Origin of the sequence: uncultured Arcobacter sp., from assembly GCF_937982575.1 — a bacterium.
Classification (GTDB): Bacteria; Campylobacterota; Campylobacteria; order Campylobacterales; family Arcobacteraceae; genus Arcobacter.
Map to the genome: position 1 here is coordinate 57,672 of NZ_CALJLR010000028.1, position 57,671 is coordinate 115,342.

The window sequence follows — 57,671 nt, forward strand, 5'->3', positions numbered from 1 at the left end:
TTATGCTTGAAGTTTTAGACCCTGAGCAAAATAATGAGTTTAGAGATTTATATTTGAACTTTGCAATAGATTTATCACAAGTGATATTTGTATCAACTGCAAATGATGCTAGAAGAATCCCCGCAGCTCTTAGAGATAGAATGGAGTTTATAGATATTTCATCTTATACACCAAATGAAAAATACCATATTGCAAAAGATTATCTTATCCCTCAAGAGTTAGAAAAACATGGACTTAAAAAAAGTGAAGTAAGTTTAAGCAAGCCAACTATTGAAGCAATTATTGGTAAATATACTAGAGAAGCTGGGGTGCGAAATCTAAGACGAGTATTTGCTAAACTTTTTAGAAAATCTGCTAAAAAAATCTTATCAGAAGATATAGCAAAAGTTTCAATAAATACACAAAACCTAAAACACTATTTAGATAATCCAGTATTTGAAATAGACCCAGCTGATAAAAAGAACATGGTTGGAGTTGCAAATGGTTTGGCATGGACTGCTGTTGGTGGAGATGTTTTAAAAATTGAAGCTATAAAACTTAAAGGGAAAAGCAATTTAGTAGTTACAGGAAACTTAGGTGATGTAATGAAAGAATCATCAAGAATCTCTTATTCAGTTATAAAAGTTTTAATTGATGAAGGTAAACTAAAAATTGATGATGAACTTATTCCTAAATTTTTAAAAGAAAAAGATGAGGATGTTAAATTAGAGCCAAGTGAAGTTTACAAAAGATATGATATCCACTTACATATTCCAGAAGGTGCAACGCCAAAAGATGGTCCAAGTGCTGGTATAACTATGGCTTTAACTATTGCTTCAATTTTAAGTAACAAAGAGATTAAATCTGATATTTGTATGACAGGTGAGTTAACACTTACAGGAAAAGTTTTACCAATAGGTGGATTAAAAGAGAAGTTAATTGCTGCTTTTAAAGCTAAAATGAAAAAAGCATTAATTCCAAGAAAAAATTACGAAAGAGATTTGGAAGATATTCCAGCTGAAGTTAAAAAAGCTTTAGAGATTATGCCTGTAGATAAAATAGAAGATGTTTTAAAAGAGGGTTTAGTATAGTCTTATGTCGGGCAAATATAGAAGAGATAGCCAAGTAGTAAATAACTTTTTTACCTTGGTTTCTATTGTAATTATTGCAATAGTAATAACTCTTTATTCTAAATATGGCCCAAAAGTGAAAACCCCTTCTAGAGTACACTCAAATTTAGAGTGTCAAAAAACAACTTCAACAATTGATAAAATCACATCGCCATCTTTATTAAAAGATGCTAAATATTATATGGAAAATGGATTATATGTTTTAAATGGTGGTTTTATTAAACCAAGATTTGGGAAGTTTTATTTAAAAGATGAGATTACTATTGAAGAAGCAAATGATTTTTTTAAATTAAAAATTGCAATTGTTCAAAAAGAAAATCCAGTTAAATATCTAAATATAAAATATGAAATTATAGAGAATGATAAGAATGACCCAAGAAAAAAAGATGCATATAGTAAATCTTATGCTGGAACTATTCTGAGTTCTTTTAGAATAAATGGTAAAGAGGCTTTTATGATGAAAACAGATTTTTTAGAGTATGATAAAAAAGATATAAAAAATAGAATAGATTGTATTATAGAGGCTTTTAAACACAATGCAAAATAATAAACTACTAACTGTTTCAAATTTCATTATCCTAGTTACTATTTTAATGTACATATTACAAACTAATATGGATAATGGCTCTTTATTTTTAGGACTAAATATATTTTTTCTAGAAGCAAATCTTTGGTATCAACCACTATCTAGTATGTTTGCACATGGTGGAGTAGGGCATATTTTGATGAATATGTTTGTACTTTTTCAATTTGGTAATTTAATTGAAAAGTATAGAGGTGTAAAAACCTTTTTAATACTTTATTTTATAGGTGGTATTTTAACTTCATTATTAAGTTTTGCTTTTATGCAGATGATGGGATTTAATCACAACTTAGTTGGGGCATCTGGAGCTATTTGTGTACTTTTAGGTTATGTTGCACTTGTTGATACCTATCAAAGAAATGGTATTATTACTTGGATTATTCTTATTTCTATAGTACCAGTTTTAATAGGACTTCCAGTTGCTTGGTATGCTCACTTAATAGGACTAGCTGTTGGATTTAGTTTAGGAAAATTTTTAAGATAATTAGTTCATAAAATATGTAACTACACCCATAACTGCTAATACAGCAAAAATAGTAATAAATATCTCTTTTAATTTTACAGTAGGATTTAATATTCCACAATATGGACATCGTCCTATTTTGGCCTTTACTTCACTTTTACAGTTTCTACAAGATTCGATTTTTTATCCTTTTTGTTATGTGAAATAATAGCTAATTTTCTTTCAAAATGACATATAATCAATATACAATGAAAAAAAAAGATAGAATAGTTTTATGATATTACATTTAGATATAGATTGTTTTTTTGTTTCTGCACATCGAACTCGTGATAAAAGTTTAATGAATATACCTACTGCTGTAGGAGGACGAAGCAATCTTAATATATTTTCAAAAAGCAAACATAAACGTGTAGTAAGTGATAGTAATGGAGCTTTTGTAAGCTCAATAGTTAGTGAGCAAGATCCAAATGCCCAAGAGTATTTTAAAGATGAAAATGGACGAATTAGAGGTATTATTACTACTTCTTCTTATGAGGCTAGGGCTTTTGGTGTTAAAACTGCTATGAGTGTAAATGAAGCCTTAAGACTATGCCCACACCTTAAAATGATTGCTCCTAATTATCCTTTATATCATGAACTCTCTTATAAATTATTGCAGTTTTTAGAATATGAAACACCACAAGTAGAACAGTTTAGTATAGATGAGTATTTTGCAGATGTTACAGGATGGGTGGAAGATAAAGATGTTGAAATCTTTGCCAAAAGATTAAAAGATAAGATTGAAAAAATCTTTGATTTACCTATTTCTATTGGTGTTGCAAAAAGTAAATATTTATCAAAATTGGCAACAGAGTATGCAAAGCCCCATGGAGTTAAGGTAGTATTTGAAGATGAAGTTAATGATTTTATAAAAGATATTCCAATAGAAAAATTCCCTGGTATTGGGCAAGGTTATCAGATGCGATTAAGAGCTCACAATATAAAAACCCTTGGACAAATAAGAGAAAAAAAACATATTTTTTATGCTTGGAAAAAACCGGGTATTCAGCTTTATAATCGTGTATGTGGAATAAAAGACTTTGTCTTGGAAAAAAAAGCAGCTTCAAAATCAATAGGAATAGGTAGAAGTTTTGACCCTATAAATAATCGAGAAGAGATAAAACGACGAATTATTATATTGGCAAGGTATCTTGCTTTCTTAGTTTTTAAAAAAAGAGTAAATCCCCAAACCTTTTTTATAAAAATCAAATACGAGTTTGATTCTAAATCTAAAAGTTCATTTTCTACAAACCGATTATTTAGTGAAAAGTTCTTTAAAGATGAGATTATCAAAATGTTTAATGCAAATGATATTCACCCCACACATAGTATCATCCAATTAAATATAACAGTAAGTAATTTTATGGAACAAAAAATGGATAGTTTTAATCTTTTAGAGTATGAGAATGATTTAAAGAAAAAGCAATTAAACAATAAACTCAATGAATTAAGAGATAAATTCGGGGTAGATATAATTAAAAATGCAACAGAACTTTGAGATAATTTAAGAGAAAAAAAAAGAAATAAAGTAGTATAATTCTAAAAAAACAATAAAGAGAAAAGATGAATAAAAATAAAGAGATTGTAAAATCTTATTATGAAAACCTTTGGAATAAAAAAGACAAATCATATATTGACAAACTTTTTGATGACAAGATACTTTTCAGAGGTTCACTAAATATAGAAACAAACGGTAAAAAAGAGTTTGAAGAGTACTTTGATATGATTTTAGGTGCTATTCCAAATCTATACCATGGTGTTGAGCTAATGGTTGCTGAGAATAACTTAGTAAGTGCAAGAGCAATTTACAATGGAACTCATATGGGAAAACTTTTTGATTTTGAAGCTACAAATAATAGAATAAGATATTATGGTGCTTCATTTTTTAGAATTGAAAATGATAAAATCAAAGAAATATGGGTATTGGGTGACTTAAACTCATTGTATAAACAGTTGAGTAAATAATGAAATATAACGAAATTAATGATTTTCATCGTATTGATATTGAAAATGAGGCTCATCCTTCAGTATTTTTCAAAGATGAAAATTATGATTTGTTTATATTTAGAATGCCACAACTAATAAATAATAGACTAGTTCCTATTAGTAAAGCTTTTATTATAACTGATAAGTCATACTTTTATTTTGATAAAGAGAGTAAAGAGTTTGTAGACTTACAGAGTGTTGATGGCTTTTATAAGTATTTAAATAATGATATAGATTCAATCTTAAAAATTATAAATGGATATATTGAAGAAATAGAACTTATAGAAGATAATTTCTATGAAAATAAAATTGATAAAAACTTCAATAAACAGTGGTTTTCATATAAAAATGACTTTATAAAAATAAATAGAATTTTATTTAAGTGTGTGGAAGTAATAACAATTTTGATTAGTCATTATAGAAAAGATGATGATTATTTAGAGAGAAACTTTGAAGATATGCAAGAACACTTACAACGAGCACATAGAAATTCTGGTATGCTATTAGAAAAGCTTGATGCTTTACATAATTCATATTTAGTAGAAAATAATGAGCAAATGAATAGGACCGTTTATATCCTAACACTTTTGTCAGGTATATTTTTACCTCTAAATTTAATTGTTGGATTTTTTGGGATGAACACTACCTCTTTACCCTTTACTCAAGGAGATGGAGGAACATTGTTAGTTATAAATACGCTATTTATTTCAGCAATAATTTCTACACTTTTAGTATATTTTATTAAAAAAAGGTAAAGTCTATTTACCTTCTTCTAAATAAAGTTGAGTCAGTATTAATAACATTGTATCGATAGATTTTTTTGTAGTTGTCTCTTCAACAGTATGGTAGCCAATAGTTGGAATTTGTAAAGTTGTACCTTGTATTTCACCTTCTGTTGCATCAATTATTCTTCCAAGTTCTGTAACACCAAGTGAACCTTTAGTCCCTGCTGTTGCCATAAGATTTTCTAAATAAGCATCTTTATAGTGGTAATTTATATTGTTTTCTATAACTATTTTTTTAATTTTAGCCTCTAGGGGTGATTTAAATTCTGCATTTTCATCTTTATTTCTTAGTACAATATCTAGGTGAGTTATATCATCTACTTTGCTATATGGACTTGTATCTAAAACTAATAGTTCATCTGTAGTTATATCAAATCTTCTAAAATATTCAAGTAAAAATCTCCAGCTTTTTCCAGCCTCTTCACTTGCTGTAAAAAATGCAGTTCCTTGATAACCTACATGATACATGTATATCATAATAGCTATTGATATAACATTATCAAGTTGGGCTGATACTAAACCATTATCATCTATTTCTAGAGTATCTGTAAAGGCAATGGCAGTTCCTGGTAAAAGATGCTCAAGTCCATCTATTTTAAATATAATATTTTTTCTTCTTGTACATAAAAAGGCATCTTTTATAACACCCATTCCTAAGTAACTTCCAGACCAAGGTTCATATGCTTGAACTTTTTGTTCCATAAATCTCATCTCAAAGTTTTTAAGTAGTTTTTCAGAGTTAGAGTTTCCTCTAAGGTCAGCTTGGTTTTTTGCTATAAAAGCTGCATATTGAAACTCATTGTGTCCTGTACAAATAAGTCCATGTCTATCAGCATGTCCAGAAATATAACCACTTTGTGGATCATTTCCTTTTGCAACTAATACGCCATCATAATATTCAACATTTAAATCCAACTCTTCAAGTTCTCTTTTTACCCTCATAAAAAAAGGGTGTTCAGCACCTACAACACTTGGTGTTCTAATTAGCTGTTTTAAAATATCGTAAAACTTTTCCATTATTCTATTATCTCTTCATTGTTTAATTCGTAAAATTCACTTTGTTTTACGGCATCTTCATTAAAATATTCCATTTTATCTTCTGCAATATTTAAATTACTAAATTTTGCTATGTGAAAAATAGCATCTCCTTCTTGTACTAAAGGGATTTGTGATTTTCCAATTATTATACCATCAAAAGGTGATAGTATTTCAAAGCTATTATCATCTAAAGGTTCATCAATATAAGCAATTATTTCATTCTCTTTTACTATTTCACCTAGTGCTTTTATTGTTCTTACCATTCCACTTTCATTGGCTCTAATCCATCTGCTTGCTTTTGAAGTGATAGGCTTTTTTGTATTTTTTCTTATGACTTTTGGAAGCATACCATTTTCCCTAAGAACATTTATTATACCTTTTACACCAACCCTTATACAACTTTCATCAAATCTTAGAGCTTCTCCTGCTTCATAAAGTAGTATTGGTGTTCCCATCTCTTGAGCTTCTGCTCTTAATGATCCATCTCTTAACTCAGAGTGTAGAACAACAGGTGCCCCAAAAGCATGGGCAAGTTTTAAAGTATACTCATTATTCAAATTTGTTCTAACCTGAGGTAGGTTTGATTTATGAATAGAACCTGTATGTAAATCAATTCCTAAATCACATTTTGAAACTATTTCATCAAAAAATATTTTTGCAATTCTACTTGCAATTGAGCCTTTTATACTTCCTGGAAAACTTCTATTTAAATCCCTTCTATCAGGTAGGTATCTAGACAGTGTCATCACTCCATAAACATTTACAATTGGTGCAAATATTATTGTCCCTTGGAGTTTTTTTAGAATACTTAGCTTTCTTAATCTTCTAATTATTTCAATACCATTTAATTCATCCCCATGAATTGCGGCACTTATAAAAACAACAGGTCCATCTTTTTTACCTCTTACAACTCTTATTGGAAGGTTTGTAGGAGTATTATAAAGTTTTGGTAACTCTAAATTTATTTTTACTTCTTTACCTTTTGGTATAATCGTATCACCAATTACAAAATGGTCATTTTGCATATAATCTAAGCTCCAATGTTATCTTTTTTTATTTTTCTTTTTTTAGTGCTTTCTTGAGATCTTGGTGTTACACTTTTTTCTATATAATCCATGATTTTACTTGCAATATCAATATTAGTTGACTTTTCAATTCCCTCTAATCCAGGACTTGAGTTTACTTCCATAACTAGTGGTCCTCTTGATGATGGTATCATATCAACTCCACAAACACCAAGTCCCATAGCTTTTGCTGCTGCTATTGCAGTTGATTTTTCTTTTCTAGTTAATTTATGTGCAGTAGCACTTCCACCTTGATGAAGGTTTGATCTAAAATCACCTTCAGCTCCTTGTCTTTTCATAGCGCCAACTACTTCACCATTTACAACAAGAACTCTAATATCAGCACCACCTGCTTCTTCTATGTACTCTTGAACAAGTAAGTTTACATCCATACCATAAAAGGCATCAAGTACAGATTTTGCAGCTTTTTCACTATCAACTAAAACAACACCCACACCTTGTGTTCCTTCTAAAATTTTTAAAACTAATGGAGCCCCACCTGATAGTGCTATTACATCTTTTGCACTTGATTTATTTGAAGCAAAAACAGTTTTTGGCATATCTACACTATTTTTTGATAGAACTTGCAAACTTCTAAGTTTATCTCTACTTCTTGCAATGGCTAAGTTTCCTGAGGTACTAAAGACTTCCATCATCTCAAAGTGTCTCACCATAGCAGTTCCATAAAAAGTCCTACTAGCTCCAATTCTAGGTATTATTGCATCTGGAGTTGGTAATACTTGTCCCAAATAATTTATAACTAGTTCACCCTTCATTATTTCAATAGTACATTTTAGATAATCAATTACTTTAACTTCCCAATTTTTTGCTTGTGCTGCTTCAACCAATCTTCTTGTTGAATATAACTCTTTATTTCTTGATAATATATAGACTCTCATTATAAACTTTCCTCTTTTTTATTACATAAATACTCTTGGGCAACATCAACAATAAATCTTCCTTTTAAAAATCTTTTTCCAATTAACATAGGAAATTTCATATCAGCTCTATTTGTAAGTGAGATAACACTTTTATATTTTTTACCAAAAAATTCTACTCTAACTTGTATTGATGGCCTAATTTGTACTGTACCATTTGAACTTTTAACTTGTTTAATCTTATACAGTGGCAATGTTAATCTTTTGCCATGATATGAAGGATGAACTTCATCTAACAAAGTAAAACTTACTTCACCATTTTCAATTAGAATATCATCACAATGCAAGGCATTTGAATCAGCTCCTGTATCAACTTTTGCATCTAAATCAAACAATTCTAAGTCAAGAATTGAAATACTCTCTTTTCTTCCAATTATCTTTTTCTTGATGGGATGTCCTTTAATATTTTTAAAAATTATATCATAGTTTGGGGTAAAATAATGGGAGTAATTAGATTTTTTATAAATGAACCGGTAGTTAGTAAGTCTATTTTATTTTGGTGCAGATGATGAGATTTGAACTCACACGACTTTCGCCACGAGCCCCTCAAGCCCGCGTGTCTACCATTCCACCACATCTGCATAAAAAAGAGTTAGAATTATATCTAGTTATTCTAAAAAATAAGTTATATTTGAATACTTTAATTTTGAACATAAAAAAAGGGCCAAGAGAAAACTCTTGACCCTTTTTATCTATTAAATCTGTAGATTTAAAGACTACCCTAAGAATGGGTTTGCATATAATGCAATCATAGCAACAACAAGTGCATAAATAACTTGTGCTTCGATCATCGCTAAAGCAATGAACATTGTTGTCATTAATTTTCCACCAAGACCTGGGTTTCTAGCAGTACCAGCAATAGTTGCAGCAGCAGTATTACCCATACCAATAGCACCACCAAGTGCAGCAAGACCTAAACCAATACCAGCAGCTACTACAGAGTAAGCTTTTAAAGTTTCGTTTGCAACTGAACCTTCAGCAGCAAAAGCAACACCAGCGATAGCTAGCATTAAAAGAACGATTTTTTTCATTCAAGATTCCTTATAATATATTTTATTTCAAAGTCCGTTCGGATAGCGTAACCACAGAAAATCTGTAGCAATACTTACATAAATGCAAATATTTCCCTACTTAACACTTTGTTGGGTTGTATTATACATCCCCTTAGGTTAAAATTTCTTTATTTAGGTGATTAATATTAAAGTAGTATTACCATATGTAACAATATACTAAATTAAATGTTCTGGCTCGTGTAAGTAAAAACCTTGTGAGTACTCAATATCCAATGATTTTATTGTTTCTAAAACCTCTTTTGAGTCTACAAACTCTGCAACAACTTCTAATCCTAACTGCTTAGCAAAATTTACAATAGTAGATACAGTAATAAAAATATTTTTATCTTTATGTATATTTCTTATGAGTGAGCCATCTATTTTTAGAATATCTACGTTTAAGTTGATGATATACTCAAAGTTAGAATATCCTGTACCAAAATCATCAATTGCAATTTTAGCACCAATTTCTTTCATCTTTTTGATAAATGAGGATACTTTTTCAAATTGATTTATTTGTTCAGACTCTACAATTTCTAAGATAATTTGATTATTTGTTTTTGTTTGTAATATTGTATCAAGTAGGAATTGAATTGTTTCATCATTTGTTATATCTTGCATTGATAGGTTTATTGAAAACATATTTTCTTTATCTTTAAAATAATCACAAGCTTGTTTTATCATCATTCTTGTCATCTCATGATAAAGTCTTGCTTTTTTTGCATGTTCTAAAAAGAAATATGGAGACAATATTTTTCCATCTTCAGTTTTAAGTCGCATTAGTGTTTCATATTTTATTTCACCTGTTTTATTATTGACGATTTTTTGTCCGTAAAGCAGGATTTTATCATTACTTAGTGCAGTTTTTATATTTTTTGTTAGTTCAATTTTTTGGGCTAAAAGTCTTTTACTATCTTGTTCTAGGTTTATGATAAGTTCTTTGTTTTTTTCTTTTGCTTGCATTAGTGCCATTTCAGCCTCTACAAGTAGCCACTCTCTTCCACTTGAAATTCCAATTGAAAATGATAAATTTAAAGTATGATTATCATGTATTATGGGATTTGTTTTTATACTATCTAAAAACTCTAATGAGAGCTCTTTTAAAGATTCAATTGTAAAGTTTCCTGAAGCTAAAATACCAAAAATATCTCCACTAATTCTATAAACATTTATATTAAAATTATTCAGTTTTAATAATTTTTGTGAAAACTCTTTTAATATATGATCTCCAACTTCTATTCCATATGTATCATTTATATCTCTAAAGTGATTTATGTTAACAATTGCAAGTTTTGGGAATAAGAATGTTTTTGAATCTCCAATTAGTTTTTGCCTATTTGGTAAACCTGTTAAGTCATCAGTTAACTGTTTTGTGATTATTTTATCTTTTTCGTATAAAGAAGTTATGTCATTTCTAATACCAATATACTCTGTTATATTTCCTTCATAATCTAAAATAGGAATAATAGTAGAATCAACATAATATATGCTTCTATCTTTTCGTCTATTTGAAACAATACCTTTAAATATATTTTTACTTTTTAAGGTATCCCACATAATTTTGAAAAACTCTTTTGTATTTGCAGGGTCTCTTATGATATTGTGGTTTGCCCCTAGTAATTCATCTTTTGAATATCCTGAGATTTCACAAAATTTACTGTTTACATAGGTAATAATACCTTTTGTATCTGTTTTTGAAACAATAGAGCTTTCATCAATAGCTTTTTTATACTCTTCTAAAAGTAAAAGAGTATCTTTTATCTCAAAATCGCCACTATCTTTTAATATGTAATTTAATTTTTCTATTTGTGAATAATCATTTTTTAACTCTGTATTTTTATTTTGGATATTTAATTCTTTCTCTTTTACTTGGGATATATCTCTCCAAGTAACGAGTAGTATCTCTTTTTGTTTAAGAGTTAGTCTTTTTAGTGTGACTTCAACCCAAAATTCTTTCTCTTTTAAATCTTTGTGTAGCCATTCAAATCTAGCAAAGCCATTTTTATAACATTGCTCAAAAATAACGTCTGCTTTTTCACTTGAAAGTTGTCCATCTGGTTGGTATGTTGGAGATATTTGAGAAGGATGAATATTATATAGTTCACTTTTGCTCTTCATTTGAAGTATTTTTAGTGCTGCTTTATTACAATACATAAAGTTTTGTTCAACTATAAATAAAACTGGATCAATGTCATTTTCCAATATATCATTATAATAGTCAATGTTCTCAATCATATTTTTAAATGAATCCAAAATCCAAAATCCTAAATGTATTATTTATATTATATAAATGTATCAAAATAAACTTAATAATATTATTAAAGTCACTCTTTATGCATAATAAATAATTTTTTATTTGATTGTAGTTTAAATATTGTATAGTATAATTATAAATATTTTATTTTGAGGTTAAATTATGAAAAAACTTTTTTTTGGACTTACATTTTTGATTCTTATTTTGCTTGGTGCAGTGTATGCGCTACTTTTTACATCAACAGGAAATAGCATTGTTGCTTCTATAGTTGAAAGTAAAGTAAATAATGAGAAAGTTATAAACTTTAAGATAAATAAGTTTTTATTAACAACGAAAGAGATTGAATTTGATTCAACAATTGATGATAACTCAAATATAAAGATTATTGGGGATTTATCCTTATTCTCAAAAACAGTGGATATCAAATTTGATATCAATATTAAAGATTTATCTAAATTACAAAGGTTTACAAATCAGAAACTAAATGGAAGTTTCAGTACAAGTGGAAGTTTTAAAGGTGATAGCACTTCAGCAAAACTTGAGGGTAGTAGTGATATTTTCAAAAGTAAAACAACTTATGATATAGACTTAGAAAATTTTGAGCCATCAAATATTTTATTTAATGTGAAAAGTGCAAAAATAGATGAAATACTGCACCTAATCAATAAACCAAGATATGCCATGGGAAATCTTGATATTAATGCAAATATTAGTAATGCAAAACTTGAAAACTTAAATGGAGAGATTCTTACTAAAATAACAAATGGATTGATTACAAATAGTTTAGTTAATAAAGATTTTAATACTAAGCTTATTAAAAAATTGAATTTCAATGGTACTATTAAAACGAATTTAGAACCTTTTAAAGCTTTATCAAAAGTTGATGTATATACTTCTATGGCAAATCTCTTTGTAAAAAAAGCTGATGTAAACTTAAAAAATATGAACATAAAAAGTGATTATTTCTTAAAAGTTGATGATTTATCTAAACTTTTTGATGTAACTCAAACAAAGATGAGAGGAAATATTGGAATTGCAGGTGATATTAAAAAAGATAAAGATTTACTTGTAAATGGATATTCTGAATTATTAGAAGGGCAGTTGAAATTTAAACTTTTAAATAATGATTTTAGTGCAAACATAGATAATGTTGAGATACTAAAAGTTTTACATATGCTTTATTATCCAGAAATATTTACTTCTAAGACAAAATTAAAACTTGATTATAATATTGCAAAAGAGAATGGTGATTTAACTGGGGATTTAATAAATGGACAATTTAAGAAAAATGAGTATTCTACTATTATAAGTAGTCTTGCTAGATTTGATCTTACAAAAGAGGTTTATGAAAATATTGACTTAAAAAGTAATATCAATAAAAATATAATAAAATCAACAATAAAAATGAATAGTAAATTATCACAAATAGAGGTTAACCCTTCAGTAATAGATACGAAAAACAGTATTATTGATGCTTTGGTAATAACACAAATAAAAGGTATAAAATTTGATACAAAGATATCAGGAGATTTATCTAACCCTAGTGTTAAAGTTGATACAAAAAAACTTTTAGAAAGTGGAGCAAAACAAAAAGTCAAAGAAAAAATTCAAGATACTATTGAGAAAAAACTTGGTGACAAAGCAGGAAATATATTAAAAGGTTTTTTTAAATAATTTTAATGGGATAATATTAAGTCTATTATCTCATTGCTATTTTTTGCATTGGACAGTGCAATTTGAATTATTGTTTGTTCTTCATTTAAAATTTTTATATTATTATCATTTAGTTTTTTTATAATTGTCTTTGAATCAATTTTGAATACTCCTGATAAATTATTGATAGATGTGTTGATTATTGTAGAATAGAGTTTTTCATCTATTTTTTTATCTTGTAATAAAAATGATGAAGATGCAAAAGTAATAATTGTAGCAATTGTTATTAGTAAAAATTTTATTTTCATTTGAAATCCTTATATATACAACATTATAAGGGATAAGAATTAACGAATAGTTTTAAATAGTTAACAAAAAGTTAATTATATAGGTAAAGGAAAAAATATGGAACAATTAAAAAGAGTATTAGTAACTGGTGGAAATAAGGGAATTGGCTTAGCGGTAGTTAAAAAATTTATAGAATTAGATTATGAAGTAATTGTTGTTGCAAGAGATTTTTCAAACTTTGAACTTAAAGATAATCTAAAAGTTAAATGTATAGAGTATGACTTGTCAAATATGCAAGGATTAAAAGTTTTAGTTGAGCAAATAGGAGAAATAAGTACTTTAATCAATAATGCTGGATATATGCAGCCAAAATATACATATGATAACTATCCACTAGAAGCAAAAGAGCATATTATGAATGTGGACTTGTATGCCCCTGTTGAACTTATAACACTATTTTGTGAAGATATGAAAAAAAGAAACTATGGAAGAATAGTTAATACAGCTTCAATTGCTGGACAAATAGGTCATCCTGATATTTGGTATGGGATTGCAAAGGCTGGAATTATAAATGCTACAAAGATATTTGCAAAGCTACTAGGAAGTTATAATATCACTGTAAATTGTATAGCACCAAGTCCAGTTGAAACTGATATGCAAAAAGACAATTCCCAAGAGAGAAAAGAAGAGTTTAAAAAAGCAGTTCCATCGGGAAGATTTGCAGAACCCCAAGAAGCAGCTGAAGTTATAGTTTGGTTAGCTACTTCTTGTCCAGAGTATGTAAATGGGACAACAGTTGATTTTAACAACGGTTCGTATGTGAGATAAAATCAAAATAAATATATTTTTAAATAAGAGTTCAAAGAGGTGTTTCTTTATGGTATAGTGATATACAGAAAGGCTCCTCTTGAATCAATTATTAAGTAAATTATGGTTTCAAGTAATAATTGGAATGATTTTAGGAGTAATCTTTGGACTTATATTATCTCCTAGTGCATTTGCTTTAGTAGATGAAAAAATAGCTTATGCTATTGCTCCTTGGATTGCACTTTTAGGAAATATATTTTTAGCACTTATTAAGATGATTGTAATTCCTCTTGTAATGAGTTCAATTATTTTAGGAATCACAAGTGCTGGTAATGTGGAAACATTAAAAAGTTTAGGCTATAAAATAGCTCCATATTTTGTATTTACTACAATTGTTGCCGTTACTTTAGGGATATTTATAACATATCTAATCCATCCTGGAACTTATGTTTCAAGTGATATAATAAATCAAGTAGTACCCACAACTGTGCAAGTAGTAAAAGAGGTAAAAGAGATTTCAGTACCTGATATGATAGTTGACTTGATTCCAATAAGTACAGCAAAAGCAGAACTCGATGGAAATATATTAGCCTTTGTTGTTTTAGCTATATTTATTGGGGTTGCTTTAATGAATATAGAAGAGGAAGATGCTAGACCTTTAAAAGATTTGGCAAAATCTCTTCAAGCTTTTTCTATGAAAGTTGTAGATTGGGCGATGAAACTTGCTCCTTATGCAGTCTTTGGTCTTTTGTGCAATATCACTATTAAAATAGGTTTTGATGCAATCTCTTCCATGTCTATGTATGTCTTAACAGTAATTTTAGGATTGTTATTACTTTTGTGCTTTTATTTGATAATGGTATATTTTGTTGCAAAAATAAAACCTCTTGATTTTTTAAGAAAAATTAGAGAAGTTCAGTTATTGGCTTTCTCAACTTCCTCTTCTGCTGCTGTTATGCCATTATCTATGAAAACTGCCGAAGATGAATTGAACATTCCAACCCCTATTTCAAAGTTTGTTATACCCTTAGGAGCAACAGTAAATATGGATGGAACTGCACTTTACCAAGTGTGTGCTGCTATATTTTTAACACAACTTTTTGGTATAGATTTAAGCCTTGTTGAGGTAATAATTTTAGCTTTTACAACAGTTGGTGCATCAATTGGAGCTCCGAGTACTCCAGGAGTTGGTATAGTTATACTTGCAACAATATTGCAAGGAATTGGTGTACCAGTTGAAGGAATAGCACTAATACTTGGAGTTGATAGAATACTTGATATGTGTAGAACTACCATTAATGTAACAGGGGATTTAACAGCAACTTTGGTTATGAAAAAATTGACAAATATAAGTACTAAAGAGGTGGCTAAAAAGATATCAGCCCTTTAGTTTATATATTAAATTTCTTAGAAATTTTAATGTTGTTTAAGATTTTTACGGCAATTATTGTAAGGATAGTTCCAATTATAATAGATAAACTTATATGCTCTTTTAGGAAAATAATACTTAAAATAATAGCAAATAATGGAACTAAAAATATAAAAGAACTAACTTCATTGGTTCCAAGTTTTTCTATTCCTACAAAGTATATTGTTGTGGCAAAAGTTGTAGAGATAACAGCAATACTTAAAACATTAAGCCAAAATATCCAATCAAAAGATGCATAGTTTATATTTGGTATATCAACAAAAAATATCAAAACTATAATAGTCGTAACAACATACATATATAAAGTAAATACCATAGGTGAAATTTTAGTTGCTTTTGAACTGGTTATTGTAAGAATTGGCCAAAGAATTGATGCCAAAACAAAATAAACATTTTTTTGTGAAAATATCTCTTCTAGTGAAAAAGACCAAATATTTAGCATGGTAAGAACTCCTGCACCACCAAGAATCAAAGCAAAAATATCTTTTTTTTCTATTTTTCTGTTAAAAAATAGTGCCATAATCAAAAAGGTATTTATTGGAATCATTGTTGTAACTAAAGCTCCCCCTAAACTTGCTGTTCCAAATTTTGTTCCAAGAAAATAACACTTCATATAAGCTATCATCACAATCGACGCAATAAGAACTAAAATAAAACTTTTTAGGTTTATATAAAAGCTTTTTTTCATATATAATAAAATTGGAAGTAGGGTAATTATTGTAAATATATTTCTAAAAAAAATCATCTCATATTCATTTATATATGCACTTAATACTTTTGCACTAACCCACGATGCTCCCCATCCAGCCATTGCAAAGAACATAAGAACATAAAAAATATTTTTGTTTTGGTCTGTCATTTTAAATCTTTCTAAATTTATAGGGGCAATTGTACAAAAAAAAATTGATATTTTATAGAATAATATTGCTATTTTTTTGTAAAATAGAAGGGGTATATCCAAAATATTTTTTGAAGTTACGTGAAAAGTGAGATTGATCATTGAATCCTACATTAACACTTGCTTCACTAATTGATAGACCTTTTTTGATTAAATTATTTGCACGGTTTAGTCTTTCATTTACAATAAAGGCATGGGGCGTTAATCCAAAATCTCTTTTAAATATTCTTAAAAAATGGTATTTACTAAGATCTACATTATTTGCTAGCATCTCAAGGGTAAAGTTTGTATCTATTGAGTCATTTATAAATTCATATGTTTGTTTTATCATCTTTTTATCTTCAAAAATTTCTTTATCATTTTTTGTATATAAGGTTGAATCAAAAATTAAACTTGAAAGGGCATCTATTAAAAGGGCTTCAACTAATATTTCATCTTCTTTATTAAAATATGCATAAAAAAAGTTATGGAGTTTTGAAAATAGCTTTTTGTTATTAATAATATGTTTTTGAAAATAAGGAATTTTTTTTTCACCAAATATTTCTTCATAAAGATTTGAGATAATTTCTACTGTTGGATAAAAGTTTGCATGTGACCACTCTTTTGATTTACCACCATGTACTTCTCCTGGATTATTTATTCGAACTGAGTATTCATATGAATAAAAACTTTCATTTTTATTGAATACTTTTAAAAACCCTTTATAAGTTAGTCCAATAGTATATGTATCATGGTAATGTTTTGTAAAATCTTCATTTGAATGGTTTACATTTTCAAATAATATGTTATTTAATAATTTAGACATAAGCAAATTATATCTAAAATAAAAAACAAATATAGAAGAAAATTGCTATTTCAATATTTCTTCTAATGTCTCTTTTATTTTAGTCGGATCTGAAAAGTGGTCAAGTTTTGCTTTGAAATTGCCTTCTTTATCAAAAATGTATATATATGATGTGTGTGCAACAGAGTAGTCCATTGCAGAATTTTCAAGTTCTATTTTGCTGTAATAACTTCTATATCTAGAAGTTATATCATCAATATTTTCTTTTGTAGAAGTAGCACCTATAAAGTTTGGATGAAAATATTGTGCATACTCTTTTAAGTTTTTAAGTGTATCTCTGTCTGGGTCTACGCTTATAAAAAGTCCAACAAAATCTTTAGTTTTTTCTTTTGGAAAACTATTCAATGCATGTGCTAAAGAACTCAAAGAAGTAGGGCATACATCAGGACAAAAGGTATATCCGAAATATATTGCTAGGTATTTGCCTTTAAAGCTATCTTTTGTAATCTCACCATCTATTGTATTTACTTTGAAGTCATACTGTTTTTGTTCATTATACTCATCTACATATGGTTTTAATATTGTTATTAAAACAACAGCTACTATAAAACTAACGCCAAGTTTAAAAAATGTATTCATTATTTATCCGTTTTAAATTGGAATCTAGCTCCAATGATTTTATCTAATTTTTCTATTCGTATATCTGCATTCCACTTCATATTTCCAACTGGACAAGTGGGAAGTGTACCTATTGCTTCATAGTTTCCATTTCCAAGGTTTTTAATTGGTAAATTAAAATCTCCCATAAGCATATTTGTTGTATAGATATTTAGATACAACTCATTTAAATCTATTTTATCACTTTTTATTGAAAATTTAATTGATTGCATAAGTGGAATTGATTTTGGATTTATATCAAGTTCAAAAGTAGTTCCATCTTGTATTTGTATACTACAAGAACTTTTATGCAAATCACAAGTGGAAGCTTGAGTGATAAATTTTGCTTCACCTTTAAAAGATTGGTAAAGGGAAGGAAAATCTATCAAGAAATATCCTACTACTACAAAAAGTACAACTGCTACTTGTAGTATTGTACTTTTTATATTGTTAGTTTTTTTTTCTTGAGACATTTATTTAATTACTTCCACATTTTCCTGAACCACAGCTCATGTCTTTTTTCATACCTGAACCACATTTCCCACTACCACAACTCATACCTTTTTTCATATTTTTATTCATCATTCCACCCATTACTGTTTTAATAGGAGCAGTTATAGTTATAGTCTCTCCATTTGAAAACTCAAGTGTATAAGTTACCTCTTCTCCTACTTTTAAAGGCTTATGTAAACCAATTAACATAACATGAAACCCACCTGGTTTAAGTTCTGTTATACCATTTGCTGGAACATCTATTTTAGGTACTTGGTACATCTTCATTACGCCATCTTTCATACTATGTGTATGAAGTTCAACAACTTTAGAAACATCTGATGTAGCTTTTAGGACAGCAATAGTTTTATCTGTATTGTTTTTAACTGTCATAAAGGCAGCTGAGTTTGGTAAACCTGGAGGTGTAGCTCTTATATAAGCATCTTTAACTTCAATATTTGAAGCAAACAGTGTTGATGCACTTAGAAGTGCTAAAAGAAGAAATTTTTTCATTTGTTACCTTTTTTATTTTCTGTATTTTATTATCAAAATGTTAATTTAGTGTTAATTCTTTTTTAGCATGATTAATAGTACACCAGCTACTGCTGCTATAAATGAAGCTGCAAATACTCCAAGCTTAACTGCTGAAATAATTGTTTCATCGAGAAAAGCAAGGTGAGTTATAAAGATTGACATAGTAAATCCAATACCACCTAAAAATCCTACTGCAATTACTTCATACCAAGATATATTTTCTGGTTTTTTAATAAGTTTTAATTTTGTAGCTAAATATGTAAATCCAAATATTCCAATTGGTTTACCAATAATTAGACCAAAAACTACACCTAACACAATCATCAAGTTTGCACTTATTCCTGAAAAGTCTATTAATACACCTGCATTTGAAAATGCAAATAGTGGCATAATAAAAAAAGCAGATAGACCATGTAAATTGTGTTCTAGTCTTATAAGAGGATTTTGTACTTTGTCATAGTTATATGCAATATTTTCTAGGGAGTCTATTTGATGATGATTTAAAACAGGAACAGGATCTATATGTTTTTCAAAATAATTTATATCATCTTTTGTCTCTTTTATAAAATTATGCTCATCAATTTTTGATTTAATTGGAATTGCAAAGGCAAGTAAAACACCAGCAATTGTTGCATGAATCCCAATAGCATGAATATAAACCCAAAGTGCGATACCAAGAATTAAGTAGGGTAATAATTTAGTTACACCTTTTATATTTAAAGCCCAAATTAAAGCATAGATAACCCCCGCATGTAAAAAGTACTCACTATGTATTTCACTTGTATAAACAGTTGCCACAACTAAAACTGCCCCTAAGTCATCCACAACTGCAAGGGCAACTAAGAATAACTTTAGTGCTGGATTTACACGATTACCAAGAAGCATTAATATACCTAATGCAAAAGCAATGTCTGTTGCCATTGGAATACCAAATCCTAAAGGATTATCTGTGTTTAATCCTACATAAATTAGCGCTGGAACTACCATTCCTCCAATTGCTGCAACTATTGGGAAAAGTGCTTTACTTACAGATGATAGCTCTCCCACTAACATCTCTCTTTTTATCTCTAGTCCAACCATTAGAAAAAATAGTGCCATAAGTCCATCATCAATCCAATATGTTAGTGTCATGGAGATATCATGAACTCCAAGACTAATTCCTAATGGCAGATGCCACAGGTCATAATATGCTTGACCTAAACTAGAGTTTGCAACGATAACAGCTGCTATTGTTGCAATAAAAAGTAATATACCACTTAGAGCTTCTTTATTTACAAATCTCTCTAGGGTTATTAATTTATTAATCATTTAAAATTCCTTTTTATAAACATTTTGGACAAATACCTTTTATAATTATATTTTCAATTTTATGATTGACTAATTTGAAGTTTAGTTCCTCATGAATACATTCAATCTTTGAACAGCTTGTACATATAAAGTGTGCGTGATTTGATTTTTTTATTTCAAAATATCTTTTTTTATCATTTGATTCAAATGAATTAATTACATCTTCTTCTTCAAATTTTGTGATATTTCTATAAAATGTTGCTTTATCCATATTTATTGAAATCTTTATCTCTTCATAACATAAGGGTTTTGAAGAGTTTGCAAGTACTTCAAGTATCGACTTTCTGGAGTTTGTTAGCTTTATGTTTTTTTCTTCAATTAATTCTATAATATTGTCCATATAAAATTATAACATATGATTCCTGCAACTAAGTTGCATTAAAGCTTAAAGTTACTAGAATTTCAAAATGCAACTAAGTTGCAAATCAAAATTGGAGTTATTATGAGAAAGATTTTTATTATTAGTTTGTTATTGTTATCATCACTTTATGCACAAAAAATAGTTACTGTTAGTATATTGCCACAAAAATATTTTATTGAAAAAATTGCAATGGATAAAGTTTTTGTAAATGTTATGGTTCAACCTGGAGCTTCTCCAGCATCATATGAACCAAAAACATCACAAATGAAAGATTTAATTAATTCTGAGATATATTTTTCTATTGGTGTGCCTTTTGAAGAGGCTTGGCTAGGTAAATTTAAAGATATAAATAAAAACATGCAAATAATAGATAGCTCTAAAGGTATAAAAAAGATTGCAATTGCTCAACATCATCATGAAGGTGAAGTGCATCATCATAATGAAGAAATTCTAGACCCTCACATTTGGTTAGATCCAATACTTGTAAAAGTTCAGGCAAAAAATATTCTTGATGCACTTGTTCAAATTGATAAAAAAAATAGAAACTTTTATTATGATAATTACAAAAACTTTTTATTTGAATTAGATGCTTTACATTTAAAGTTATCTACCATATTAAAAGAGGTAAAGGGTAAGAGATTTATGGTATTTCATCCTTCGTGGGGCTATTTTGCTAAAAGATATGAACTAGAGCAAGAAGCTGTTGAAAAAGAGGGGAAAGAACCTAAATCTAAAGAGATCATAGCTTTAATAAATGAAGCAAAAGAAGAGGGTATTAAAGTTGTATTTGTAGCTCCTCAATTCTCTAAGAAATCTGCTGAAATTATTGCAAATGGGATTGGTGGTAAAACAATTTTCATAGATCCTTTATCAAATAAATGGAAAGAGAGTCTACTTAATACCTCAATTGAATTGGTAAATAGTTATAAATAATGAAAGTCTTAATTAGTTTAGTTTTAATAGTGCAAACCCTTTTTGGGTGTGCACTTTGCACTATATATTCACCTAAGACAAGTGTTATTCTTGATATTAAAACTGAAAAAGATTTAATAAAAGGTATGGATGTAAAATGGGTATTAACAAAACCTTTTACTGAAACATTAAAAAATGTATATGATGTAAACTTGGACAATAAGTTAGATGAAAAAGAACTGTTAACTATAAAAAACATTTTTCTATCATATGTTAAGCCAAAAAAATATTTGGCACATATTTCTTATGGTAAAAAGATAAATAAAGTAAAGTCAAATATTATAAATGTAAAAGATTTAGATGTCTATATAAAAAATGAAATTTTACATATTCACTACAAAATAAAATTAAATTATAAAATTGTAAAAGATAATATACTATATTTTAATATCGAAGACAAGGAACAATTCTTTTTAATAGAGATTGCTAAAAATAGTTTAAGCTACGATAAACAAGTGTTTAGTGAAGATGTAATTGATTTATATAGTGTTGCATTTAGAATAAAAAAAGAGTTTGTCATAGAAAATAAAGAGGAAACTAAAGAAGTAAAAAAAAACGATATAGCAAAATCAGATGAAAGCTTTTTAATAAAATTTAATAATGAGATTAAAAAAAATCTTTTAGAGATAAAAAATGGTAATTTAATTGCTTTATTCTCACTTTTACTTGTCTCTTTTTTATATGGAGTTGTTCATGCCTTAGGTCCCGGTCATGGAAAATCATTGGCTTTTTCCTATTTTTTGGCTACAAAAAGTTCTTATGTAAAAGCTTTAATTATTTCTCAGTTTACGGCATTTATTCATATTGTTGGAGCATTAGTTTTAGTGTTAATATCTATTTTCATAATAGAGTCTTTTTTTAATAGTTTTGTTAATGATTCTATAAAATTAATCACTCAATTATCTGCTATATTTATTATGCTTTTAGCTTTATACCTTTTATATAAAAAGTATAAAAATAAAAACTCTTCTTATTCATGTTGTAATCATAATCACCAAGAAGAAAATACAAAAAAACAAGATGTGTTTTTTGTATTAACAGCTGGTATTGTACCTTGTCCTGGCACTGTTATATTATTTTTATATGCATTTATTTTAAAAACTTATTTTGCAGTTATTTTAGCTTCTATATTTATTAGTATAGGAATGGGATTAGTTATATTTTTATCAGCATTTTTTAGTATAAAAATAAGTAGGATATCAGATAATTACAATAAGATTAGAAACTTTATAGAGATAGCTTCACCTCTATTTATTTTTATTTTAGGTTTATTATTATTTTTTAATATAAACATATTATAGGGTAGAAAAGGAGAGTTTAGAAACTCTCCCATTCATCACTGCTGTCATTATTAGGAACAATCACTTGTGCTTTTTTTGTTTCTGAAACTTTCTCTTCTTTTTTAGTGTTTATTGGTTCTTTTTTTTCTTGAATAACTTTTTTAGGAGCTTCTTTTTGTGGTGTTTGTTCGCTTTTAGTATTTGTATTGTTTAAGTTTATATTTTTTGCTTGTACACTCTCTTTCCCTTCAAACTCTTTTTCATTTGCATCTCTTACAATGTCATCAGCAATATATTGTGTTTGATCAGCAATATCTTTTGCTTGGTTTGCAATAGACGCATTTTCTTGAGTTTGTCTATCCAATAAACTAACAGCACTATTAATTTGCTCAATTCCCATTTGCTGTTCTTTACTTGCTGATTCAACTCCACCAATCAATTCTAAAGTTTTAGATATATTTTCATTTAATCCAACATAACCTTTAATCATTTTGTCAGATATTATTTTTCCATCATTTGCTTTTAAGGTAGCATTTTCAACTAAAGATTTTATCTCTTTTGCAGCTTCTGCAGATCTTGATGCAAGATTTCTAACCTCTTGTGCAACTACTGCAAAGCCTTTACCTGCTTCTCCAGCTGTTGCTGCTTCCACTGCAGCATTTAGTGATAAAATATTTGTTTGGAAAGAGATTTGATCAATAACTGATATGGCATCACTTATTGCAGTTACTTGCTCATTTATACTATCCATTGCACCAGTTGTTTGAGAAGCTAGTGTTTCCCCTTCATTTGCAGAGTGTTTTAATTCATTTGCATTATTTGCCATAGCAATTACATTTTGAGTATTACTAGTTATATTTGAAGTAATCTCTTCTAATGCAGCAGCTGTTTCTTCAATACTTGCAGCAGCCTCATTTGAAGAACGATTTAAAGTATCAACATTTGATAATAACTCTTCTGAACTTTTTTGTAGAGTAAGTCCATTTGATTTATTTTCAACTAGCATTTCATTAATAATATTTGCTAAGGTATTTAGTCCAGTTACGGTATTACCTGTGGCAGTAGTAATTCTATGTTTGAAATTTAATTTTTGATACTCTTCTAAAGCTTTTTCAACTTCATTAATGTCATTTGAAATATTTTCAGAGATAACTTGTATCATTTCATTAAAAATAGTTTTTAACTCTTCTAAACCTTTATTATGAGTACTTTTGTCAATTTTTTTACTAATGTCACCACTTTTTACAGCTTCTACAACTCTTTTTACATCTTCAATTAGTAGTTCATCTTTTTCTATTAGAGCTTGAGTATTGGTAATATTTTTATTTACTTCTATTGCAATAGAGGCTATTTCATCCTTAGCTCTTGTATCTAATAACTCTACATCTTTTTCTTCTCTATTTAGGTATTTAAAAAAGCCAAGTAAGCCATGATGAAAATTATTAATAGACTTATTAATAGTTTTACCAAGAATTATTGTAAAAAATATTGCAATCACTATACTTAAAAATGTGATTACAATAAAAGATATAAATGATTGTTCTATTAAAGAGTCTGTTTCATTTTCTTGAACTTTAACAACTTTATATGATTCTTCCGTAAAATAGTCAATCAAGCCTCTCATTGCTTCATAGTTATTTAAATAAGTAGTAAAATAAAATTCTTGTGCTTTTTCATACTCATTTGCTCTTATCATTGAAACAATTTTTTTTGTATTTTCATTAGTTAGATTGTATTTAGTATCAAATTCTTCAAACTTTGAAGCGTTGTTTGACAGCTGTTTTTCTAAGAGTTTTTTAAATTTTTCAAATCTTTGTCCAACTTGTTCAATGTTGTTATTTACTCCACTTTTAATTAACTTTTCACTCTCTTGTGTATCTTTTAAATTTATTATTTGAGAAATAGCAACGTTTGATTGGTAGGAGTCTCTATCTGCTTCTAGTAAAAAATTTATTCCTGCAAAATCTCTCTTAGTCAAGTCTGTTACGTTTTCTTTTATGTGATTTATGTTGTATGAAACATAAATACTTGACAGTAATGTCACTGTAATTAGTACAAGAAATGCACCAATAATTTTACTTTGAATTTTCATATGAACCCCTTCATTATAACAATATATTATAATCATACCTCCTGCAATATAAATTGAAACTTAAATTAAGTAGATATTAAAGCTTAAGTTGCAATTGTAATTTTTAATTATTAAAGTGCTTTAAAAGTAATGGAATAGAATTTGCAGGAAATAATAATAAAGAAATATAGATGAAATTAAATGACATAAAATTAGAAAATGATTATTTTGAATTTGATGAAAAGTTTTATCATAAAATTAATCCAACTCCCTTAAATAATCCACACTTGATATCTTATAATAAACTAATGTTTGATGAGATAGGTTTAGATTATGATGAAGCAAAAAATGAAGAGTTTGTTAAGTTTATAAATGGAGAGAAATTGCTAGAAGGCTCACTCCCTTATGCAAAAGCATATGCAGGACATCAATTTGGCTATTTTGTTCCCCAATTGGGTGATGGAAGAGCAATAAATTTAGGGAAAATTGGCTCATGGCATCTTCAAACAAAAGGTGCTGGACTTACTCGTTATTCAAGACAAGGTGATGGAAGAGCAGTTTTAAGGTCTTCAGTTAGGGAGTATATTATTTCAGAAGCAATGCATGCCTTGGATATACCTACAACAAGAGTTTTAGCTCTTATTGGCTCAACTCATCCTGTTTCTAGATATTATGGTGTAAAAGAAACAGGTGCTATAGTTTTAAGAATGTCGCCATCTTGGGTTAGAATTGGAACATTTGAGTATTTTGCAAGGGGAAAAGATGCAAAGGCAAATTTAACTCAATTGGCAAATTATGTAATTAAAAACTCATATCCACATCTAATAAATGATAAAGATAAGTATGAAAAAATGTATTATGAGATGGTTGATAAAACAGCAGTTTTAATGGCAAAATGGCAAGCATATGGTTTCATGCATGGGGTTATGAATACAGATAATTTCTCTATGGCAGGATTGAGTATAGATTATGGCCCTTTTGCTTTTATGGATTATTTTAATATAAACCAAATATGTAATCACACAGATAGCGAAGGCCGATACTCTTATAACAATCAACCTTATGTTGCAAGATGGAATTTAGAAGTTTTAGCAAAATCTTTAAAAGAGATTTGCGAGGTAAAGAAACTTCATGAGTATTTGAAAACATATTTTCATGTTCAAGAAAAAGAATACTTGACTCTTATGACAAAAAGATTAGGACTTGATATTAGTAAAAGTAGTGATTCTTATGCTGACTTGATAATATCTTTATTAAAGGCATTACAAGCTTCTAAAACTGATTATAATCAATTTTTTTATGAATTAACAAAGTGTAAAAATAGTGATGAGATTAGAAAAGTGATTGATATCTCAATCTATAGACAAGCTTTAGATAAATGGTTAGAAGATTATATAAAAGCTAGAGAAGAAGAAAATAGTGATTTTACTGAAGTTCAAAATAGTATGAAAAAAATAAATCCAAAATATGTGATTAAAAACTATATGCTTCAAGAAGCAATTGACAAGGCAGAAGAGGGTGATTTTACTTTAGTAAATGACTTATTAAATATTACACAAAATCCATATGGTGAGCACAAAGAGTATGAAAGATACTCAAAAGCTACACCACTTGAATTTTCAAATGTAAAACTTAGTTGTTCATCCTAGGACTAAACAGCTCCCATTAGTGCTTTTTTAGTATTTCCCATAAGTGCTACCATCTCATCATATGACTTACTTATCTCTTCTTGTGGAGTTGAGATTACTTCATCATAAACTTTTTCTATTTTCTCTTCACTTGATAGTTTTTTAAGATCACTTTTTTCTAAAGAGGCGAAATCTAAAACTTCATTCCATACAGAACTCTCATCTAAAACAAAAGCAGAAAACTTAATACCTTCATATTCAAAAGTACCATCTGCATCTAAGTCGATAACGTAAAGTAAATTAATAGAATCTTTATCAAAAAATTCTCCATATTTTGCAAAAAAATCTTTAAAATATCCAAATGTTTCAAGCTCACATGAAAAGAATTTGATTTTTTCATTTTCACTTACCATAATAACTTGTCTAGCTTGAGATTTTGGAGGCATAACTCTTGTTTCAGATAATCTTTTACCCTCTTCAATAATTAAAGCTCCTCTATAACCATGTAGTGAAGAGGCAATGCTTCCACTAAAAGATGGTTGCCATTCTAAATTATTTTCTTTGATGTAGTCAATTGGTGTCATACTATAGTCCTTTTTTTATGTATGCACTATAATATACAATAATTGTTCCTTTGACTATTTATCTTATGTGAGATATGACTATCATCAGTTTGAATTACAACTTTATTTCGTCCATTTTCTTTTGCTTCATATAAAAACTTGTCAGCTCTTTTATAGGCTTTTTCTGCCGTTAAATTATTACTATCAAATACTATACCACCAATAGAGATAGTAAGCTCTTTATTTAAAAGTGTACTATTAGTATGTTCTATATGTAAATCTTCAACATTTGTTCTTAATTTTTCTAAAAGTAGAGTGAAGTTTTTTTCATTGATATCTGTTACTAAAATACCAAACTCTTCCCCACCTAATCTAAAAATATAATCACTGGCTCTACTTACAGTATATTTTATACAGTTAGCTGTTTCAATTAGGGCTTTATCCCCTTTATTATGACCATATGTATCATTATATTGTTTAAAAAAGTCAATATCTAAAATGGCAAATCCCATTGTTTTATTGTCTCTTTTTGCTCTTAATATCTCTTTTTCAATAGTCATATTAAAGTATCTTCTATTATATGTTTGTGTTAATTCATCTGTAATAGACATTTCTTCAATACGTTTTTTATCTGTAATATCAACTGCAACAGAAGCATAACCAGTAATAGTTTTATTGTTATACATAGGAGAAATTTTTGCATGAACATAATAAACCTCTTTATTCTTCATCATATTTTTAATTTCACCTTCCCATGTTTTACCAGAGTAAATATCATCCCATATATTTAAATAAAACTCTTTTGTGGTATCTGGATGTCTAAAAATATTATGATTTTGTCCAATTACTTCCTCTTTTGCATAACCACAAATTCTACAAAAGGCATCTGAAACATCTAAAATTTTCCCATTTATATCAACTTTTACAGTGATTAAATAGTCATTTATAATTTCAAGATAGGTTTTATTTTCTTCAAGCTTATCTTCTATTGTTTTTTTATTTCTTTTTGCCTCTGTAATATCTACAAAAGAAGCTATATGATAAAACTCATCTTCATCGGTATATATTCTTGAAATAGTAAGCTCTTCTGTATATGGTGTCCCATTTTTCTTTATATTGGTTATTTCACCTTCCCAATAATTTTCATTATTAAGGCTATCCCACATATTTTTATAAAATTGTTTTGTATGATAACCTGTAGATTTAAGTATTTTAGGTGTTTTATGTAGTATCTCTTTTTCACTATAGCCTGTAATTTTTGTAAAAGATTTATTTACTTGAAGTACTTTATTCTCTTTATTTGTGATTATAATACCATCATGGGAGTTTTCAAATACATTATTTGATATTTTTAATCTTGATTTATTCTCTTTTTCTGTTCTTTTATATTCAGCAAAAATAAATGAGATAAATAATGCAACTAAAAAGTATAAAAAGACAATCCATGCAATAGTATTTAAATACTCATCAATTTTTTTATCAATTATATTGTTGTTAATTCTTGTAATAAATCTCAATTCAAATGGATTGGGTTGCTTATTCTCATTTAGCCATGAAGTAATATTTGTTTTTTTAACATTTATATAATAATTATCATTTTTAAGTGTACCTTCAAAATATTCTCCAATCTCTTTATATATATCTTTATGTATATTATTAAAAGTCATATCTTTGTTAAATATAAATCCAAAATTATATTTACTGTTTTGAGAGTTTAATATATAGTTATTTTTATTTATGATTAGTGTTTCTAAATCAAATTTAGAGTTTGAAAAAGTTATAAGAATATCATTTAAACTATAGTCTATAACTACAAACCCATCTTGAACATCATACTTATCATAAACTGGAGTTATAATTTCAATATAAGGTTTAGCAGGATTTATAATTTTCTCTTTATCTTTTAGTAGCTTTATAGGTGATACATATATATCACCTCTTTCAAGTTTTTTTAAATCATTTAAATATTTTTTTTCTTGAATATCTTTTGATAAATTATTATCATTGATTTCTAAAAATTTCTTACCATTATTTTTTAAGAAGTAAACCTCTAAATAAGACTCTTTCAATGCAATCAATGAGGATATTTCATCTTTTAATATATATTTATTTTTATTTAATTTGTAGATATATGATATATAAAGGGTGTCTTTTTTAAGAATTTCAAAATTATTTTGGATATTTGCGATTTTTAAATCTAATTCAGATTCTATAGAATTTGTAGTCTCTTTTGAATAAATATCATTAAGATTTTTAATGTAGGCAGTGGATACCAATAAAAATATAATAATAAAAAGCGTAAAAGTTTTGAAAAACGTATAACTAATTTTTTTATTCAATTTATAACTTCCTGACAGGTAATCCTTTATTATATCATGAATTTAGAAATTTTTAGTTAAATAAAAATTATTTTTCATCCAATGAGAATTTACCTGGTCCAATAAGTATTATTAAAAGTGATGTAAAGATATAGAAATATTGAAGTTCTAAAGCTAATCCTCCGTGTGAACTAAGAGAAAATATTTCGCTTGGATGAACTAAATATATTGCAAATAAAATATTTATTATAATTATCAAAGAGAATGTTTTTGTGTAGTATCCAATAATTAGAAATATTGGTGCAATAACTTCTCCAATGTAAACCCCATAAACTAAGTATTGAGGAAGATTGTTTTTTTCAAGTACTGATTCGATAAAAGAAGTCCCATATTTAAGCTTTGCATATCCATGTAGTAAAAATAAAATACCAACAAATAATCTTAAAAATAATTTTGCAAAATTTTCATTGTAGCTACTATTCATAACAATCCTTTGTAGTATGTTATTTTAAAAAAGTTAATGAAAGGTTAATTAAAACTGACTGCTGGTCAAATTCAATAAAATTTAAGAATAGCTAGTTATACTTTCATAACTTGACCGACGGTCAGTCAAAAAATATTTAAGGAGTTTTATGAGTCCTAAAAAAGTCAATAAAGAAGAAAGAAGAAGAGAAGTTGCACTTGCTTGTTTTGATTTAATACATGATGTTGGAATGAAAAATATTACAGTTGCCCAAGTTGCAAAAAGTGCTGGAATAGGCAAGGGAACTGTATATGAGTATTTTGAAAATAAAGAAGATATTATTTTTGAAATAATAAATGTGCACATAGAGTATCATCATAAAATGTTTTTAGAAAAAATCAAAGATGTAAAATCAACTAAAGAGAAAGTATTTCACTTCTTTGATTTTGTTATGAATGAGACAGAAGAAAATATTAGACATTTTAATGGTTATAGAGAATACTTATCAATTGTTTTAGCAGAAGAGAATGAATCTATGTGTAACTTTAATACTTCATGCACAGAGTTTTTTCAAAATCAATTAAAAGAGATAATTGAAGAGGGAATTAATAATGAAGAATTACTCCCCATAGCTAGAAATTTTGTTGATGGAATCATGTTGTTTGAAAAGGGTGTAGTATTGATGAAAATGACACAAACAAGTTTTGATGCTAAATTCTCATGTGAAAAATTTTTAAATAATATTTTTGAAGTAATTGAGAAAAAACAATGATTCCAAAAAAATATACAAGATTAGTTTTTGCTTTTTTCATGTCTTTATTTATGAGTTTTATAATGAGTTTTGTAATTACATTTATAAATTTAGGTTTCATTGACGGTTTTGTTTTAAAGTGGCTGGAGGCATTTGTAAAAGCATTTATATTTGCATTTCCAATAGTATTTATTGTTGCACCTATAGTGCATAATATCACAAATAAATTAATAAAATAGAAGGATAATATATGTTTAAGAAGGTATTAGTAGTAGTGCTTTCATCTGTTGCACTATTTGCAGCAGGTGCTCCATCACTGGTTGAGACTACAAAAATAATAAAAGGAGAAGTTAATCCTTTGCAAGAGTTTGTAGGAACACTAAAGTTTGATAGAAACTCAGTTTTAGCTGCTCAAAATTCAGGTGTAGTAAAAAATATAAATTTTGAAGTAGGGGATGCTGTAAAAAAAGGGCAAACACTGATTCAAATAGATGCAGATTTATTAAATGCACAAGTGAAATCAGCACGAGCAAATGCTAAGAGTGCAAAAAAAGATTATGAAAGATATTCAAAACTGTTAGAGACAAAATCTGTTTCTAAAAAACAGTATGATGATATGAAATTAAAATCTGTTACAACACAAAGTACCTTAAATGAGTTAGAAATACAAAAAGAGAAAAAAAGCATAAAAGCACCATATAGTGGAATTATGGTAGAAAAGAGTATTGACTTAGGGGAATGGGTAAATGCAGGAACATCACTGGCTTCAATTGTAGATACTTCAAAAGCAGAGATAACATTTAATGTTCCATTGAGTATTTATTATGGATTAAAAAAAGATGATACATATGATATTAGGGTTGGTAAAGATGTTATAAAAGGAAAAATGAGTGGTGCAATACCAAGTGGTGATAAGATAACTAGAACTTTCCCTGTAAAGTTTAAAGCTAATACAAGCAAAATATTTGTTTTTGATGGAGAAGAAGCAAAGGTAAGCTTGTCTAAAAATGCAGTACAAGAAGCACTTATTGTTCCAAGAGATGCTGTTATAAAAAGATTTGGACAAAATATTGTTTTTATTATTGATGATAAAATGATTGCACAAATGATTCCTGTACAGATTATTGCATATTTACAAGATAGCGTTGCGATAGATGGTGAAGGTTTAGCACAGGGACAGAACATAGTTAGTAAAGGGAATGAAAGAGTTTTTCCTAATTCACCTGTAAAAATAATAAACAAATAGGATAAGAAATGGATTTAATTAAGTTTTCGATTAAAAATCCTGTAACTATTATTGTTTCAGTTTTAATCGTTGTATTGTTTGGTTTTTTGTCACTTACTAAATTACCATATCAATTAACACCCTCAGTAACAAAACCTGAGATTAAAATAACAACAGTATGGCCAGGCGCAACTCCTCATGAAATAGAGCGAGAGATAATAGAAGAGCAAGAAGATGCCCTTAAAAGTTTAAATAATCTAATTGAATATGAATCATCTGCCAAAGATGATAGGGGAGAGATAACTTTAACATTTAAGTTAGATACGGATATTCGTGTAGCTTTACAAGATGTTTCAAATAAGTTAAATGAGGTAAGCTCATACCCAAATAATGTGGATGAACCTATCATTGAAACAGCAACAGCAAGTCCAGTTATTTGGATGATGTTGCAAACTTTCAAAGATAATCCAAGACATATAGATGAATATAGAACTTTTTTTGATAATGAAATAAAACCTGTTATAAAAAGAGTTAATGGTGTGTCAGGAACTATGGATATTGGTGGTAGAGAGCAGCAGATGCAAATTGTATTTGATGTGAACAAATTGGCATCATATGGATTAACTGTTTCTCAAGTAATATCAACAATACAAAATGAAAATATAGATGTTTCTGCAGGTATTCAAAATATAAATAGAAGAGCCTACCGAATTAGAACTGTAAATAAATTTGCTTCACCCAAAGATATTGAAAAAGTTGTTTTGATATCTACTCGGGATAAAATAGTTACAGTTAAAGATATTGCAACAGTTGATTTTGGATATGAAACTGCAAATGGTGTTGCTATGTATTTAGGAAAAGATGGGATATTCTTAGGTGTTCAACCAAGTGCAGGTTCTAATATTGTTCAGCTTACAGATGAAGTTGAAAAAGTAGTAAATGAACTTAATGCAGGTGTTTTAAAAGATGAAAAACTAAAAATACAATGGATATATGACCAAAGACCTTATATCGTTGGTTCTGTTGATTTAGTTAAACAAAATATTATGATAGGTGGTGTTTTAGCAGTATTTATTCTAATTTTATTTTTAAGAAGTATCTCTCCTACTGCTGTTGTTTCTGTTGCAATTCCAATATCTATTATTGGTACTTTTATAATATTAAGTGCGATGGAAAGAAGTTTAAATACAATCTCTCTTGCAGGTATCTCCTTTGCCGTTGGTATGCTTGTTGATAGTGCCATTGTTGTATTGGAAAATATTGATAGGCATAGAAAAGAGGGTATGAGCATTGCTGATGCTGCCTATATAGGTGCAAGTGAAGTTTGGGGAGCATTGGTTGCTTCTGCTCTTACAACTATTGCAGTATTCTTGCCAATTGTATTTTTACAAGATGAAGCGGGACAGTTATTTAAAGATATTGCAATTGCAGTAACAGCTTCTGTAACTTTTTCACTATTTGTTTCAATTTCAGTTATTCCAATGTTATGGAAATCATTTGCAGGAATTTCAAAAAAAGAGCCAAAAGATGCAGGTGCAATAGCTAACTTTGGAGAAAAAATAGTTAATTTTATAATGTCAATTGTAACTATGTCTTTAAAAAATACTTTTACTAAAATAGTTACTATTTTATCTTTAGCAGTTTTTTCAGTGGGGGCAATATATGTACTTTTTCCTAAACTTGATTATTTACCAAAGGGAAATAAGAACTTAATATTTAATATTTTGATAACACCTCCTGGACTTTCATATAATGAGAGATATGGTATGGGTACATATTTAATGAAACAAATTGAGCCTCATGTTAATAAAGATGTTGGAGATATTCCTGGGCTAAGCCGTGCCTTTTATGTATCTTTTGGAGACTTCACACTTTTTGGTGGAACTTCAATGCATGAAGATAGAGCTCCTGATTTAATACCAATGTTTAGACCAATAGTAAACTCTATGCCTTCTGTATTTGGTGTTTCACTTCAATCAGGAGTATTTGAAAGTGGAGTTGGTGAAGGAAATACTGTTAATATTGATATTAGTGGTGAAAAGATTGAAGAGATTGCAAGTATTGGTGCTCAACTTTATGGGGCTACTATGGGTGCAATACAAGGAAGTCAAGTACGACCTGTGCCATCAGTAGAGTTGCTTTATCCTGAAGTTAGAATTAGACCAAATAGAGATGCAATTAAAGCACTAGATTTAAGTTCTAGGGATTTAGGAGTTGCAATTGATGTTCTTATGAGTGGTAGAAAAGTTGGTGATTTTGAAGAAGATGGTAAAAAGAAAATTGACCTCGTTTTAAAAGCTGATGGAGAGTTGGTAAAAACTCCAGAAGATGTTATGGCATCACTACTTGCCTTACCAAATGGCATGGTATTGCCAGTCTCTTCCATGTCTGATTATATCTCTACAACGGGAATTTCAGAGATTCGTCACCTAAATGGAAAAAGAACTATTACCTTACAAGTGACACCTCCTGATGGTATGACTATTGATGAAGCAATGAAAACTATTGGTGGTATGTTAGAAGGAATGAAAGCTAAAGGTATTATTACAGAGGATATTGAAATTGGTATTTCTGGTACAGCTGACAAATTAACCGAAACAATAAAACTATTGATGGATAATTTTATTTTAGCTTTAGTGATTGTATATTTACTTATGGCATCACTGTTTGGAAACTTTTTATATCCAATTGTAATTATGTGTACAGTTCCATTGGCAACAGCAGGTGGATTTATAGGATTGAAACTTACTAATATATTTATTGCTCCACAGCCTTTGGATATTTTAACCATGCTTGGGTTTATTATTTTGGTAGGTATTGTTGTAAACAATGCAATTTTAATTGTTCATCAAAGTTTGAATTATATAAGAGATAAGGGAATGGAGCATAAAAAAGCTGTAATAGAAGCAACTCGAACTAGAATTCGTCCTATTTATATGAGTTCATTAACTTCTATTTTTGGTATGTTGCCTTTAGTATTAATGCCAGGACCTGGAAGTGAGTTCTATAGAGGTTTAGGTTCAGTTATCACAGGTGGATTGGCATTTTCAACAATATTTACAATATTTGTTACTCCTGCACTTTTGATGTTTTTTATTAAATTAGAACAAAGACTTAAAAGAAGTGACGTAAAAGAACCAGTTGATGTTAGTAAAGCATAAGGATAAAAAATGAAGAAAATAAAATATTTAGTATTGTCATCTTTAGTTGCAACTAATTTATTTGCAATATCGCTCGATGAGGTTTTAAATATCTCATTGGAGAAGAATTTAGATATTGCAATAAGCAACTATGAATACAAAGAGTCAAAAGAGGATTATGATAAAACAAAATCAGCTTTTTTACCAAAAGCTGACTTGTCATACTCTTATAATAATAGAGACAAAGTAATACCAGGACAGATAAAAGAGGACTCAACTGCAAGTGCGACGATTTCATATAATCTATTTAATGGATTTAGTGATTTTAGTGAGTTATATAGTTCTAAGTATCTAAAAAATGCCTCAATGTATTATTACAATGCAAAAAAACAGGATATTATATTAGATACAAAAAAAGCATACATTGATTATCTGAATAAAAGAAAAAATCTTCAAACTCAAGAAGATGCATATAAATTATTTGAAAAACAATACATGGATGCCCAAAGTCAATATACACAAGGAATTATTTCAAGAAATGATTTATTAAAAGTTGAAGTAAACATGTTAAATGCAAAACAGAGTGTTATTCAAGCAAAAGGAGATTTAAATATCTCTTCATATACTTTGAGTAATATTTTAGGTGGATATGATTTATCAAATGAAAAGCTTGATGAATTAAATGTAAGTACAGATAAAAACTACACTTATGATATAACTCTTTTAGAAGATAGAAGCGAAATAAAAGCCTCTGAACTTAGTTTAAAAAGTATAAAAGAGCAGTCATTTGGATCAAAAGGTGCTTTTATGCCAAAGGTTGATGCAAGTCTTTCATACAATAAGTATGGTGATGATGAAAATGTAGGTGGACGTGCTTCTTATCCAGATACACAAGAGGTATTAAATATAACAGCATCTTGGAATTTATATAATGGAAATAGTGATTATAGTGAAGTTATAAAGAAAAATATCCAAGTAAAAAAAGCAGTGGCAAACCTAGCAAAAGTAAGACTTAATATTAAACTTCAATACCAAAATGCACTTTCATCTTATGATGTGGCAAAAGCTAACTTTGAAACTTCAAAATTAGCCCTTGACCAATCAAAAGAGAATTATGAAATAGTAAAAAATAGGTTCAAAGAAGGTCTTTCTGATAACACAAATTTAATTGATGCAAACTATTTACTTAGTGCTGCAAAACAAAATTATTATAAAGCTTATTATGATAAATATATTTCTATTGAGACTTTAAATAGAGTTTTAGAGAAGTAATTACAAGCTCTGTCAAGAAAATATAATTCTTGGCAGATAGTAAATTTTGAAGATTAATTATTCCAAAAAGTTGGTTTTTTTTCTTCCCCATTGCCAGTTGGTTTTTGTGGTTCAACTTTTTTAGCTGGTTTGTAGTTATCATACTTAAATGGATTTTTAAATTGTAAAGATGTAGGAGTTGGGCCACCACTTTTGTCCACTGTTCTAGGTTTATAAGTTTCTCCCATATTTGACCAGCTTTTTGGCAAATAGATATAGGCAAGAATTAATATAATTATTATAATTGCTATTTTTATATATATTCCTATATTACTCTTTTTTTCTTCCATCTGAATCCTTTTGTATTTTCATTTTCTTTTCTAAAAAATCATTCTTTTTATCTATGTTATTGTAATCATACTCTAATCCAGTTCTAAATTGTAACTTTATAGGATCTGCAGTTGTTGAATTATTTTTTGTATTTGCGGACATTGGGTTATACATATCTCCCAGTTTTTCCCAACTTTCATCTTTAGGTAAAAAGGTAATGAGAAAAATTATTCCAGCAATTAGAATTAGTATTTTTATATAAATTAAAATTCTGTTGGAATCCTCTCTCATTAGAGATCCTTTCTATTTTTTCTCCCAAAATATTGGTTTTTTCTCCTCATCACTTGCTTCCATTCTTTTTTGCATAAAAGTACTTTTTTTAGAGGGTTCATATTTATCATGTTGAAAGCCACTTCTAAATTGTAATTTTATTGGCTGATTATTATTTGAGACACCTCTTAATTTTGCAGCATTGTTAAAACTACTGTTTTGACCCGTAGGAATGAAAAAATAACCTAAAAATAGTATGATTGATATTATGGCAATTTTTATATATAGACTGCCTTTTTTCGATGTTTTACTCATATCAAACCTTTCCTTATTAACTATTATATAAAAAAAATAATAAAATCTATATAAGAAAGCCATTTGCTAGCATCATATCTTTTCCATCTTCAGTTACTTTATTTTTATCCCAAGGTGGGTCAAATGTCAGATTTATATTGACTTGTTCAATCTCATCTAAAACTTTTACTGCATAACTTGCATCATTGATTAAACTATCAGCAACAGGGCAACCTGGACTTGTTAGTGTCATATCGATATTGCATATTAGTATTTTGTCTTTTTCTTCTAATTCTATTTTATAAATTAATCCCAAGTCATAAATATTTACAGGAATTTCAGGATCAAATATATGTTTTAGTTGTCCAATTATTTTCTCTTTTATTTCTTCTTCATTATAATTTTCCATTTAATTTCCTTTTGCATACTCTTTTATTTTTTTTATCATACCTTGTACACCACTTTGTCTATTTGGTGTTATTATTTCTGTTAGATTTAATCTATCTAAGATATTTATATCTAGATTATTTATATCATCTTTTTTTTCATTTGAAAATATTGTTGTAATAATATAAACTAAACCTTTTACAATAGCAGCATTAGAATCTGCCCTAAAAATTAATTCATCACTATTTTTATCTTTTATTAGCCAAACCTTTGAAGTACAACCCTGAACTAAATTTTCATCTATCATCTCTTTTTCATCTAAGCTATTTAGTTTTTTACCCAAATCAATAATATATTGATATTTTTCAAGTTCATCATCAAAAAGTTCTAAATCATCTTTAAATTCATCAATTTTTTTTTCAATACTCATCTTAATCCTTTAACATCATTATGGCTTTTTTTAAAGCAATAATTAGTTTATCAATATCCTCTTTTTCATTGTAAAAGGCAATACTTACTCGGATTGTTCCTTCAATACCAAGGCTTTTCATAATAGGTTGAGCACAGTGATGTCCACATCTTAAAGCTATGCCCATTTTATCAACTAAAATACCTACATCTTCAGACATTATATTTTTGATATTAAAACTAAGTGAGCCAATAGAATTTTTTATATCACTATAAAAAATAATATCATCTATTTTTGATAATTCTTCATAAAGGTACTCATATAATTCCTGCTCTTTTTTTTCAATATTTTCATATCCAAGTTCCTTTATAAACTCTATGGCTTTGCCAAATCCAATGACTCCTGCTATATTTTGAGTTCCTGCTTCAAATTTAAAAGGAGAATCAAGTAAAATGCTTTTTTTATAAGTAACATCATTGATTGTTGCTCCTCCTGTTTGATATGGCTCAATCTCATCTAACAATTCTTCTTTTATATAAATAGCTCCAACTCCTGTTGGTCCAAAAGTTTTGTGTGAAGAGATTGCTAAAAAATCGACATCTAAATCTTGAACATCAATTTTTTTGTGGGTTAAACTCTGTGCTCCATCAATTAAAACTTTCGCACCATATTTATGGGCTAAACTTGTGATTCTTTTTATATCATGAATCTTTCCAAAGGCATTTGATATGTGAGTAACTGAGACAAAAGAGTTTGGGTTTTCTTTTAATATTTTTTCAAAATCTTCATAATCAAAATCTAGATTCTTATCACATTTTACTACTTCAAAATCTATATTAGCAATTTGCCAGGGGACAATATTTGAGTGGTGTTCTAAAGAAGAGATTATAACTTTTTTAAATCTATTTTTAGCATATGAATTTATTATAAAATTAATGCTCTCTGTTACACCTTTTGTAAAAATTATCTCATGTTTTTCTTTTGCATTTATAAATGTTTTTAAAACTTCACGAGTATGTTCATACTTCTGTGTTGCTTTATTTGCATCACCATGATTACTTCTATGTGTATTTGAACAATAAAATGAATAATAATTTACAATTTCATCAATAACAACTTGTGGTTTTTGAGTTGTTGCTGCATTATCTAAATATATTATGTTGCTATTTTTAAAATAAGGAAAATAATCTTTAAACATCATATCTCCTTTATTATATTTCTAATTTCTTCATTTGATATTTTAGCTAGTATTGCATTTTCTATGGCTTCAAGCATCATTTTTGAGGCTTGCGTTCTTGATAATCCTCTTGATTGTAAATAATATAAAATATCTTCATCCAAACTACCTGTTGTTGCCCCGTGACTTGCAGTTAACTCATCAATAAATATTTCAAGTCTTGGGTTAGCATTTATTATTGCATCATCACCTAATAAAGTTGTTTTAGAGTTTTGTATTACAGCTGAGTTATTTGCTTCATGATTTACTCTAGTTTTTACTTCAAATATCCCATGGGAGTTCTCATCTAAAATATGATTTGCTTTTATACTACTTGAGCTATTTTTACCATTGTGAATAGTAGATACAATATTTGCTATCTCTTGTTTTTTAGAGATATTTGTTAACGCTTCCATCTCAAAGTTTGAATTTGCATAATCCAAGTTTATATCAAATTGATTATAAGCATTTGATGCCCCAAAATTAAAGTTAAAGAATTTTAATTTTGAATCTTCTTTTATTGATGGTTCAAATTTGATATCTAAAAAATCATCAAAAGATAGTTTTTGTAAATATACATACTCTACATTTGATGAACTCTTTATATCAAAATCTCTTTTTTGATTTATTAAGTTTTTTTTATTTTTTGATATAAATATTTCAAAAATCAAAATATCGCTATTACTATTAATACTATATTTTAAATCTTTTTCAAAAATTGTATTTTCATCCTCATAATAATTTAATATTATTATTGGATTTTTACACTCTTTATTTATAGTTATTATATTTTCTTCAAGGCTAATATCATCAATTAGATTTTGATCTTTAATCTTCTCATTTGCAAAAAACACTCTATTAAAGCCTTCAAGTTTTAAAAAATCAAAATCAAAATTCACTACATCTTTAAAGCTATTTTCTTTATATTGTAGTTCAATTATATTTTTTACATTACACTTTCTAAACTCTTCAGTTTTTTTATTGGCAAGAGGAAAGTTTTTGATATCTAAATTTCTCATATTACACTCCTATTGCTTCGTAACCTTTTTCTTGAATAAGTTCAGCCAATGAATAATCACCACTTTGTGCGATTTTACCATCTTTTAAAACATGTACAAAATCAGGTTTAATAGCTTCTAATAATTTATCATAATGGGTAATCATTAAAACTGATCTATTACCATCAAGAAGTGAGTTTATACCATTTGCTACAAGTTTTATAGCATCCACATCAAGTCCAGAATCGATCTCATCAAGTAAGATTAAATCAGGTTTTAAAACTAAAAGTTGTAAGAGTTCATTTCTTTTTTTCTCTCCACCACTAAATCCAGCATTTAAATCTCTTTTTAAAATCTTATTGTCTATACCAAATTTGGCTGTAATCTCTTTTATCTCTTTTAAAAAAGAAGCAGAATCTAACTCTTTTAGACCTTGATATTCTCTTTTTGCATTAAGAGCTGATTTTAGAAAATACATATTATTAACTCCAGCTACTTCAATAGGATTTTGAAATGATAAAAATAGACCTTCATTTGCCCTTTGGCTTGCATCAAGTTCTAATAGGTCCTTTCCATTATACTCTACACTTCCAGATGTTACATCACACTCATAGTGGTCACATAAAGCTTTTACAATAGTTGATTTTCCAGCCCCATTTATTCCCATAAGGGCGTGAATTTCACCTTTTTTTATATCTAAACTAAAATCTTTTATTATTTCATTGTTTTCTATTTTTACATTTAAATTTTTAATACTAAGCATACTATTTCCTTAAAATTTTTCATTTTTCATTTTTCATTTTTCAATTTAACCTACACTACCTTCTAAAGAGATATTTAATAACTCTCTAGCTTCCACTGCAAACTCCATTGGAAGTTCATCAAGTACTTCTTTACAAAATCCATTTACTATTAAAGAAACTGCATTCTCTTCACTTAAACCCCTTTGTCTTATATAAAAGAGCTGTTCATCTGATATTTTTGAAGTTGTTGCTTCATGTTCTATTTTTGAACTTGCATTTCTAACTTCTTGATACGGATAAGTATGTGCAGAACAGTTATTTCCTATAAGTAAAGAGTCACACTGTGAAAAGTTTCTAGAATTTTTAGCATCCTTTGCAACTCTTACTAATCCTCTATAGGCATTTGACCCACTCATGGCAGAAATACCTTTTGAGATGATAGTTGATTTTGTATTTTTACCTATATGCATCATCTTAGTTCCTGTATCTGCTTGTTGAGCTAGGGAAGTAAGTGCTACAGAATAAAACTCTCCTACACTATTATCACCTTTTAAAACACATGAAGGGTATTTCCATGTAATTGCAGAACCAGTTTCAACTTGTGTCCATGATATTTTTGAATTATCACCTTTACAAATACCTCTTTTAGTAACAAAGTTTAAAATTCCACCCTTACCATCTTTATCCCCTGGATACCAGTTTTGAATAGTAGAATATTTTATTTGTGAATTTTTTAAGGCTACTAGTTCTACAACTGCTGCATGAAGTTGTCTTTCATCTCTAGAAGGTGCTGAGCATCCTTCATTATATGAAACATAAGAGTCATCATCACAGATTATTAGTGTTCTCTCAAATTGTCCAGTATTTAATGCATTTATTCTAAAATAAGTTGAAAGTTCCATTGGACATCTAGTTTTTGGTGGAATATATACAAAACTTCCATCTGTAAAGACTGCACTATTCAAACAGGCAAAGTAATTATCTCCTATTGGAACAACTGAGGCTAGATATTTTTTAAGCAATTCAGGATGTTTATTTGCCGCATCACTGATTGAACAAAATATAATACCCAACTCTTCTAACTCTTTGTGAAAAGTTGTTTTAACAGATACTGAATCAAAAACGGCATCTACTGCTACACCTGCTAACATCTTTTGTTCTTCAAGTGGAATACCTAGTTTTTCATAGGTTTTTAATATACTAGGATCAACTTCATCTAAAGAGTCTAACTCTTTTTTTGGAGCAGAGTAGTATGAAATTTCTTGATAATCTATTTTATCTATTTTTAGACTTGACCAATTTGGTTCTTCCATAGTAAGCCATTTATTATAAGCTTTTATACGAAAATCACAAAGCCATTGTGGTTCATTTTTCTTTTTTGATATTGCTTTAATTACATTTTCATTTAAACCATTTGGAAATGTTTCAGAATTTATTATGGTTTCAAAGCCTAATTTATAGTCATTTTGTATTACATTTTTTATTTTATTATTACTCATAAATTCCTCCATTTATAAATAGGACTAATATTGTCCTATTTATAAATCTAACATATAATTATTAATAAATCGTTTATTATTATACCTAGTTTTATAATTTAAATTAAGTTTAATTTATAGTAAAATTATAAATTTCTAAATCTATCCTTTTTAATTAAGACAATTTTTATCCTATTTTTTTTATAATTCCACAAACAGTATAAAAAGGCTATAATTTATGGAATAGCTTTTGCATATAAAAAAGAAAAAGATAGGAATGAAAAATATGGAAGTTTACTTAGATAATAATGCCACTACAAAGGTTGATCCAGAAGTTTATAAAGCGATGGAACCATTTTTCTGTCATATATACGGAAATCCTAACTCATTACATAAGTTTGGAGCAGGAACACATCCTAAGATGGTTGAAGCCTTAAATTATTTGTATGATGGTATTAATGCTGCAGATGCAGATGATATTATAATTACTGCAAATGCAACTGAGAGTAATAATACAGTTATAAAAGGTATTTGGGTTGATAAAATTTTAAATGGTAATAAAAATCATATTATTACATCAGAAGTTGAACATCCTGCAATTACAGCAACCTGTAAATTCTTAGAATCACAAGGTGTAAATGTAACATATTTACCTGTAAATGAAGAGGGTGTTTTAGAAGCTTCTTTAGTGAAAGAACATATAAAAGATGATACAGCTTTAGTATCAATTATGTGGGCAAATAATGAGACTGGAAAAATTTTCCCAATTAGAGAAATAGGAGCTATTTGTAAAGAAGCAGGTGTTGCTTTTCATACAGATGCTACACAAGCAATTGGTAAAATAGCAGTTGATGTTCAAGCATGTAATGTAAACTACCTATCACTATCAGCACATAAATTTCATGGACCAAAAGGTATTGGAGCTTTATATGTTCAAAAAGGTTTTGAATTGACTCCATTATTACATGGTGGTGAGCAAATGGGTGGTCATAGAGCAGGAACAGTTGATGTGGCTTCTATGGTTGGTATGGGACTTGCTATGAAATTAGCAGTGGAACATTTAGGTTATGAAAATACTGAAGTTAAAAGATTAAGAGATAAATTAGAGAATGCAATTTTAGAAATACCAGAAACTGTAGTTATTGGTGGAAAAGATAATAGAACTCCAAATACAACTCTAATCTCTATTAGAGGTGTTGAAGGTGAATCTATGCTTTGGGACATGAACCAAAAAACAATTGGAGCTTCAACAGGAAGTGCCTGTGCTAGTGAAGACTTAGAAGCAAATCCAGTTATGAATGCTTTTGGAAGTGATAGTGAGTTGGCTCATACGGGAGTTAGATTCTCTTTAAGTAGATTTAATACTGAAGAAGAGATTGATTATGCGATTAATGTGATTAAAAATGCTGTAAATAGATTAAGAAATATATCAAGTTCTTATGCATATACACCAAAAGATCACGTTTCACAATTATAAAAAAATATAAAGGATTATAAAATGGCAAAAAATGATTTAATAAGCGGATCGATTTGGGATGAATACTCAAATCAAGTAATAAAAAGAATGGATGAACCTTTACACCAAGGTGAAATCACAGAAGAGATGGCAAAAGAGCTTGGTGGAAAATTAATCGTTGCTGATTTTGGAGCAGAATCATGTGGTGATGCAGTTAGACTATATTGGGTTGTAGATGAAAATACAGAAGAGATTTTAAATTCAAAATTCAAATCTTTTGGATGTGGAACTGCAATTGCTTCATCTGATGTTATGGCTGAATTATGTATTGGAAAAACTGTTTCAGAGGCAGTTAAAATTACAAATATTGATGTTGAAAAAGCATTAAGAGATCATCCAGATGTCCCTGCTGTACCACCTCAAAAAATGCACTGTTCTGTTATGGCTTATGATGTTATTAAAAAAGCTGCATCACAATTCAAAGGTGTTGATATGGATGCTTTTGAAACAGAAGTTATTGTTTGTGAGTGTGCGAGAGTTTCATTAGCAACATTACAAGAAGTAATCAAATTAAATAACCTTCAAACAGTTGAAGAAGTGACTGATTATACAAAAGCTGGAGCATTTTGTAAATCATGTATCAAGCCAGGTGGACATGAAGAGAAAGATATCTATTTAGTAGATATTTTAAAAGATGTTCATGCTGAGATGGAAAATGATAGATTAAAATCAGCAGCAGATGCAAGTGCAGCTGGAGAATCTACTTTTGATAAAATGACTATTGTTCAAAGAATTAAAATGATTGATGAAATCTTAGATGCAGATATTAGACCTATGCTTGCTATGGATGGGGGAAATATGGAGATTATTGATATTAAAGAAAATATTCCTCATTATGATATTTATATTAGATATTTAGGTGCATGTAATGGATGTGCTTCTGGTGATACAGGTACACTTTATGCAATTGAGTCTGTATTAAAACAAAAAGTTGATGAAAACATTAGAGTTTTACCAATTTAATCTAAATCAATAAAGAGAAAGAGCTATCTTTCTCTTTTTTCTTCTACCCTTTCTAAATTTTCAAATAGATATCTTTTATGATATAATTCAAACTTCAAATTAAAAAAATCATTATAATTATAGGAATAGTTTTATGCCAAATAGCAATAATCAAATTTTAAAAAATACAAATGCCAAGCTTTTAGATGAATTTAATGCTTCAGTTATGTTTGACAAAGTACTTTATGCCCAAGATATAAAAGGTTCAATTGCTCACTCACAAATGTTATGTGAGCAAGGAATACTTACAAAAAAAGATCAAGAAGATATTGAAAGAGGCTTACTACAAGTAAAAGAAGAGATAGAGTCAGGTGAATTTGAATTTAAAATTGAACATGAAGATATTCATATGGCTGTTGAGAGTAGATTAACAGAGATTATTGGAGAAGCTGGAAAAAGACTTCATACTGCAAGAAGTAGAAACGACCAAGTTGCTACTGATTTTAGACTATATGTTCAGGATAAAAACTTATCAATAAAAGTACAGTTAAAAGAGCTTGTAAATACTTTCGTAGAAGTTGCTAAAAAGCACACTGAAACTTTAATTCCAGGAATGACTCACTTACAACATGCACAACCTATAAACTTTGGGTATCACTTATTGGCATATGCAAATATGTTTAAAAGAGATTTTGAAAGATTTGAGAGCTCATATGAAAGAAATAACTATTGCCCACTTGGAAGTGCAGCACTTGCAGGAACACCACACAATATAAATAGATTTTCTACTTCTGAAAAGCTAGGCTTTAATTCTCCAACAATTTCTGCATTGGATACAGTTTCTGATAGGGATTTTGCTTTAGAGATTCTATTTAATATTTCAACTTCTATGATGCATATTTCTAGAATATCAGAAGAGTTAGTAACTTGGTCATCTTATGAGTTTCAATTTGTAAGAATGAGTGATGAGTATGCTACAACTTCTTCTATCATGCCTCAAAAGAAAAATCCAGATGTTCCTGAACTTCTTAGAGGAAAAACAGGAAGAGTTTATGGAAACCTAGTTTCACTATTTACTGTTATGAAAGGTTTACCATTAGCTTATAATAAAGATACTCAAGAAGATAAAGAGGGTGTTTTTGATTCTGTTAAGACTATGGAAATATCTATTTCTATTTTAAATGAAGTTATAAAAACAATGATAGTAAATATAGAAAGAATGGCAAATGCTTGTAAAATAGGGCACTTAAGTGCTACTGATTTAGCTGATTATTTAGTTCAAAAAGAAGCTATGCCCTTTAGAACTGCTTATTATATAACAAAAGATGTGGTAGCTACTGCAAATAACTTAAATAAAGATATTAGTGAATTGACTCTTGAAGAGATTAGAACTTCAAATGAAGAGATTAAAGATATTGATGAAGAGATTTTATTATTTTTAGATTTAAAAGCATCAATGAATGCAAGAACATCATTTGGTGGAACTTCTACAAAAAATACAAATGAACAGATTGAGATATTTGAGGAGTGGTTAAAAAATTAGATGATTTTATCATCTAATTTTTTTAAGTTAAAAGTTTTTTAGTTACGGCATAAAGTGATTGGATATCAGTTTTTCCTATAAATCCATCTACACCTATTTGATCCATTTTATTTTTTACAGCATCTGTAGTCATTGATGAATTTACAACTATTGGAATATTTGAATACTTATTACTTGCTTTTATAAATTGTGCAACTTGGAAACCATCAGTTTCTGGCATTTCAATATCAGTAATAATCATTCCTATTCTTGATGGGTCTAATTCTTTAACTCTATTTATAAGCCCACCACCATCATTGTAAATTTCATATTTAATATTTGCTTTTTCGAAAAATTTTCTTAAAACTTCTCTTGCCACATTAGAATCTTCAGCTGCTAATACTAATTTATCAGTTGAAAAACTAGCTTCAACATATTTATTCATGACATCTTCACCATCATTAGTCCAACCAAGATCTTTTAATAGTTGTTCAGCATTAAATACTGTACATAATTCATCTTTGTCATGAACTTTTACATATGTAGTATATGTTATTTTAGAATTTGTCTCTTCTGAATGTCTTAACTCATCAGTAGTTTTTTCAACGATATCAAGCATATCTTTGATTAAAAAACCTATTTTTTTATGGTTGAATTCACAATAAATTATTAGTTTATACTCTTCTAGTTCAAGACATTTGTTTCCAAGCCATGCATCAAGTTTTACTAAAGTAACTGGTTCCCCTCTAATTGTTGCAATACCCGCAACAACATCTGTATCAGATGGAGTGTCATTTATAGTAACTTCTTCTGTGATAACAAAAGCTTTAACTTTTGCGATATTTATTGCATAAATATTATTTCTTCCAGTATAAAATACGGCTAATTGTTGTACATTTCTAAGATGTCCTTGAGTCATTTGCTCAACGCTATTTATACCACTCATGTATTCCCTTTTTTGCAAATATTCTTATTATATTAATTTTTTTCTTATAGTTTATTGATTATTTCTTTAATTCGCAATTATTTTTTGAATTGCAACTGAAGACATCATTAAACCAAAAGAACCTGTAACACCTTCAAAGCTACCTTTTTCGATACAATTTGGATTTTCACCTGAAAAAATCACTTTGAACTTCTTTTTAAAGCCTCTTTTTTTTAATTCATATCTAATTTTTCTAATAAATGGGTCATTATAGGTATCCCATATTGAAATATATTCAATCTTTGAGGGGTCAATTCTTTTTGCACTACCACTTGTAGTTATAAGTTTATCGTAATATTTTTGAATAAGTCTAACTTTTGGTTTAATATCATCAATTGCATCCAAAATATACTCATAAGAGCTAAAATCAAATTCATCTACCCACTCTTCTGTTATTTTTTCATGTATTATTTGCACATTTGGATATTTTTCTTTTAAAGCTTCAACCTTAACTCTTCCAATATTTCCTTCACTACCCATTTGTCTATTTAAATTTGACTCTTCATATGTATCAAAATCTACTATTGTTATATTTGTTATTCCTGTTCTATAAAGTGAATCTAATGCAAATGAGCCAACCCCACCTACACCTAAAAGTATTATTTTTGTATTTTCAAACTTATTAAAATTATTATCTCCAAATAATTTTAAAGTTCTATCGTATTTTGACATACCACATCTTCTTTCATAATTTATTTTTTATTTTTATTTTTTTTGGGTATTATATCAGATTAAAATAGAAAATATATTTATGGAGATGTTCATGGAAAAAGAGCCAATGACAAATGTTGGATATGAAAAAATTACAAATGAATTAGATTTTTTAAAAAAAAGTGAACGGCCTGAAACTGTAATTGCATTGGAAGAAGCTAGACAACTAGGTGATTTAAAAGAGAATGCTGAGTATCATGCTGCAAAAGAGAAATTAAAATTAATAGATATCCAAATAGCAGAACTAGGGGCGGTTATAAGTAAAGCTGTGATTATTGATCCATCATCTTTACCACATGATAGAGTCTCTTTTGGTTCGACTGTAAAGTTAGTAAATGTTGATACTGATGAAGAGTTTGAGTACTCTATTGTAGGTGGTGTAGAGTCAAATGCAGATAAAGGAATGATCTCTTTTAATTCTCCTTTAGCTAAACAACTTATGGGAAAACAAGAAGGTGATGAGTTCTCTGCAACACTTCCAGGTGGCGTAAAAACTTTTGAAGTGCTAGAAGTATTTTATAAAGAACTTGAACTGTAATGTATATTCTAAAAAGATTTTATTTTGCCTGTACCAAATAGTATAAGTGAAAATGCAATTTTTATTGCAGATTCACACTTCAATGAAAAACGAGCTCAGCTTTTAACATTTTTGAAAAAATTAAAATCAAAAGAGATAGAGACAGAGCAACTATTTTTGATGGGTGATATGTTTGATTTTATTTCAGGAGAGAGTAAATATTTTATAAAAAGAAATAGTAAAGTTATAAGCCTACTAAATGAGATATCTTTAAATATAGAAATTATATATTTAGAGGGAAATCATGATTACAACCTAAAAGAACTCTTCCCAAATATAAAAATATATAAAAGAGAAAATCAACCTATTTTTATGACATATCAAAATCAAAGTGTAGCTTTAAGTCATGGGGATATATTTGTCAATGATATTTTTTATGATATTTATTGTAAATTTATAAGAAATAGGTTTTTTCTACTCTTTATGAATGCAATCGACTTTAAGAATTTTATATCTAAAAAGATATATTATGGACTTTTGAAAAAAAACATATGTAGAAAAATGAACAATTTTCAAGAAATCGTCTCAAAAAGAGTTAAGCACTATAATACTAATATAATCATAGAAGGACACTTCCATCAAGGCAAAGAGTATATACTTGATAAAAAAAGGTATAAAAACATACAGTCATTAAATTGTAGTAATGAGTATGTAATTTTATGCAACAATGAATTTATAGGAAAGAGTTTATGAGTCTTAACACTTTATTATTAACAGCTTTAATTTTGTTATTTATACTTTTATTATTACTGCTTTATTTATATAAAATAAATAGAAAGAAAAAAGTTGTAGCTACAACAAGTAAACAAAAAAATATAAATCCTCTAGATTTAAAATTGCCATTATTACCCCATACCTTAAATTCACTTAGCAATAATAGTATAAGAGAAGTGGCAAAAGAGGTTTATGATGTTTATAAAATATTAGATTATAAAAATGATGAAGAAGAGTATAAAAGAGACTCTTGGCACTCATGGCAAGTTGGTTTTTTAGTTGCTATGTATAAAAGAGAGTTGGAACTTTTTATACCAGATTGTAAAGAAGTCTTTCATAAAGAAGTATTAACTCAAAGTCCTGAAAGTCTTAGAATAGCTACAAAAAAAATAATAAAAAAATATCAAGATAAAGTAAATATAGAAAAAACAAAAGAAGTTTTATCTAAACAGCTTATTTGGAATGCCGAAGAAGTTGCAACACTAATGTACTTTTTATCTAAATATGAAAATTCAAGTAAGGATAAGTCATAGCTAAATTTAAAGTTGAGAGTAAATATAGCCCAGCAGGAGACCAACCCCAAGCAATAGAAGAAATAAGCCAATCAATACTTGCAGGAAACCAATATAACACCCTTCTTGGAGTAACAGGAAGTGGAAAAACTTATACTATGGCAAAGGTGATTGAAAAAACACAAAAGCCAACTCTTATAATGACTCACAATAAAACTTTAGCAGCTCAATTGTATAGTGAGTTTAAATCTTTTTTTCCTAACAACCATGTGGAGTATTTTATCTCTTATTATGACTATTATCAGCCAGAAGCATATATTCCAAGAAGTGATTTGTTTATAGAAAAAGATAGTTCAATAAATTCAGAACTAGAAAGAATGAGATTAAGTGCAACAGCCTCTTTACTCTCCTTTGATGATGTTATTGTTGTAGCTTCCGTATCTGCAAACTACGGATTAGGAAACCCTGCTGAATATAAATCTATGGTGCAAAAACTTTCCGTTGGTTTTGAGTACTCACAACGTTCTCTTTTAATGAAACTTGTTGACATGGGATATAAAAGAAATGATAAGTTTTTTGACCGTGCAGACTTTAGAGTAAATGGAGATGTTATTGATGTATTTCCTGCTTATTGGCAAGATGAGTTTATACGTGTAGAGTTTTTTGCCGATGAAGTAGAAGCAATTACAGTTCATGAATATATGACAAATGTCAAACAAAAAGATTTACAAGAGGTAACTATATATTCAGTAAACCCTTTTGTTGTAAATAGTGAAAATCTTGCAACAGCAGTAAAAAAAATCGAAGAAGAGTTAGAAGAGAGATTAGCCTTTTTAAAGGCTGAAGATAGGCTTGTAGAGTATCAAAGACTAAAACAGAGAGTAGAGTTCGATTTAGAGATGATAGAGGGTACTGGTATGTGTAAAGGGATAGAGAACTATGCTCGACACTTAACAGGATTGGAACCTGGTGAAACACCTTATTCAATGATGGACTATTTTGAACAAATTGGAAAAGACTTTTTATTAATAGTTGATGAGTCGCATGTATCCCTACCTCAATTTAGAGGAATGCACGCAGCAGATAAGAGTAGAAAAGAAGTTTTGGTTGAGTATGGATTTAGATTGCCAAGTGCTTTAGATAATCGTCCTTTGAAGTTTGATGAGTTTATCAATAAAGCACCACACTATTTGTTTGTAAGTGCAACTCCAAATGAACTAGAAACTTCAATGAGTTCTGTGGTTGCTGAACAAATTATTCGACCAACAGGACTATTAGATCCAACTATTGAGATTATGGATAGTGAGTTTCAAGTTGAGAAACTGCACGACGAAATCAAAAAAGTTGTTGTAAAAAATGAGCGGGTTTTAGTTACTGTTTTAACTAAAAAGATGGCAGAAGAACTAACAGCATATTATTTAGACCTAGGTATTAGAGTAAAATATATGCACAGTGAGATAGATACGTTAGAGAGAGTGGAAATCATAAGACAATTAAGACTAGGTGAATTTGATGTTTTAGTTGGAATCAATCTTTTAAGAGAAGGTTTAGATATACCAGAAACTTCTTTAGTAGCTATTTTAGATGCAGATAAAGAAGGCTTTTTAAGAAGTAAAACTTCTCTTATCCAAACTATGGGAAGAGGGGCAAGAAATCAAAATGGACGGGTAATTTTATTTGCCAAAAGAGTAACTGATTCTATGCAGTTTGCTATTGATGTTACAAATAAAAGAAGAGAAGTTCAAGAAGCACATAATAAAAAGCATGGTATTACGCCAACTACTACCACAAGAGTATTAGAAGATAATCTAAAACTAGAAGAGTACGACGACGTAGCCTTGAAGTTAGATAAGCTAAATAAGATGCCAGCTGCTGAGAGAAAAAAGATGCTCATAGAGTTGAATAAAGCTATGACACAAGCTTCGAAGGACTTGAACTTCGAAGAGGCAATACGTCTAAGAGATGAAATAGAAAAAATCAAAAAATTGTAAATAGAGGTTCATCTTTTGTCCAAACTCTGCGTTGAAAGTTGAATTTAATTCGTCACGTACTGCGTGTACGCTCCTCACAAAATTAAACTTCCGTCTTGATTTTGCACAAAATCTAAACCTCTATTTACAATTTTAAATGAATAAAAAGCTAGTCTGAAATAAATTTTTAAAATTCATCTCCTAATTGTGAAGTCATTTTCCCATTACCTAGTAATTGTGCTTCATTATATAAAAATCCATTCGCATATAATTCTTTGCAGATTTGTTTTGCTAAGTCTTGAGATAGTTTTATTTCAGGATAATATTATTTCCAAATATTCATATTACCACCATAGTGCACTGTTACAGTAGTACTAGAAGATGACTTAGCAGAATTTAATTCTTGTTCATATTTATCTGGATTATTTAAAAATTCTAATACTTTGATTGTATCTGTTATTAAAAATTTAAAATTACTTCATCAGCCTCTGAAATAAAACATCCTCTAAATTTTGTCTTGAATCAACTACTAATAAAATATAAACTGTTTGGTTTTCTATTTTATAAATGATTCGCCATCGTTTGTGAATAAGTTCTCTGTATTTTGAAATACCGATTTCATGCAGTTCTGGCACTATTCTGTTTCGTTCGGGGAGATAGTGTAGTTTATTAGACTCTTCTTTTATTTCAAAGAATACTTTTTTTGCTATATTTATACTATCTGTTTTGATATATTCAATTATATTTAAAAGATCGTTTTGGGCTGTTTTTGTCCATTGAACTTCATAGTTTTTCATTTAGTTGAATAGAGTACTTTCTATATTATCGAACATTTCATCTTGTTTTATAAGATTTTTGTTCTCTATATCTTTTTCACTTAGGATTATAAGTTTCAATAAGTTGATTGAATTTTGCATATTCTCATAGCTTTTTATATCTTGTACTACAGCTTTTGCTTCACCATTTTGTGTAATTATGACAGTTCTTTTATTTTCATTGACTCCATTGATTACATCAGCTGTTTTTGATTTTAGAAAACTTATTGGTTTTATATCTTGACTTAAATACATGATATTCCTTTTTATATTTTAAATTGTACTAAATTTAGATTTAATTTGGTATTAAGAATAACTATTATTTTAGTTTTTAACCCAACATTCAAAATAATCTACTAAAATTTCATCATGAAAAAAGCAACTAAAAAAGATATTGAAATAATAAAAGAAGCCTTTGTTGAGAAATACTCTGATGCTGTTACGGAACTGAGTTATAAAAATGATTTTGAATTACTTATTGCAATTATATTATCGGCTCAATGTACGGATAAAAGGGTGAATATTATTACTCCTGCTTTGTTTGAGAAGTATCCTACGGCTTTTGATTTGGCTGAGGCATCCCTTGAAGATGTTAAGGATTTATTGAAGTCTTGTTCTTTTTTTAATAATAAATCACAAAATATCATCAAGATGGCTCGAAGTGTGATTGAGAATCATGGTGGGGATATTCCCCATGATACTAAAGCTTTGATGAAACTTGCAGGGGTAGGAAACAAAACTGCTAATGTATTTATGATAGAAGCTGAGGGTGCAAATCTTATGGCTGTGGATACTCATGTATTTAGAGTGTCACATAGATTAGGGCTTAGTGATGGAAAAACTGTAGAACAAACAGAAGAGCACCTTGTAAAAAAACTAAAGGGTGATTTGCATATTTTCCATCAAGCTATGGTTCTATTTGGACGATATACTTGTAAAGCAGTTAAGCCTGATTGTGATAATTGTCTTTTTCCACATGTTTGTAAAACAAAAAAATCTTTTAAGCCTGCGTAAATTTATTTAAAAATATATTTTTAATAGTAGCATTTAGTCCATTTGAGTTAAACATTATTAGCTCTTTATAGTATCTTTGTAAATAGCTATCATGAAGAATTGATTTTCCTCCATTTATTACCATTCCAGTTGTGATAATATCTTGAGCTAAGCAAAATAGCTCAACTCTTAAATTATCTAACTCTTCGCCATTATTAGAGTTTAGAAATCGTTTTTTTATATCTTTTAATTTTATTTTGGAACTATTTTTTAAAGTATGGCTATCCAACTTATCTATAGCTCCTAAGGCTATACCATAAAGTGCAAAATGCACAGTTTTAGATAAAGATTTATTTTTTGTATAATTACCAATATTGTTTGCTGAGACTATATTTATCTCTTTTACAAAAAAGTTTTCTAAGTAGACATTTATAGTATTTAGTCCTTGTCCTACAAAAGTTTTCGGAGTTTCTAGTATTTTGAAGCTTTTACTTTTTTCAAAAGAGGCTAATACTTCATACTCTTTGTTTTCATAATGAAATCCAATAAGTAGTCTATCAAAGATTCTATAACCACTTGCCCATGTTAGTATTCCATTTAGTAAGTATCCATTTTTATATTTTTTTGCTCTTACATGGGTTTTATTTGAACGTAAATGATTTATTGCTATTCCACATTTTTTATTAAAAAAGTATTTTTTTCTTTTAAAATCGTTTTTAGCCATAATTGAATTTGCTGCAAGTATTTGAATAGCTAAAAAAGAGAGGTTTCCAGAGTAGGGTGTAAGTTTTGAAAAGAGTTTTAGTTTTAGTTTTTCTTGGGTATTTTTATCAAAATTATATAGGCTGAAAATATCATTTTTATAAGCTATATCAAAAGCTTTTTTTAAATACCTTAGCTCTTCATCCATTTTATGAAGAGGAAGCTTTTTAATCTCCTCAACTGTTTTATCTACTCTTTTAATGTACTCTTTTTTATTTGATTTTATTTTTCTTTGCACTCTTCTTCCCACTTTCCAAATACATATGTATCTTCAATCTTATTAATTTCAACACTATTTGCAACACACAAATACTCTTTATTGTTTTTATTGATAATATAAGTAAACTTATAGATAAAATGCTTTTTTGATGAGACGTTTTTATTATTTAAAAGTTCACTTGAAAGTTTTAAAATATCTATATTCTTCTCTTTTTTATATATTTCTTTAAATTGATTGGGTAAAAAATCCTTTTGATTTTTTTGATAAAGAGTAAAAACAAGTATAACAACAACTACAACTGCAGTTAAAATTATGGCTTCTTTTTTCTCAAATTTTTTATCTATTTTATAAACTATATATCCTATTAGAATGATGATTAATATGATTGATATTAATATTTGCATATGGTTTCCTATTTTTAGCTATTTGTTTTAAAGTCATTTTTCAGACTTATTGCACCTTTTATTGGTTCTTCAACTTTTGATACTCTTTGTTTAACTGCATTTTTTGGTACATACTTAAATGCTTGTTTTGGTAGAGTTGTATCATCAACACTAATAGTTGAGATGAGTTCAGATTTGATACTTCTTAAAATTGTTAAAATGGTTTCTAAATCTTTATCTTCAATTTCTAGTGTAATTTTACTCATAGTTCTCCTATAACTTTCTTTTAGTATAACATATTTAGTTTTATTATATTAATATTAGAAACTAATATATTGGAATAAAATGGATAAAACAAAGTTTGATTATGACTTTATTATTATTGGAGGAGGAGCTGTTGGGTGTGGAATTGCACTTGATGCTATAACTCGTGGTTATAAAGTGCTTTTATTAGAGAAAAATGACTTTGGTTCAGGTGCTAGTTCTAAAAGTACAAAGTTGGTTCATGGAGGAGTACGCTATTTAGAAAAAGCAATTTTAACTTTTAATAAAGCCCAATATAAGCTTGTAAATGAAGCCTTAAAAGAGAGGGCAATCTTTTTAAAAAACTCTTCAACTATTTCAAAAAAATTTCAAATTTTCACACCTCTTTATAATTGGTTTGAGGCTATTTATTTATATATTGGACTTAAAATCTATGAGTTAATATCCCTATCTTACTCTTTGGGTAAGTCATCATTTGTATCAAAAAAGATTTTAGGCTTTTTAAAGCAAAAAAATTTAAAAGGTGCAATCTCATATTTTGATGGTAGTTTTAATGATAGTAAAATGATAACTTCACTTCTAATTACAGCTCAGAACTTAGGAACAGATGTCAAAAACTATTGTGAGGTAAAAGAGTTTTTATATGATAATAAAAGAATTGTTGGACTTAAATATTTTGATAAGATAGAAAATAAAGAGTTTGAAATAAGCTCAAAAGTAGTTGTAAATGCCACAGGTGTAAGTATTGATACTCTTAGAAGAGTTGATGATTATAATTGCTCTGAATTAATTACTACAAGTAAGGGCTCACATATTGTTTTATCAAAAGAATTTATGGATTTAGACGTAGGGCTATTAATTCCTAAAACTCATGATGGAAGAGTGATATTCTTTCATCCATGGGAAAATATACTAATAATAGGCACAACTGAAGTAGATAATAAAGCTAAAAAAATAAGTGATGATGAGATAGACTATCTTCTATTTTATGCAAATAAGTATTTAAAAAAAGAGGCTAAAAAAGAAGATGTTTTATCAACTTTTAGTGGAACTAGAGCATTAATAAAAAAGGATATTCCCTTATCTTCAATTGTGCGTGAATATATAATAAATATATCCAAAACAAATTTAGTAAGTATAAGTGCAGGTAAATGGACAAGCTATAGAAAGATGGCTGAAGATTGCTTAAATGTAATTTTTTCTAAATCACTAATAAAGGAAAAAGCTAGTTGTAAAACAAAAGAGTGTGAACTTTTATCTTTAGAGAGTTTAGAAATAAATGAGGCAGATATTATTTTTGCAATAGAGAATTATTTTGTAAAAAGACCAATAGATATTTTACTTCGTATTACAAATATAGCTTATAAAAATAGAAGTACTGCTTTAAAAAATATAGAGTTTATTTGTGAGATTATGGCTAAATATTTTTCTTGGAATGAAGAAAAAAAAGATAGTGAAATAGAGTTTTCAAAAGATTATATAAAAAGTAGGTTTTGATGAATTTTTTTGATAGGTTTGAAAAAGAGAATTTGCTTATAGCCCATAGGGGATATAGTGCAAAGTTTCCAGAAAATACACTAATAGCTTTAGAAAATGCTACAACTTATGCAGATATTATTGAGTTTGATATTACGTTTACAAAGGATAAAAAGGTAGTGGTAATACATGATGAAACATTACTTAGAACTTCAAATGCTATTGATATATTTAAGAATAGAGACTCTTATTTTGTCTGTGATTTTACCTATGCAGAACTTTTAACTTTAGATTTTTCTTCTTGGTTTGATAAAAATATTCCTCTCCAAAAGATACTTTTACTTGAGGAAGTTTTAGAGTTATCAAAAAAATATAACATCTCTTTAAATATTGAGATAAAAGATATGAGTGAAACTATTTTTGATGAGTTTTATGTAAAAGAGATTTATTATATTTTAGAAAAACAAAAGATGATAAATGAAGTTTTAATCTCATCATTCAATCACAACTATTTAAAAATACTAAAAGCTATGGATAAATCTATTTCAACAGCTGCTGTTTTTTGGGAGAGTGTACCTAATAACTTATTGGAGTATTTAAAATTATTGGAAGTAGACTCTTATCATATTGATTTATCTTTGGTAAATAAAGAGCAAATAGATATATTAAAAGAAAAAAACATCTACACAAATATTTATACTATAAATAAAAAAGAAGTCCAACATAGTTTATATAAAAATGGCATAAAAGCTATCTTTAGTGATGAAAATTTAAAGTATAAATACTAATCAATATAGTTCATTGGTATCTTTACATTTAAAATATAAGAGAAGTTTTATTGAATTTATATAATGTTAAACTGTTAACTAAATAAAAATGAGAAAGGAAAGTAAATGCAACACCAACATCTCACTGAAATCATGGCATCCATAATTATAGTTGGTATTGTTTTACAATGGTT

62 protein-coding genes and 1 tRNA gene (2 of these 63 cut by a window edge) are annotated in these 57,671 nt (G+C 28.3%); 28 read left to right on the top strand and 35 right to left on the bottom strand.

The features are described 5' to 3' along the window. The 6 genes from lon to Q0617_RS13490 all read left to right on the top strand — a co-directional run. A protein-coding gene (gene lon / locus Q0617_RS13465) for an endopeptidase La (RefSeq protein WP_298753932.1) crosses the window boundary here: on the top strand, positions 1–1,070 show its 3' end. Its footprint begins 1,348 nt before the window's first position; the window shows 1,070 of its 2,418 coding nt (coding positions 1,349–2,418); the start codon falls outside the window, past its left edge; its stop codon occupies positions 1,068–1,070. 4 nt (positions 1,071–1,074) lie between these two features. Continuing rightward, positions 1,075–1,656 carry a hypothetical protein gene (locus Q0617_RS13470; protein ID WP_298753933.1) on the top strand — a complete coding sequence of 194 codons (582 nt, stop codon included), beginning with the start codon at positions 1,075–1,077 and terminating at the stop codon, positions 1,654–1,656. Beyond that, positions 1,646–2,176 carry a rhomboid family intramembrane serine protease gene (locus Q0617_RS13475; protein ID WP_298753935.1) on the top strand — a complete coding sequence of 177 codons (531 nt, stop codon included), beginning with the start codon at positions 1,646–1,648 and terminating at the stop codon, positions 2,174–2,176. The genes Q0617_RS13470 and Q0617_RS13475 overlap by 11 nt, the downstream gene beginning before the upstream one ends. A gap of 253 nt (positions 2,177–2,429) precedes the next feature. Next, entirely contained in the window at positions 2,430–3,692 is a 1,263-nt protein-coding gene (locus Q0617_RS13480; RefSeq protein ID WP_298753938.1) for a DNA polymerase IV, read from the top strand. A gap of 65 nt (positions 3,693–3,757) precedes the next feature. After that, a complete protein-coding gene (locus Q0617_RS13485) occupies positions 3,758–4,159 on the top strand; it encodes an ester cyclase (protein WP_298753940.1) in 402 nt (133 codons plus the stop codon). Then, positions 4,159–4,935: a CorA family divalent cation transporter gene (locus Q0617_RS13490; protein WP_298753942.1), complete on the top strand. Its 777-nt coding sequence runs from the start codon at positions 4,159–4,161 to the stop codon at positions 4,933–4,935. The genes Q0617_RS13485 and Q0617_RS13490 overlap by 1 nt, the downstream gene beginning before the upstream one ends. Before the next feature lie 3 nt (positions 4,936–4,938). Here Q0617_RS13490 and Q0617_RS13495 read toward each other — a convergent pair whose 3' ends face one another. The 7 genes from Q0617_RS13495 to Q0617_RS13525 all read right to left on the bottom strand — a co-directional run bounded on the left by Q0617_RS13495 (position 4,939) and on the right by Q0617_RS13525 (position 11,292). Then, positions 4,939–5,982 carry a peptidase M42 gene (locus tag Q0617_RS13495; protein WP_298753944.1) on the bottom strand — a complete coding sequence of 348 codons (1,044 nt, stop codon included), beginning with the start codon at positions 5,980–5,982 and terminating at the stop codon, positions 4,939–4,941. After that, positions 5,982–7,028, bottom strand: a complete 1,047-nt coding sequence (locus Q0617_RS13500) for a succinylglutamate desuccinylase/aspartoacylase family protein (protein WP_298753945.1) — start codon at positions 7,026–7,028, stop codon at positions 5,982–5,984. The genes Q0617_RS13495 and Q0617_RS13500 overlap by 1 nt, the downstream gene beginning before the upstream one ends. Before the next feature lie 5 nt (positions 7,029–7,033). Next, positions 7,034–7,966, bottom strand: coding sequence for a 30S ribosomal protein S6--L-glutamate ligase (rimK, locus tag Q0617_RS13505; protein WP_298753946.1), 933 nt, complete (start codon positions 7,964–7,966; stop codon positions 7,034–7,036). After that, positions 7,966–8,394 (bottom strand): RimK/LysX family protein, encoded by a 429-nt coding sequence (locus tag Q0617_RS13510; RefSeq protein ID WP_298754789.1) that lies wholly within the window; start codon positions 8,392–8,394, stop codon positions 7,966–7,968. Before Q0617_RS13510 ends, rimK begins: the two co-directional genes overlap by 1 nt. Before the next feature lie 108 nt (positions 8,395–8,502). Next, positions 8,503–8,586, bottom strand: a tRNA-Leu gene (locus Q0617_RS13515). Between the two features lie 135 nt (positions 8,587–8,721). Then, the gene (locus Q0617_RS13520; RefSeq protein ID WP_298753947.1) at positions 8,722–9,036 is read right to left on the bottom strand and encodes a F0F1 ATP synthase subunit C; all 315 of its coding nucleotides are present in this window, start codon (positions 9,034–9,036) and stop codon (positions 8,722–8,724) included. A 198-nt stretch (positions 9,037–9,234) separates the two neighbouring features. Continuing rightward, complete coding sequence (locus Q0617_RS13525) at positions 9,235–11,292, bottom strand: GGDEF domain-containing phosphodiesterase (RefSeq protein ID WP_298753949.1); 2,058 nt, start codon at positions 11,290–11,292, stop codon at positions 9,235–9,237. A 181-nt stretch (positions 11,293–11,473) separates the two neighbouring features. Here Q0617_RS13525 and Q0617_RS13530 point away from each other — a divergent pair, with 181 nt between their 5' ends. Then, positions 11,474–12,985, top strand: a complete 1,512-nt coding sequence (locus Q0617_RS13530) for a hypothetical protein (protein ID WP_298753952.1) — start codon at positions 11,474–11,476, stop codon at positions 12,983–12,985. A 2-nt stretch (positions 12,986–12,987) separates the two neighbouring features. Here the strand turns inward: Q0617_RS13530 and Q0617_RS13535 are convergent, their stop codons facing one another. Next, positions 12,988–13,272: a hypothetical protein gene (locus tag Q0617_RS13535; protein ID WP_298753954.1), complete on the bottom strand. Its 285-nt coding sequence runs from the start codon at positions 13,270–13,272 to the stop codon at positions 12,988–12,990. Positions 13,273–13,369: 97 nt separating this feature from the next. On the opposite strand from Q0617_RS13535, the gene Q0617_RS13540 reads away from it, so the two are divergent. Continuing rightward, complete coding sequence (locus Q0617_RS13540; RefSeq protein WP_298753955.1) at positions 13,370–14,080, top strand: SDR family oxidoreductase; 711 nt, start codon at positions 13,370–13,372, stop codon at positions 14,078–14,080. Between the two features lie 79 nt (positions 14,081–14,159). Further along, complete coding sequence (locus Q0617_RS13545) at positions 14,160–15,449, top strand: dicarboxylate/amino acid:cation symporter (protein ID WP_298753956.1); 1,290 nt, start codon at positions 14,160–14,162, stop codon at positions 15,447–15,449. Position 15,450: 1 nt separating this feature from the next. Here the strand turns inward: Q0617_RS13545 and Q0617_RS13550 are convergent, their stop codons facing one another. Genes Q0617_RS13550 through Q0617_RS13580 form a run of 7 tightly spaced genes read right to left on the bottom strand, consistent with a single transcriptional unit; the run spans position 15,451 to position 20,540 of the window. After that, on the bottom strand, positions 15,451–16,347 hold the full coding sequence (locus Q0617_RS13550; protein ID WP_298753958.1) for a DMT family transporter: 897 nt from the start codon (positions 16,345–16,347) through the stop codon (positions 15,451–15,453). Between the two features lie 52 nt (positions 16,348–16,399). Next, positions 16,400–17,191, bottom strand: coding sequence for an AraC family transcriptional regulator (locus tag Q0617_RS13555; protein WP_298753959.1), 792 nt, complete (start codon positions 17,189–17,191; stop codon positions 16,400–16,402). Positions 17,192–17,236: 45 nt separating this feature from the next. Beyond that, the gene (locus Q0617_RS13560; protein WP_298753961.1) at positions 17,237–17,809 is read right to left on the bottom strand and encodes an SCO family protein; all 573 of its coding nucleotides are present in this window, start codon (positions 17,807–17,809) and stop codon (positions 17,237–17,239) included. Beyond that, positions 17,809–18,300 (bottom strand): hypothetical protein, encoded by a 492-nt coding sequence (locus tag Q0617_RS13565; protein ID WP_298753963.1) that lies wholly within the window; start codon positions 18,298–18,300, stop codon positions 17,809–17,811. The genes Q0617_RS13560 and Q0617_RS13565 overlap by 1 nt, the downstream gene beginning before the upstream one ends. Positions 18,301–18,304: 4 nt before the next feature. Continuing rightward, positions 18,305–18,832, bottom strand: a complete 528-nt coding sequence (locus Q0617_RS13570) for a copper chaperone PCu(A)C (RefSeq protein WP_298753965.1) — start codon at positions 18,830–18,832, stop codon at positions 18,305–18,307. 51 nt (positions 18,833–18,883) lie between these two features. Beyond that, positions 18,884–20,161 carry a Na+/H+ antiporter NhaA gene (gene nhaA, locus Q0617_RS13575; protein ID WP_298753968.1) on the bottom strand — a complete coding sequence of 426 codons (1,278 nt, stop codon included), beginning with the start codon at positions 20,159–20,161 and terminating at the stop codon, positions 18,884–18,886. Positions 20,162–20,174: 13 nt separating this feature from the next. Continuing rightward, positions 20,175–20,540, bottom strand: a complete 366-nt coding sequence (locus tag Q0617_RS13580) for a transcriptional repressor (protein WP_298753970.1) — start codon at positions 20,538–20,540, stop codon at positions 20,175–20,177. 102 nt (positions 20,541–20,642) lie between these two features. Between Q0617_RS13580 and Q0617_RS13585 the strand changes: the two genes are divergently transcribed. Further along, a complete protein-coding gene (locus tag Q0617_RS13585; protein ID WP_298753972.1) occupies positions 20,643–21,494 on the top strand; it encodes a zinc ABC transporter substrate-binding protein in 852 nt (283 codons plus the stop codon). Beyond that, on the top strand, positions 21,494–22,834 hold the full coding sequence (locus tag Q0617_RS13590) for a hypothetical protein (RefSeq protein WP_298753974.1): 1,341 nt from the start codon (positions 21,494–21,496) through the stop codon (positions 22,832–22,834). Before Q0617_RS13585 ends, Q0617_RS13590 begins: the two co-directional genes overlap by 1 nt. Positions 22,835–22,850: 16 nt before the next feature. Here the strand turns inward: Q0617_RS13590 and Q0617_RS13595 are convergent, their stop codons facing one another. After that, entirely contained in the window at positions 22,851–24,905 is a 2,055-nt protein-coding gene (locus Q0617_RS13595) for a methyl-accepting chemotaxis protein (protein WP_298753976.1), read from the bottom strand. Positions 24,906–25,075: 170 nt separating this feature from the next. Between Q0617_RS13595 and Q0617_RS13600 the strand changes: the two genes are divergently transcribed. Further along, entirely contained in the window at positions 25,076–26,533 is a 1,458-nt protein-coding gene (locus tag Q0617_RS13600; protein WP_298753978.1) for a protein adenylyltransferase SelO family protein, read from the top strand. A 2-nt stretch (positions 26,534–26,535) separates the two neighbouring features. Here the strand turns inward: Q0617_RS13600 and Q0617_RS13605 are convergent, their stop codons facing one another. From Q0617_RS13605 to Q0617_RS13615, 3 genes are all read right to left on the bottom strand, one after another. Continuing rightward, positions 26,536–27,096 carry a hypothetical protein gene (locus Q0617_RS13605; protein WP_298753980.1) on the bottom strand — a complete coding sequence of 187 codons (561 nt, stop codon included), beginning with the start codon at positions 27,094–27,096 and terminating at the stop codon, positions 26,536–26,538. 26 nt (positions 27,097–27,122) lie between these two features. Next, positions 27,123–29,414 carry a diguanylate cyclase gene (locus Q0617_RS13610; protein ID WP_298753982.1) on the bottom strand — a complete coding sequence of 764 codons (2,292 nt, stop codon included), beginning with the start codon at positions 29,412–29,414 and terminating at the stop codon, positions 27,123–27,125. A gap of 67 nt (positions 29,415–29,481) precedes the next feature. Next, on the bottom strand, positions 29,482–29,877 hold the full coding sequence (locus Q0617_RS13615; RefSeq protein ID WP_298753984.1) for a DoxX family protein: 396 nt from the start codon (positions 29,875–29,877) through the stop codon (positions 29,482–29,484). 148 nt (positions 29,878–30,025) lie between these two features. Here Q0617_RS13615 and Q0617_RS13620 point away from each other — a divergent pair, with 148 nt between their 5' ends. From Q0617_RS13620 to Q0617_RS13640, 5 genes are read left to right on the top strand one after another with little or no spacing between them, the layout of a single operon-like run. Next, positions 30,026–30,628, top strand: coding sequence for a TetR/AcrR family transcriptional regulator (locus Q0617_RS13620; RefSeq protein ID WP_298753986.1), 603 nt, complete (start codon positions 30,026–30,028; stop codon positions 30,626–30,628). A gap of 38 nt (positions 30,629–30,666) precedes the next feature. Next, complete coding sequence (locus Q0617_RS13625; RefSeq protein ID WP_366517913.1) at positions 30,667–30,846, top strand: DUF2798 domain-containing protein; 180 nt, start codon at positions 30,667–30,669, stop codon at positions 30,844–30,846. Between the two features lie 11 nt (positions 30,847–30,857). Beyond that, a complete protein-coding gene (locus Q0617_RS13630) occupies positions 30,858–31,853 on the top strand; it encodes an efflux RND transporter periplasmic adaptor subunit (protein WP_298753990.1) in 996 nt (331 codons plus the stop codon). An 8-nt stretch (positions 31,854–31,861) separates the two neighbouring features. Beyond that, a complete protein-coding gene (locus Q0617_RS13635; RefSeq protein WP_298753992.1) occupies positions 31,862–34,993 on the top strand; it encodes an efflux RND transporter permease subunit in 3,132 nt (1,043 codons plus the stop codon). Positions 34,994–35,002: 9 nt separating this feature from the next. Then, the gene (locus tag Q0617_RS13640; protein ID WP_298753993.1) at positions 35,003–36,244 is read left to right on the top strand and encodes a TolC family protein; all 1,242 of its coding nucleotides are present in this window, start codon (positions 35,003–35,005) and stop codon (positions 36,242–36,244) included. A 53-nt stretch (positions 36,245–36,297) separates the two neighbouring features. On the opposite strand, the gene Q0617_RS13645 is transcribed toward Q0617_RS13640, so the two are convergent. Genes Q0617_RS13645 through sufB form a run of 9 tightly spaced genes read right to left on the bottom strand, consistent with a single transcriptional unit; the run spans position 36,298 to position 42,369 of the window. Continuing rightward, positions 36,298–36,573: a hypothetical protein gene (locus Q0617_RS13645; protein ID WP_298753995.1), complete on the bottom strand. Its 276-nt coding sequence runs from the start codon at positions 36,571–36,573 to the stop codon at positions 36,298–36,300. After that, a complete protein-coding gene (locus Q0617_RS13650) occupies positions 36,554–36,844 on the bottom strand; it encodes a hypothetical protein (protein ID WP_298753997.1) in 291 nt (96 codons plus the stop codon). The genes Q0617_RS13645 and Q0617_RS13650 overlap by 20 nt, the downstream gene beginning before the upstream one ends. Before the next feature lie 12 nt (positions 36,845–36,856). Beyond that, positions 36,857–37,138 (bottom strand): hypothetical protein, encoded by a 282-nt coding sequence (locus tag Q0617_RS13655; RefSeq protein ID WP_298753999.1) that lies wholly within the window; start codon positions 37,136–37,138, stop codon positions 36,857–36,859. A 46-nt stretch (positions 37,139–37,184) separates the two neighbouring features. Further along, positions 37,185–37,526, bottom strand: a complete 342-nt coding sequence (locus tag Q0617_RS13660; RefSeq protein WP_298754001.1) for an iron-sulfur cluster assembly protein — start codon at positions 37,524–37,526, stop codon at positions 37,185–37,187. Beyond that, on the bottom strand, positions 37,527–37,934 hold the full coding sequence (locus tag Q0617_RS13665; protein WP_298754004.1) for a SufE family protein: 408 nt from the start codon (positions 37,932–37,934) through the stop codon (positions 37,527–37,529). A 1-nt stretch (position 37,935) separates the two neighbouring features. Beyond that, positions 37,936–39,111, bottom strand: a complete 1,176-nt coding sequence (locus Q0617_RS13670; protein WP_298754006.1) for a cysteine desulfurase — start codon at positions 39,109–39,111, stop codon at positions 37,936–37,938. Beyond that, a complete protein-coding gene (locus Q0617_RS13675; protein WP_298754011.1) occupies positions 39,111–40,148 on the bottom strand; it encodes a SufD family Fe-S cluster assembly protein in 1,038 nt (345 codons plus the stop codon). The genes Q0617_RS13670 and Q0617_RS13675 overlap by 1 nt, the downstream gene beginning before the upstream one ends. Before the next feature lies 1 nt (position 40,149). After that, positions 40,150–40,890: a Fe-S cluster assembly ATPase SufC gene (gene sufC, locus Q0617_RS13680; RefSeq protein ID WP_298754013.1), complete on the bottom strand. Its 741-nt coding sequence runs from the start codon at positions 40,888–40,890 to the stop codon at positions 40,150–40,152. A gap of 45 nt (positions 40,891–40,935) precedes the next feature. After that, complete coding sequence (gene sufB / locus Q0617_RS13685) at positions 40,936–42,369, bottom strand: Fe-S cluster assembly protein SufB (RefSeq protein WP_298754015.1); 1,434 nt, start codon at positions 42,367–42,369, stop codon at positions 40,936–40,938. Positions 42,370–42,634: 265 nt separating this feature from the next. On the opposite strand from sufB, the gene Q0617_RS13690 reads away from it, so the two are divergent. The 3 genes from Q0617_RS13690 (at position 42,635) to argH (ending at position 46,349) form a co-directional block, all read left to right on the top strand. Further along, on the top strand, positions 42,635–43,825 hold the full coding sequence (locus Q0617_RS13690; RefSeq protein WP_298754017.1) for a NifS family cysteine desulfurase: 1,191 nt from the start codon (positions 42,635–42,637) through the stop codon (positions 43,823–43,825). 21 nt (positions 43,826–43,846) lie between these two features. Continuing rightward, the gene (locus Q0617_RS13695; RefSeq protein WP_298754019.1) at positions 43,847–44,827 is read left to right on the top strand and encodes an iron-sulfur cluster assembly scaffold protein; all 981 of its coding nucleotides are present in this window, start codon (positions 43,847–43,849) and stop codon (positions 44,825–44,827) included. A gap of 133 nt (positions 44,828–44,960) precedes the next feature. Further along, a complete protein-coding gene (gene argH, locus Q0617_RS13700) occupies positions 44,961–46,349 on the top strand; it encodes an argininosuccinate lyase (protein WP_298754021.1) in 1,389 nt (462 codons plus the stop codon). 22 nt (positions 46,350–46,371) lie between these two features. On the opposite strand, the gene Q0617_RS13705 is transcribed toward argH, so the two are convergent. Further along, positions 46,372–47,274: a response regulator gene (locus Q0617_RS13705; RefSeq protein ID WP_298754022.1), complete on the bottom strand. Its 903-nt coding sequence runs from the start codon at positions 47,272–47,274 to the stop codon at positions 46,372–46,374. Between the two features lie 66 nt (positions 47,275–47,340). Continuing rightward, positions 47,341–47,985 (bottom strand): ThiF family adenylyltransferase, encoded by a 645-nt coding sequence (locus Q0617_RS13710; protein ID WP_298754025.1) that lies wholly within the window; start codon positions 47,983–47,985, stop codon positions 47,341–47,343. 91 nt (positions 47,986–48,076) lie between these two features. Between Q0617_RS13710 and greA the strand changes: the two genes are divergently transcribed. Genes greA through uvrB form a run of 4 tightly spaced genes read left to right on the top strand, consistent with a single transcriptional unit; the run spans position 48,077 to position 51,818 of the window. Continuing rightward, complete coding sequence (gene greA, locus Q0617_RS13715) at positions 48,077–48,562, top strand: transcription elongation factor GreA (RefSeq protein WP_298754027.1); 486 nt, start codon at positions 48,077–48,079, stop codon at positions 48,560–48,562. 24 nt (positions 48,563–48,586) lie between these two features. Continuing rightward, positions 48,587–49,294, top strand: a complete 708-nt coding sequence (locus Q0617_RS13720; protein WP_298754029.1) for a UDP-2,3-diacylglucosamine diphosphatase — start codon at positions 48,587–48,589, stop codon at positions 49,292–49,294. Next, a complete protein-coding gene (locus Q0617_RS13725; RefSeq protein WP_298754031.1) occupies positions 49,291–49,848 on the top strand; it encodes a hypothetical protein in 558 nt (185 codons plus the stop codon). Before Q0617_RS13720 ends, Q0617_RS13725 begins: the two co-directional genes overlap by 4 nt. Then, a complete protein-coding gene (uvrB, locus tag Q0617_RS13730) occupies positions 49,845–51,818 on the top strand; it encodes an excinuclease ABC subunit UvrB (RefSeq protein ID WP_298754792.1) in 1,974 nt (657 codons plus the stop codon). The genes Q0617_RS13725 and uvrB overlap by 4 nt, the downstream gene beginning before the upstream one ends. A gap of 452 nt (positions 51,819–52,270) precedes the next feature. Here uvrB and Q0617_RS13735 read toward each other — a convergent pair whose 3' ends face one another. Beyond that, positions 52,271–52,594: a type II toxin-antitoxin system RelE/ParE family toxin gene (locus Q0617_RS13735; protein WP_298754033.1), complete on the bottom strand. Its 324-nt coding sequence runs from the start codon at positions 52,592–52,594 to the stop codon at positions 52,271–52,273. Next, positions 52,595–52,867: a type II toxin-antitoxin system Phd/YefM family antitoxin gene (locus Q0617_RS13740; RefSeq protein WP_298754035.1), complete on the bottom strand. Its 273-nt coding sequence runs from the start codon at positions 52,865–52,867 to the stop codon at positions 52,595–52,597. It lies immediately after the preceding gene. Positions 52,868–52,981: 114 nt separating this feature from the next. Here Q0617_RS13740 and nth point away from each other — a divergent pair, with 114 nt between their 5' ends. Then, the gene (nth, locus tag Q0617_RS13745) at positions 52,982–53,626 is read left to right on the top strand and encodes an endonuclease III (protein ID WP_298754037.1); all 645 of its coding nucleotides are present in this window, start codon (positions 52,982–52,984) and stop codon (positions 53,624–53,626) included. On the opposite strand, the gene Q0617_RS13750 is transcribed toward nth, so the two are convergent. From Q0617_RS13750 to Q0617_RS13760, 3 genes are read right to left on the bottom strand one after another with little or no spacing between them, the layout of a single operon-like run. Beyond that, positions 53,613–54,605 carry a hypothetical protein gene (locus tag Q0617_RS13750; RefSeq protein ID WP_298754039.1) on the bottom strand — a complete coding sequence of 331 codons (993 nt, stop codon included), beginning with the start codon at positions 54,603–54,605 and terminating at the stop codon, positions 53,613–53,615. The genes nth and Q0617_RS13750 overlap by 14 nt on opposite strands. After that, positions 54,590–54,991, bottom strand: a complete 402-nt coding sequence (locus tag Q0617_RS13755) for a hypothetical protein (RefSeq protein WP_298754042.1) — start codon at positions 54,989–54,991, stop codon at positions 54,590–54,592. Before Q0617_RS13755 ends, Q0617_RS13750 begins: the two co-directional genes overlap by 16 nt. A 14-nt stretch (positions 54,992–55,005) precedes the next feature. Further along, positions 55,006–55,236 carry a hypothetical protein gene (locus tag Q0617_RS13760; protein WP_298754044.1) on the bottom strand — a complete coding sequence of 77 codons (231 nt, stop codon included), beginning with the start codon at positions 55,234–55,236 and terminating at the stop codon, positions 55,006–55,008. A gap of 79 nt (positions 55,237–55,315) precedes the next feature. On the opposite strand from Q0617_RS13760, the gene Q0617_RS13765 reads away from it, so the two are divergent. The 3 genes from Q0617_RS13765 to Q0617_RS13775 all read left to right on the top strand — a co-directional run. After that, positions 55,316–56,731 (top strand): FAD-dependent oxidoreductase, encoded by a 1,416-nt coding sequence (locus tag Q0617_RS13765; protein ID WP_298754046.1) that lies wholly within the window; start codon positions 55,316–55,318, stop codon positions 56,729–56,731. Beyond that, positions 56,731–57,498 carry a glycerophosphodiester phosphodiesterase family protein gene (locus Q0617_RS13770; protein WP_298754048.1) on the top strand — a complete coding sequence of 256 codons (768 nt, stop codon included), beginning with the start codon at positions 56,731–56,733 and terminating at the stop codon, positions 57,496–57,498. The genes Q0617_RS13765 and Q0617_RS13770 overlap by 1 nt, the downstream gene beginning before the upstream one ends. Before the next feature lie 105 nt (positions 57,499–57,603). Then, positions 57,604–57,671, top strand: partial view of a sodium:proton antiporter gene (locus tag Q0617_RS13775; RefSeq protein ID WP_298754050.1) — the 5' portion only. 1,729 nt of this gene lie beyond the right edge of the window; the window shows 68 of its 1,797 coding nt (coding positions 1–68); its start codon is at positions 57,604–57,606; its stop codon lies beyond the right edge, outside the window.

Excerpts from the sequence above, each read along its gene's own strand:
- Q0617_RS13470 (WP_298753933.1), top strand. The coding sequence starts at position 1,075 with ATGTCGGGCAAATATAGAAGAGATAGCCAAGTAGTAAATAACTTTTTT.
- Q0617_RS13475 (WP_298753935.1), top strand. The coding sequence starts at position 1,646 with ATGCAAAATAATAAACTACTAACTGTTTCAAATTTCATTATCCTAGTT.
- Q0617_RS13480 (WP_298753938.1), top strand. The coding sequence starts at position 2,430 with ATGATATTACATTTAGATATAGATTGTTTTTTTGTTTCTGCACATCGA.
- Q0617_RS13485 (WP_298753940.1), top strand. The coding sequence starts at position 3,758 with ATGAATAAAAATAAAGAGATTGTAAAATCTTATTATGAAAACCTTTGG.
- Q0617_RS13490 (WP_298753942.1), top strand. The coding sequence starts at position 4,159 with ATGAAATATAACGAAATTAATGATTTTCATCGTATTGATATTGAAAAT.
- Q0617_RS13495 (WP_298753944.1), bottom strand. The coding sequence starts at position 5,982 with ATGGAAAAGTTTTACGATATTTTAAAACAGCTAATTAGAACACCAAGT.
- Q0617_RS13500 (WP_298753945.1), bottom strand. The coding sequence starts at position 7,028 with ATGCAAAATGACCATTTTGTAATTGGTGATACGATTATACCAAAAGGT.
- rimK (WP_298753946.1), bottom strand. The coding sequence starts at position 7,966 with ATGAGAGTCTATATATTATCAAGAAATAAAGAGTTATATTCAACAAGA.
- Q0617_RS13520 (WP_298753947.1), bottom strand. The coding sequence starts at position 9,036 with ATGAAAAAAATCGTTCTTTTAATGCTAGCTATCGCTGGTGTTGCTTTT.
- Q0617_RS13525 (WP_298753949.1), bottom strand. The coding sequence starts at position 11,292 with ATGATTGAGAACATTGACTATTATAATGATATATTGGAAAATGACATT.
- Q0617_RS13530 (WP_298753952.1), top strand. The coding sequence starts at position 11,474 with ATGAAAAAACTTTTTTTTGGACTTACATTTTTGATTCTTATTTTGCTT.
- Q0617_RS13535 (WP_298753954.1), bottom strand. The coding sequence starts at position 13,272 with ATGAAAATAAAATTTTTACTAATAACAATTGCTACAATTATTACTTTT.
- Q0617_RS13540 (WP_298753955.1), top strand. The coding sequence starts at position 13,370 with ATGGAACAATTAAAAAGAGTATTAGTAACTGGTGGAAATAAGGGAATT.
- Q0617_RS13550 (WP_298753958.1), bottom strand. The coding sequence starts at position 16,347 with ATGACAGACCAAAACAAAAATATTTTTTATGTTCTTATGTTCTTTGCA.
- Q0617_RS13555 (WP_298753959.1), bottom strand. The coding sequence starts at position 17,191 with ATGTCTAAATTATTAAATAACATATTATTTGAAAATGTAAACCATTCA.
- Q0617_RS13560 (WP_298753961.1), bottom strand. The coding sequence starts at position 17,809 with ATGAATACATTTTTTAAACTTGGCGTTAGTTTTATAGTAGCTGTTGTT.
- Q0617_RS13565 (WP_298753963.1), bottom strand. The coding sequence starts at position 18,300 with ATGTCTCAAGAAAAAAAAACTAACAATATAAAAAGTACAATACTACAA.
- Q0617_RS13570 (WP_298753965.1), bottom strand. The coding sequence starts at position 18,832 with ATGAAAAAATTTCTTCTTTTAGCACTTCTAAGTGCATCAACACTGTTT.
- nhaA (WP_298753968.1), bottom strand. The coding sequence starts at position 20,161 with ATGATTAATAAATTAATAACCCTAGAGAGATTTGTAAATAAAGAAGCT.
- Q0617_RS13580 (WP_298753970.1), bottom strand. The coding sequence starts at position 20,540 with ATGGACAATATTATAGAATTAATTGAAGAAAAAAACATAAAGCTAACA.
- Q0617_RS13585 (WP_298753972.1), top strand. The coding sequence starts at position 20,643 with ATGAGAAAGATTTTTATTATTAGTTTGTTATTGTTATCATCACTTTAT.
- Q0617_RS13590 (WP_298753974.1), top strand. The coding sequence starts at position 21,494 with ATGAAAGTCTTAATTAGTTTAGTTTTAATAGTGCAAACCCTTTTTGGG.
- Q0617_RS13595 (WP_298753976.1), bottom strand. The coding sequence starts at position 24,905 with ATGAAAATTCAAAGTAAAATTATTGGTGCATTTCTTGTACTAATTACA.
- Q0617_RS13600 (WP_298753978.1), top strand. The coding sequence starts at position 25,076 with ATGAAATTAAATGACATAAAATTAGAAAATGATTATTTTGAATTTGAT.
- Q0617_RS13605 (WP_298753980.1), bottom strand. The coding sequence starts at position 27,096 with ATGACACCAATTGACTACATCAAAGAAAATAATTTAGAATGGCAACCA.
- Q0617_RS13615 (WP_298753984.1), bottom strand. The coding sequence starts at position 29,877 with ATGAATAGTAGCTACAATGAAAATTTTGCAAAATTATTTTTAAGATTA.
- Q0617_RS13620 (WP_298753986.1), top strand. The coding sequence starts at position 30,026 with ATGAGTCCTAAAAAAGTCAATAAAGAAGAAAGAAGAAGAGAAGTTGCA.
- Q0617_RS13625 (WP_366517913.1), top strand. The coding sequence starts at position 30,667 with ATGTCTTTATTTATGAGTTTTATAATGAGTTTTGTAATTACATTTATA.
- Q0617_RS13630 (WP_298753990.1), top strand. The coding sequence starts at position 30,858 with ATGTTTAAGAAGGTATTAGTAGTAGTGCTTTCATCTGTTGCACTATTT.
- Q0617_RS13635 (WP_298753992.1), top strand. The coding sequence starts at position 31,862 with ATGGATTTAATTAAGTTTTCGATTAAAAATCCTGTAACTATTATTGTT.
- Q0617_RS13640 (WP_298753993.1), top strand. The coding sequence starts at position 35,003 with ATGAAGAAAATAAAATATTTAGTATTGTCATCTTTAGTTGCAACTAAT.
- Q0617_RS13645 (WP_298753995.1), bottom strand. The coding sequence starts at position 36,573 with ATGGAAGAAAAAAAGAGTAATATAGGAATATATATAAAAATAGCAATT.
- Q0617_RS13650 (WP_298753997.1), bottom strand. The coding sequence starts at position 36,844 with ATGAGAGAGGATTCCAACAGAATTTTAATTTATATAAAAATACTAATT.
- Q0617_RS13655 (WP_298753999.1), bottom strand. The coding sequence starts at position 37,138 with ATGAGTAAAACATCGAAAAAAGGCAGTCTATATATAAAAATTGCCATA.
- Q0617_RS13660 (WP_298754001.1), bottom strand. The coding sequence starts at position 37,526 with ATGGAAAATTATAATGAAGAAGAAATAAAAGAGAAAATAATTGGACAA.
- Q0617_RS13665 (WP_298754004.1), bottom strand. The coding sequence starts at position 37,934 with ATGAGTATTGAAAAAAAAATTGATGAATTTAAAGATGATTTAGAACTT.
- Q0617_RS13670 (WP_298754006.1), bottom strand. The coding sequence starts at position 39,111 with ATGTTTAAAGATTATTTTCCTTATTTTAAAAATAGCAACATAATATAT.
- Q0617_RS13675 (WP_298754011.1), bottom strand. The coding sequence starts at position 40,148 with ATGAGAAATTTAGATATCAAAAACTTTCCTCTTGCCAATAAAAAAACT.
- sufC (WP_298754013.1), bottom strand. The coding sequence starts at position 40,890 with ATGCTTAGTATTAAAAATTTAAATGTAAAAATAGAAAACAATGAAATA.
- sufB (WP_298754015.1), bottom strand. The coding sequence starts at position 42,369 with ATGAGTAATAATAAAATAAAAAATGTAATACAAAATGACTATAAATTA.
- Q0617_RS13690 (WP_298754017.1), top strand. The coding sequence starts at position 42,635 with ATGGAAGTTTACTTAGATAATAATGCCACTACAAAGGTTGATCCAGAA.
- Q0617_RS13695 (WP_298754019.1), top strand. The coding sequence starts at position 43,847 with ATGGCAAAAAATGATTTAATAAGCGGATCGATTTGGGATGAATACTCA.
- argH (WP_298754021.1), top strand. The coding sequence starts at position 44,961 with ATGCCAAATAGCAATAATCAAATTTTAAAAAATACAAATGCCAAGCTT.
- Q0617_RS13705 (WP_298754022.1), bottom strand. The coding sequence starts at position 47,274 with ATGAGTGGTATAAATAGCGTTGAGCAAATGACTCAAGGACATCTTAGA.
- Q0617_RS13710 (WP_298754025.1), bottom strand. The coding sequence starts at position 47,985 with ATGTCAAAATACGATAGAACTTTAAAATTATTTGGAGATAATAATTTT.
- greA (WP_298754027.1), top strand. The coding sequence starts at position 48,077 with ATGGAAAAAGAGCCAATGACAAATGTTGGATATGAAAAAATTACAAAT.
- Q0617_RS13725 (WP_298754031.1), top strand. The coding sequence starts at position 49,291 with ATGAGTCTTAACACTTTATTATTAACAGCTTTAATTTTGTTATTTATA.
- Q0617_RS13735 (WP_298754033.1), bottom strand. The coding sequence starts at position 52,594 with ATGAAAAACTATGAAGTTCAATGGACAAAAACAGCCCAAAACGATCTT.
- Q0617_RS13740 (WP_298754035.1), bottom strand. The coding sequence starts at position 52,867 with ATGTATTTAAGTCAAGATATAAAACCAATAAGTTTTCTAAAATCAAAA.
- nth (WP_298754037.1), top strand. The coding sequence starts at position 52,982 with ATGAAAAAAGCAACTAAAAAAGATATTGAAATAATAAAAGAAGCCTTT.
- Q0617_RS13755 (WP_298754042.1), bottom strand. The coding sequence starts at position 54,991 with ATGCAAATATTAATATCAATCATATTAATCATCATTCTAATAGGATAT.
- Q0617_RS13760 (WP_298754044.1), bottom strand. The coding sequence starts at position 55,236 with ATGAGTAAAATTACACTAGAAATTGAAGATAAAGATTTAGAAACCATT.
- Q0617_RS13765 (WP_298754046.1), top strand. The coding sequence starts at position 55,316 with ATGGATAAAACAAAGTTTGATTATGACTTTATTATTATTGGAGGAGGA.
- Q0617_RS13770 (WP_298754048.1), top strand. The coding sequence starts at position 56,731 with ATGAATTTTTTTGATAGGTTTGAAAAAGAGAATTTGCTTATAGCCCAT.